Here is a 57,671-nt window from a genome sequence, read left to right as displayed (position 1 = left end):
GGGAAGTGTCATGTTCAGCAGCATCGGTTGGGGCGAGATCCTCGTGCTGCTCGTGGCTGCCTTGGTCATCCTCGGTCCGGAACGTCTGCCCGGCGCGGTGTCGTGGACGATGCAGTCGCTGCGCAAGGCCCGCGAGTATGCAACAGGTGCGACCGACCAGTTGAAGAACGACTTCGGCCCCGAGTTCGACGAGTTACGCAAGCCGCTGTCACAACTCAATGAGCTCCGCGGCATGACTCCGCAGTCGATGATCACCAGGCACCTCTTCGACGGCGACTCGTCGATCTTCACCAGCGGACCGGGGTCCAGCACCGTCGAACGGGACTCCGACTCGCCGCCGATCAAACCCGTCTCCGCGCCGGTCCCCATGACGAAGGACGATCACGGCTCGGCGTCGAACCCGACGGTGCGCCCCTCCGGCCGTCGGCACGATGTGACCGACTGGGATGCGACCTGACGGACTGGTCGTGGCAGGGTGGTGAGCCCTGACGGCACCGCCGCAGGCCTACTCGGAGCCTCGCCAGGAGTACCGACGGTGGTCCCGATCATGTTCAATCTGCTGGCGTGGAGTTGCCCCGGGCGTTGGAACGACTCGTGCTCTGTCGTCGTCAGCTCCCTCAATGGTGGTTGCAGCTGGGATGCCGCCATCGTCGCTCGGTACACATCCGAGACTGCGCGCTTACCGAGACTCGATGACCACGTCGCGCTCGACTGACGGATCGACGCGGCGTCAGCTGTGGCGGGTCGTGTCGATGCCGAGGCTCATGCCCGCCAGGCCGCGTCGACGTACCGCTAGTTTGTCCGCGATAGCGCGCAGTGCCCGCCCCGATGCCGACTCGGGCGCCGAAAGCACCACGGGCTCACCGGAATCACCGCCCTTGCGAAGAGCCGTCTCCAGCGGCACCTGGCCGAGCAATTCGACGGTCGACCCGACAGCACGGGTCAACCGCTCGGCGACCTTCTCGCCGCCGCCGGAGCCGAATGGCTCCATCCGGCTTCCGTCGGGCAGCTCCAGCCACGACATGTTCTCGACGACGCCGAGGATCTTCTGCCTCGTTTGCAGCGCGATCGCACCTGCGCGCTCGGCGACCTCCGCCGCTGCCTGCTGCGGAGTGGTGACCACGAGGATCTCCGCGCCGGGGATGAGCTGAGCAATGGAGATCGCGACGTCGCCGGTACCCGGCGGGAGGTCGAGCAGGAGAACGTCGAGATCGCCCCAGTAGACGTCGGCGAGGAACTGCTGCAACGCACGGTGCAGCATCGGTCCGCGCCACGTGACGGGGGTGTTGCCGTCGGTGAACTGCCCGATCGAGATGAATCGCACGTCGTGACTCATCGGCGGCATGATCATCTTCTCGACCTGCGTCGGCTTCGCATCGCTACCGAGCATGCGCGGGACGGAATGGCCGTAGATGTCGGCATCGAGGACGCCAACGGACAGGCCGCGCTGCGCAAGAGCGGTGGCCAGGTTGACCGTCACCGACGACTTTCCGACGCCACCTTTCCCGGACGCGACCGCGTAGACCCTGGTCAGTGAACCCGGTTGCGCGAACGGGATGACCGGCTCTGCTTTGTCGCCGCGCAGCTTCTTGCGTAGCTCGGTGCGCTGTTCGTCGTCCATCACGTCGAGATCGACGCGAATCGTGCCCACACCGGGGACGTCGGCGACGGCCTTCTCCACCCGGCCGGCGATCTCGCTGCGCATCGGACAACCCGACGTCGTCAGGTACACGGTGACGTCGACGCTCGCGTCGTCGTTGATCTGCACCGACTTCAGCATCCCCAGGTCGGTGATCGGCTTGCCGATCTCTGGGTCGTTGACCTTGCTCAGTGCCGAGCGGATCGCGGATTCGGTTGGCTGGACTCCGGTAGTCATCTCCGCCAGCTTAGCGCCGCGATCAGCGCAGGTAGAGAACGGGTGGTGATGGCAGCCGTTGGCCGGGGTATCGGGTGTGTCTAGCCCGGCACGACCTTGAGAGCGGGGGTGCTCGTGGCCGGAGCTCCCGGTTTCTGGGGTGCCTTCTTCGGCGCAGGCTTGGGTGCCGGCTGTCCGGGGATCGTGATGCCAGGTGGCAGGCAGATCGCGCCGAGGCATTGCTGCGACGGAGTCGACGGGCTCGGCGGCGTCGAGGAATCCGACGACGAGTCAGGGCCGGGCTGGCCGGGCTTCGGCGGCTTTGACGGCGTGGAGCTCGACGATTTCGACGAGGAGGGCGGCCGTTTGGGCTCGGGGATAGGGCTGGTCGGCATGACGCCGGTCGCATATGCGGCGGCCCAGGCGAGCACGTTGTTCACGTAGTCCATCGAGTGGTTGTACCGATAGACGGCAGCGACCTTGTTCTTGTCGGTCATGATGTCGGTGAATCCAGAGCACAGGTAGCGGCCCGCAGAGTATGTGGCGTCGAAGATGTTGTTCGGGTCTGCCTTGCCGTCGCCGTTGGCGTCGGCGCCCCACGCTGCCCATGTACTCGGGATGAACTGCATGGGCCCCATTGCGCGGGCGAAGCCGCCCTCGTGGCGAATCACCTCATTGCCTGCGAGGGAACCGTCGAGAACCGGCCCCTCGATGGGATTGATCGTGTTGCCGTACTGGTCGACCGAACCGTTGCTCGCGTGATTCGACTCGATCCGTCCGATACCGGCGAGCAGGAACCACGGCAGCTTGCACTGCGCTTGTTCGCTGCCGAGGCGGTTGGCGGCGAGCTTGTAGGCCTGCAACACCACACCGGGGATGCCGAGCGGCCCCGAGGGCAGGTCAGCGGCGAGGCGGTACTGCGGGTTCGCGGTCGCTGCCGCCTCTGCGGCGGCGGCCGAGACGGTCGGCGGTGGAGCGAAACCGAGCAGCGCGACGGGTTCGGCAGGCGCGACGGCTGCGAGCACGACCGGCTTCTCGGACTCCGCCTTGAGCGCGACCGGAACGCCGCCCTGGGCACTCGAGGTCGCTGCACCGAGCACCATCACACCGACGAGGGCACCACCCGCGCCCACGGCGAGTGCTCGGCCGGGCAGGCGGGTGCGCTTGGGACCGCGACGACGTCGAAAAGGATGTGGCGCTCTCAACCTCGGACTCCTCCGAGCTCGCTGCCACCCGTTCGCCGAATGTGACCCATCATCGACACTCCGTTGCCTCCACAGTCCGCCGGCACCCATCGCGTCGTGCCGTGCACGAGCAGGAGGGCCCACCCCGGAAAGAAACGCCGGGCGTCGCCGTCATCGTGGTATCTACGGCGCTCCGGCTGTGACCCACCATACATATGGGTCATGCGTCCGATTGCGGAACCCCCACAAAAGTTCACCATGTGAAAGTCATCGCGTGATCTGGCGGCGAAGTTACGCCCCTTCGACGAGTCGTCGCCGCGCTCACGATGAACGGCGCCGCGCCGACGATCCTCGGTACGAACCGTCGGTGACCGGGGCTCACCGATCTGGGTGGTGGCGCCGCGTCCTCGTCGACGACTGCGTGCTGTCGCCGTTCGCGGTGGCGCCGTCGAGTCCGTCGAGGCGCGCGACGAGCCGGTCGGCGAGGTCGTCGAGCATGTCGTCGAGTTCTTTGCGTAGGTAGTCGCGGGTGACTGTGTCGCCGACCGCGAGCCGAACCGCGGCGAGCTCGCGTGCGAGGAACTCCGTGTCGGCCTTTGTCTGGGCGGCGCGCGCACGATCCTCGTCGAGCGCGACGCGGTCACGGTTTTCCTGCCGGTTCTGTGCCAGGAGGATCAACGGGGCCGCGTAGGCAGCCTGGGTGGAAAAAGCCAGATTGAGCAGGATGAACGGATACGGGTCGAAGCGCAGCGCCACCCAGCTCAGGTTGAGGATGATCCACACGATGACAATTACCGTCTGGATAGCGAGGTAGCGGCCGGTGCCGAGGAACCGTGCGATCCGCTCGGCATACATCCCGACCAGGTCGCTGTCGACGTGGAACGACGGACGCCGGTTGACGCGCGGTGTGTCGAGGCGGCGGGTGCTCTGCTCGCTCGTCATACGCTCGCTCCTGGTGTGCCGGTGCCGCTCGCGGCGTCCGCTGTTGTCGACTCTGGTTCGTCGTCTTCGGGTTCTTTCTCACGCCAATCACGCGGGAGCATCTCGTCGAGGAGGTCGTCGACGCTGACCGCTCCGAGGAGATGGTTCTCGTCATCGACCACCGGGCCGCAGACGAGGTTGTATGTCGCGAAATAGCGAGTGACGGTCTCGAGCGAATCGTCGGGGTGCAACGACTGCAGATCCGCATCGAGGATGCCACCGACGATGTTCGCAGGTGGCTCGCGTAGCAGTGCCTGCAGGTGCACACATCCCAGATAGCGGCCGGTCGGGGTGGCGGTCGGTGGTCGCACGACGAAGATCATGCTGGCCGCAGCGGGAGTGACGTCGGGATCGCGCACGCGTGCGAGCGCCTCGGCGATGGTGGTCGACGCCGTCACGATCAGCGGCTCGGAGGTCATGAGTCCGCCGGCGGTGTCGGGCGAGTGGGTCAGCAGCCGTCGCACGGGTTCGGACTCCTGCGGATCCATGCGCTCGAGCAGCGACTCGGCCTCGGTGTCGGACAGTTCGCCGAGTAGATCGGCGGCGTCGTCGGGATCCATGGCCTCGAGCACGTCTGCGGCGCGTTCGACGTCGAGGTGCGCAAGCACGTCGGTCTGGTCGTCGGGCGGCAACTCCTGCAGCACGTCGGCGAGGCGCTCGTCGTCGAGTGCCTCGGCGATCTCGTCCCGGCGTTTCGGCGGAAGCTCGCGCAGCGCGTTGGCGACGTCGGCGGCCCGCATCCCCTCGAACTGGGAAAGTGCCTGCGCCACGCCCTGCCCCGGCAGTTCGAGGGCGCTCTGGGTGAGTCCGTGTACCCGATTCCACTCCACCACAATGGTTTCGCCGCGTCGCAGTCCTCGGCGTGCCGGACGTGCCGCGACACGTGACACGACCCAGTCACGAGTTCGGGTGCGCTCGATCCCGAGGTCGACGACGACCATGTCGATGCCCGCGAGATCGTCGTGGTCGGGGTCGTCGATCCGGACGCGCGAATCCAGGATCTGTCCGATCGCAAGTGCCTCGCCCGGACGCAGGTGCAGCCGTCGCAGGCTGACGGTTCCGGTGTTGAGTGTGACCGCGGTGGGATCGATGGAGGTCACCCGAAGCATGGGCACGAAGATCCTTCGGCGCGTGGCCAATTCGACGGCGAGCCCGAGCACGCGCGGCTGCTGTCCGGGCAGGCGGACGGCAATCACGGCATCGCGGACACGGCCGATCGACTCACCGTCAGGACCAAGGACCGCCAATCCGACTAATCTGGCCACGAAGACCTTGCTCACCGACGCCATGGGGGTAAGGGTAGTGGCCGAGTGGAGGACATGACATGACCAACCCGATGAGTTCCGGTCGGCAGACCCCCGGTCTCCCGACGCCGCCGAAAGGCTGGCCGATCGGCTCGTACTCGACTTACGCTGAGGCACAACGCGCCGTCGACTATCTCTCCGACGAGAACTTCACCGTTCAGGACGTCACGATCGTCGGTGTCGACCTGATGCAGGTCGAGCGTGTCATCGGTCGACTCACATGGGGCAAGGTGATCGGCGGCGGCATCGTCTCCGGTGCGTGGCTCGGCCTGTTCTTCGGGCTCCTGGTCTCACTCGTGGTCAGCGGTAATCCGTTCGTGCCGATCCTGTTCGGTCTCGTCGGCGGCGTCGTCTTCGGCGTCATCTCGACGACGATCCCGTATGCGGCGACTCGTGGGCAGCGCGACTTCGCGTCGACGATGCAGCTCGTCGCCGGACGCTACGACGTGCTCTGCGACCCGAAGAGCGCCGAGAAGGCCCGCGACATGCTGGCACGCCTCAACCCCTGAGTCGTCGGCGACGCCCCACTCGCCCTTGATTCCTGCGTGTTCACCCAACATTGGCACGGTCGCGCCGAATGTGTTGCTTGTCACTACCGCGCCGGGCTAGCGTAGCTCTCAACGCCATGGCTCGCGGTGACGCGTGCTGTGCTGCGTGCGACATCAAGGAGGCTGCGTGCGGAGCGACGGTGAGCAGATCGGTAGTGGGAATGGCGAGAGGGATACGGGAGTAGGAGACTGCGGTCGTGGATCGAACGGCGCCACGGCCATCGATCGATCAGTGAAGCGCAGCCGATCGCGACGGATGTCGATAAAGGCGGTGGTAGCCGCTGCAGCACTGGCCACGGCGCTGCCGATCGTCTCGGCGTGCGGATCCGGCCACGAGCCGGGCGTCCTGAATCTCTATCCGCCCGCAGACGGCGCCGATTCGATCAGAGCCATGGGCGACAAGTGTTCCCAGGAGTCCGACGGTCGATACCGCATCGTGACCACCACGTTGCCGAAGGCCGCCGACGACCAGCGTCTGCAGCTGGCGCGGCGCCTGTCGGGTAACGACAAGAGTCTCGATCTGATGGGTATGGACGTCGTGTGGACCGCCGAGTTCGCCGACGCCGGATGGCTCACACCGGTTCCCGACAATCTCACCGGCGAGGTCGAGGGACGCACGCTCGGCGGACCGCTGGAGACTGCGAAATGGAAGACCAAGCACGACGACGCCGAGCGACTGTATGCGATCCCGATCTGGACCAACACCCAATTGCTCTGGTACCGCAAGGATGTTCTGCGTGAGACGCTCGACAAGAGCCAACCCGCGAAGACGTGGGACGGCATGGTCGCCGACTCCACCAAGAGCCTCGCCAAAGGCGGACCGAGCTACATCATGGTGCAGGGCAAGCAGTACGAAGGCTTGATGGTCTGGTTCAACTCGGTGCTCGCAAGTGCGGGTGGCGAGGTGGTCGATCCCGACGACCCGAACAAGGTGACGCTCAACGACACCCCCGAACACCGCGCTGCCACGGTGAAGGCACTGCAGGTACTCAAGGCGGTCGCGACCGCGCCTGGACACGATCCCTCGTTGACCAACGGCGACGAGACCAGCTCGCGCCTCGGAATGGAGACCGGTAAGGCGATCTATCAGGTCAACTGGCCGTTCGTGTTGTCCTCGATGCGCGAGAATGCGGCCGCGGGCAGCGTGCCGTTCCTGACCGATGTGCAGCAGTATTCGGGTCTCTTCGCCGACAAGGACAAGACACCTACCGACGAGCAGTTGGCGCCGGTGACACGTGCGGTTCGGCAGAAGTTCGACTTCGCGCCGTATCCCGGCGTGACAGAGGGAATTCCGGCGAAGAGCACGGTCGGTGGTCTGAACATCGCGGTGGCGAACACGTCGCAGCAGAAAGACCTCGCCTTCGAGGCTGCGATGTGCCTGACCAATGCTCGCGCGCAGAAGTTCTATTCGATCGATGCGGGTACGCCGCCGGTCATCTCGTCGCTGTACAGCGATCCCGATTTCCGTGCTGCTTATCCGATGGCCGATGACATCAAACTCCAGCTCGAACCCGAACATGCCGCACTGCGGCCGAAATCACCCGACTACCAAGCGATCTCGACGCTGCTGCAGGCCAAGCTCTCTCCGGTCGGTTCCTGGGACCCCGAGACCCTCGTCGACCAGTTGGCCGAGCAGGTGCAGAAGGCGATCGACGGGGAGGGACTCATCCCATGACATCTGGTAACGACGGCACGGGTAACGACCCGGCCGAGGACCGCAGGGGCAGGCACGCGCTGCCCGGAGACGGTGACGAGATCGGGGACTCGGCCACGATGGACAGGTCCGGAGCCGGGCACGGGCCGGGATCGTACGGTCGCACCGTGCATTCGGACGCGTGGACACCGCCGGAGCGACTCGGAAAGCCCGTTGGCGGCGAGCCCGAGCATGCCGCGCCGACGGTCGGCGGTCCGTCACCGGAGAAGTCGGCGCCCCTGACACCCACGGCGGCGGAGGCGACGGTCGTCGGCGCTGCCGCACGCGCGGAAAGCAGCGGTCGGGCAGGCGGTGGCGCGACGGCTACCCTGGCGCGTCCAGAGCACTCGAAGCGCGTCACGCGATCCCGTGAGGTGAGTGAGGGCAAGAAGCAGGAGCGTCGACTCGCGTACTGGCTGATCGCCCCAGCCGTGATCCTCATGCTGGTGGTCACCGCATACCCGATCGTCTACGCATTCTGGCTGTCGCTCAACAAGTCGAGTCTCTCCGCACCCGGCGAGCGCGAGTTCACCTGGTTCAGCAACTACGGCACCGTGCTCAGTTCCAACTACTGGTGGACGGCGCTTCTCGTCACGATCGGGATCACAGTGGTGTCGGTCGTCATCGAGTTGGTCCTGGGCATGGCGATCGCCATCGTGATGCACCGCACCATCTTCGGACGTGGCGTGATACGGACCGTCGTGCTGATTCCCTACGGCATCGTGACCGTTGCGGCAGCCTTCTCGTGGTACTACGCCTGGACTCCCGGTACCGGTTATCTCGCGAATCTGCTGCCCGACGGCAGCGCCCCGCTGACCCAGCAGTGGCCGTCGCTGGCGATCATCGTGCTCGCCGAGGTCTGGAAGACGACCCCGTTCATGGCGCTGCTCCTCCTCGCCGGTCTCGCATTGGTCCCCGACGAACTACTCAAGGCAGCGGAGGTCGACGGTGCAGGGGCGTGGACGCGCCTGCGGCGCATCATCATTCCGATGATGAAGCCTGCGATTCTGGTCGCACTGCTGTTCCGTACGCTCGACGCGTTCCGGATCTTCGACAACATCTACGTGCTCACGGCCGGCAACAACAACACCTACTCGGTCTCGATGCTCGGCTACGACAACCTGTTCAAGGCGTTCAATCTCGGTGTGGGATCAGCGATCTCGATACTGATCTTCGTGTGTGTCGCGATCATCGCCTTCATCTTCATCAAGGGCTTCGGCACGGCCGCGCCCGGTTCCGACAACGAGGGGAGGTAGGACGCCATGAACCGCACCGCCAAATCTCGGGTCGGCTGGCTGATCGCCGACATCCTGGTCGTGCTCTATGCGATCATTCCGCTGCTGTGGATCATCAGCCTGTCGTTCAAACCGGCGAGCAGCGTGACCGACGGCAATTTCATCCCGACCCACTGGACGCTCGAGAACTATTCCGGGATCTTCCAGACGAGCGCGTTCACCTCCGCACTGCGCAACTCACTCGGGATCGGCTTGATCACCACTCTCATCGCTGTCGTGATCGGAACGATGGCCGCCTACGCCGTTGCGCGGCTGGACTTCCCCGGCAAGAAGCTGCTCGTCGGTGCCGCCCTGCTCATCGCGATGTTCCCCCAGATCTCGCTGGTGACCCCGCTGTTCAACATCGAACGCAGCATCGGTCTCTTCGACACCTGGCTCGGTCTGATCCTCCCGTACATCACCTTTGCGCTGCCGCTGGCGATCTACACGCTGTCGGCGTTCTTCCGGGAGATCCCGTGGGAACTGGAGAAGGCAGCAAAGATGGACGGCGCCACGCCTTTTCAGGCGTTTCGCAAGGTGATCGCCCCATTGGCGGCGCCCGGCGTGGTCACGGCTGCGATCCTGGTGTTCATCTTCGCGTGGAACGACCTGCTCCTCGCGTTGTCGCTGACGTCGACCGAGCGGGCGATCACGGCGCCGGTCGCGATCGCGAACTTCACCGGTAGTTCACAGTTCGAGGAGCCGACCGGTTCCATCGCCGCCGCCGCGGTGGTCATCACCATTCCGATCATCATCTTTGTGCTCTTCTTCCAACGTCGAATCGTCGCCGGCTTGACCTCCGGCGCGGTGAAGGGATAGCCGCCATGGCAGACATCGTGCTCGACAACGTCAGCAAGAAGTACGCGGACGGCACTGTCGCCGTTCACGACTTCTCCCTCACTATCGCCGACGGCGAGTTCATCATCCTTGTCGGACCGTCGGGTTGCGGAAAGTCGACGACGCTCAACATGATCGCCGGACTCGAGGACATCAGCAGTGGTGATCTGTATATCGGTGGCGAACGGGTCAACGACAAGTCGCCCAAGGACCGCGACATCGCCATGGTGTTTCAGAGCTACGCGCTCTACCCGCACATGACGGTGCGCCAGAACATCGCGTTCCCTCTCACGCTCGCCAAACTGCCGAAGGACGAGATCACCAAGAAGGTCGACGAGGCCGCGAAGATCCTCGACCTCGAGCAGTACCTCGACCGCAAGCCGTCGAATCTGTCGGGTGGTCAGCGTCAGCGAGTCGCCATGGGACGCGCGATCGTGCGGTCGCCCAAGGCATTCCTGATGGATGAGCCCCTGTCGAACCTCGACGCGAAGCTCCGAGTACAGATGCGCACCGAGATCTCGCGACTGCAGACACGACTGAACACGACGACCGTCTACGTCACCCACGATCAGACGGAGGCGATGACCCTCGGCGATCGTGTTGTGGTGATGCGCAACGGATACGTGCAGCAGGTCGGGACTCCCAACGAGCTCTACAACGACCCGGTCAACGTGTTCGTCGCCGGATTCATCGGCTCGCCGTCGATGAACTTCCTGCCGGGAACGCTGAGCGCCGAGGCGATCGACACCCCGCTGGGGCGGCTCGTTCTCGGCGATCACGACGCCATTGCTGCCGAGGCGAAGAGCCAGGGTAGTAACGGCGAGGTACTGATCGGCATCCGGCCGGAGCAGATCGAGGACGCCACGTTGATCGACCCCTCGGTGAAAGCGCGCGGCACCACGTTCACCGCCGACATCGATGTTCTCGAGTCCATGGGTTCGGACAAGTACGCCTACTTCACCATTGATTCCAACCGCGCGGCCAACGACGCACTGGCCGAGTTGGCAGCCGATTCGGGATCAGAACTCGGTACCGGCGAGATGGTCGCAAGGCTCTCGCCCGAGTCGTCGGTGACGAAGAACTCGCGCGCCGAGCTGGTGTTCGACACGGACAAGATCGCGGTGTTCGATCAGCAGTCCGGTGCGAGTTTGCGGCACAGGTGATCCCGGCCCGCGTGATCACGGGAGAAGGACGCCGCCACTAGCGCCGCCTGCGCCGCGACTGTTCGCGTAGTTCGTCGATGATCTCGTCGTCCCAGATGTGCCTGCGCACCAGACGGTATCGCTCGCCGGCGACCCACATGTACAGCTCCGCGTCGTCGGTGATGTCGGGCCGGACCTCTGCGCGACGTGCCATTCTGACGACCGGTAGGAACTCCTCGCCGAACCACCGGCGCGCGGCCTCCTGCCGACTGACGAACTCACCGAGTTCCTGGCTGAGCCTGAATCCCCATGCCTCTACCGCCTCCGCCAACTCGGCGTAGGCGAACGGGTCGGAGAGGCGAACGGCATCGGCCTGGGCTCCGGCCAGTGGAACACGAGCCAGAAAAAGCCGACGGTGATCCTTCAGCACGAGATCCGACGGCGCGTTGATGCCGTCGGGAGTGATACGCGTGTGGATTTCGGTGACGTAGGCGTCGATCGTCTCGAGGTGACGTGCGATCGCGATCGAGACGCGATGATGGCCGTCGATCACGAAGTACATCGATCCGATCTTGTACAGCAGTACCGGCGGCACCGACTCGCCTCGACGTTGCGCGGCGGCCAATCGTTGCCAGCGTTGTCGGATGCGCGACGAGGTGGGCCGGAAGTACTTGTCGAAATCCGTTGTACGGTCGACGCTTCCGACGATGTCACGGACGGGGACCTGCTGCAGTCCCAGGTTGGTTTCCCCGGTTCGGCCCAACGCGCGTACCACCTCGTCGAAGGGCAGGATCGTGTTGACGTCCGCGGGCTGACGGGTGAACCAGTGGGTGAGGCGCGCGAGCTCGGCCTGTCGCCGCATACGTGCGAAGTCGTTCTCGGCGTCGGCGTCGGGAAATCCGGTGTCACGCGCCATATCGTCGCCTCATGATCGTGAAGTCGCGGCCTCCGGGAGTGATGTCGAACTGACAGTAGCCCACAACGTTCATCGAGACGGTGTCGTCGCCGACGAGTTTATCGGTCGGATGGGCGCCGAAAGGGTGTACGTGGCCGTGGACGAGCAGTGCCGGGTGGAGATCGTGCACGAGTCCGTGGAGGCACTCGAATCCACGATGCGGACCGTCCGCGCCGTCCCCGACACCGCGCGCGGGGCTGTGGGTGAGAACGATGTCGGGTCGATGCCGCGACAGGTGCACACCGAGACGTAACCGCCAGCTGCGCAGACGTTGTTGGCGCTCGGTGTACTGATTGGGTCCGTTGCTGTACCGGATCGAGCCTCCCAGGCCGCTGATGCGCAATCCGGCGGCCTCGACCGTGCGTCCGTCGGCGTTGAGGGCTCCGAGTGGGCCGGGATCGCGCGCGGGTAGCCCCGCCCGCGTCCACCCCGTTCTGGAGTGGCGGTAGCCCGACAGATCGGGGTCGTGGTTACCGGGCACGTAGACGCACGGAGCGTCGTACAGCGAGACCAGCGCATCGAGGTAGTCGAACGGCAAATCGCCCGCGCCCAGGATGAGGTCGGGCTTGCCCTCAATGCCCACGCCGAACGTCAGCGAGTCGACCACCTCGTCGGCCACCGCGAGCACACTCACCATGGGCCCAAGCGTAGGCGCCGCCTCCCTGCGTTCAGAAACTCGCGTGCGGCGCGCCGATGCCCGGGTCGATCCGCACCGGCCCGTCCTTCGAGGGAGCCACCGGGAAGTCGAAAATCGCAGTCGGAATGTACACCGTGGCACAGGAATTGGGGATGTCGACGACGCCCGACAGTCTCCCCTCGATCGGCGCGGAACCGAGCAGCAGGTAAGCCTGCTCGGGGCTGTAGCCGAACTTCGTCAGATACTCGATCGCGTGCAGGCATGCCCGCTGGTAGGCCAGATCCGAGTCGAGATAGCGCTGCTCGCCGTCGAGGGTCACAGACGTGCCGGAGAAGGCGATCCACTCCGAGTACTGCGGATCGGTGTTGCCCGGCATGAAGATTGCGTTCTCACTGACGCCGTAGGTCTCCATACCGCCCTTGATGAGGTCGACGTGCAGATCGATGAAGCCACCCATCTCGATGGCGCCGCAGAAGGTGATCTCGCCATCGCCCTGCGAGAAGTGGAGATCGCCGAAGGAGAGATTGGCTCCCGGTACGAACACGGGATAAAAGACGCGGGTTCCCTTGGTGAGATTCTTGATGTCCTGATTTCCGCCGTTCTCGCGCGGAGGTGCGGTCCGTGCCCCCTCTGCGGCGACGCGGTCGAACTCGGCGCCGGCCAGCGAGCCGAGGATGGCGCCGTCGGGCTCGGGCGGAAGTGCCAACGGCGGCACGCGGTCGGGATCGGTGGCGATCAGTGCGCCTTCACGAGCGTTCCACGCAGCGAGCAGCTGCGGACTCGGCGCGGTACCCATCAGCCCCGGATGCACGATGCCGGTGTACTTCACATGCGGCACATGGCGACTCGTGGCGCTCTGCCCGGCGAAATCCCAGACCGCCTTGTAGGCGTCGGGAAACTGTTCGGTGAGGAATCCGCCGCCGTTGAGCTTGGCGAAGATGCCGGTGTAGCCCCAGCCCTGTCCGGCGAGGGGACCCGAATCCTCCTGCGGGATCGGCCCGACGTCGAGGATGTCGACGATCAGCAGGTCACCCGGCTCTGCGCCTTCGATGGCGAACGGACCCGACAACGTGTGCACATTGTTCAGCGGGGCGTTGAGAATGTCCTCGGCCGAGTCGTCGTTGTGGATCGCACCGTCGAACCACTCACGGCAGTGCGCGCGAAAGCTGTCGCCCGGCTTCACCGTGACCGCGGCCGGAATGTCGGGATGCCACCGGTTGTGCCCGATGATCTGCTGGGACGTGAACGGCTTCGACGAGTCCAGTGGGAACAGCAACTCCGGCATGACGGCCTCCTGGTGGCGCGAGGGGTGCAGTGCATTTCGAGGTTCCGCGACGCGGAGGTCGCGCTATGGTCGTGCACATGCCAACCTACGTCTTCCGGTGCTCGCAGGCATGCGATGACGTCGAACAGGTGCACTCGATGACCGCCGTGCCCGACGACATCACCTGTCCGAGGTGCGCGCAGCGCGCCCGACGGATAGTGACAGCTGCCAGGCTCGGCGTCGGAGACAGCGACGCGATGCGGGTGCACGACGCCACGGCGGCCACCGCGGACAGGCCTGCCGTGGTGTCGTCGGTACCGGGCTCGGCCCGACGGTCGACGCCGGTCACCACCAATCCACTGCACCGTCGGCTTCCGCGTCCCTGAACCGCGCGGCTACCGTTGAGTGCCGTGAGTCCTTCTGTCACCGCCACCGTGCACGATTTCGTCGTCTCACACCTCGGTGTCGAGCCGCAACGGGCGTCGGTGACCTTCCTGGGCGTCGAGCCCATCGATGTCGAACGGTTTGTGCTCGACGACGGCGTGGTGTTCGTGACGCTCGGATGTGCGCGCCATCCGATGGCCGACCCCGGCGATCTGGCTCCCGACCCGGTGCGCGGTCCCCGCGTCGAGCTCGTGGTGCGGATGAAGGCGGGCGCCCCGATGCCCGGCCTGCACCGTCGGCTGGCCACGGTTGCCGCAGCTCCGGCGGTCGAGGGACTGGTCTTGGCCCCCGACGCGTTGGTTGATCTCGGCGAGCCGCTATGGGATGGGGCTCCGTTCACCGCGCTCGTCACCGCCACAGACGAGCTCGGCGAGGTTGCGCTGCCCGAGCCGATGGATCCGGTGCGATTCCTGCGCGCGATCCCGATCACGGCCAACGAGGCCGCGTGGGTGCGACTCAAGGGAGCCGACGCCCTGCGTGACGCGTGGGCCGAGGCAGGCATCGACATCGCCGACGCGTCCCGGTCGCCCGCCACGATGTGACGGCGCAGCCTCGCACACCTCGGGTGGCGCGCTCACAGCCAGTGACTTCGCCTGAACGTCGCCCACAGCCCACCGCAGATGATGAGCATGACCACACAGAGGATGCCGAAGCCCTGCCGGTCGTGCATGCCGGGGAGGATGTCGAAGTTCATCCCGTACAGGCCGGCGACCATCGTCGGCACGGCGGCGATCGCCACCCACGCCGAAATCTTTCGCATGTCGCTGTTCTGCTGAATACTGACCTTCGTCGCGGCCGCGTCGAGCAATGAACTGAGCACTTCGTCGTATTCGACGACGTGCTCGATCACGGTGCTCAGGTGGTCGGAGACATCGCGGAACTGTCGTCGAATCTCCTTGGGCACCAATGTGTTGTCCGACGCGAGTCGAGACAGCGGACCGGCCAGCGGCGTGACCGCACGGCGCAGCTCCAGAACCTCGCGACGGAGCAGATAGACCGGTTCGATGTTGAGCCAGCGCTGCTGTCGGGAGAACACGCTGCTCTCGATGGACACCACGTCGTCTTCCATCCGCTCGGAGACGGCGAGGTAGGAGTCGACGACCTTGTCGGCGATCGCGTGCAGTACAGCGGTGGGTCCGAGGGCGAGGCGTTCGGGACGAGCCTCGAGTCGTCGGCGCAGATTGTGCAGGTGGGTGTGGTCGCCGTGGCGGACGGTGATGACGAAGTCCCGGCCGGCGAACACCATGATCTCGCCGGTCTCGACCACCTCGCTGGCCTTCTCCATCGATTCGTGCTCGACGTACTTGACCGTCCGCAGCACCAGGAACTGCATGTCGTCGTAGATCTCGAGCTTCGGTCGCTGGTGGGCGTGCACGGCGTCCTCGACGACGAGCTCGTGCAGACCGAAGACCTCGCCGACGCCGGTCATCTGCTCGTCGTCGGGAGCGACGAGACCCAGCCACACAAAGCCCTCGCCGCTCTCGCGTACCTGTGCGAAGGCGTCGGCATAGGTGGTGCGCCCCGGTTGGCGGACGCCGTCGACATAGACCGCGCAGTCGACGACTGCCCGCGCAACGGGGACCGGAATGCGGGGGAGCGGACGCGCCCCACGGGCGTTCCGCGCCCCGGGGCGGAGGTTGGGCATGGGCACGAGGTGGATGCTACCCGCGAGAAAGCGGCGTTATACCGTGAGAGCCGTGCGGAATCGTGTGTGGTCCACCGCTGTCATCGCTGCAATCATGCTGGTCATCACCGGCACGATCGCGGCGTGCTCGGATTCGTCGCACGACGCCGGGCCGTCGGCACGACTGTTGCACGTCGGAGCGGGCGATGACCAGGCCGTGCGCATCATGGCTGAGATCTACGCGGGCGCACTGCGAGACGTGGGCGCGCCCGTCGCGGCCGAGCTGCGTCGAGGCGACGACGCGACGCAGCTCGGCGAGATGGATCGCGCGCGGGTCGACCTGTTTCCCGCGTTCAGTGGTGAGTTGCTCACCTCGCTGGCGCCGCACATAACGGTCACGGGGTCGGACGAGGTCTACGAGGAACTGAATCGATCTCTGCCCCAAGGGGTTTCTGTCGGAGATTCGACACCGGTCAGTGCAACGCCCCAGGTGTTCGTCGCGACATCGTTGGCGCAGTCGAGCAACGTCACCGATCTGGCGGAGTGTGGACGGCTGCCCGAGGGACTGCCGGTCGCGGTCGTCGGACGCGCGCAGCCTGCCGACATGGCCGCATTCGCCGCACAGGGGTGCCGTTTCGGCCCGGTGGAGTCCGTCGGCTCACCCGGTGAGCTGATCGAACGGGTCGGTTCGGGACAGGCGCTGGGAGTGCTGACGGCACTCGACGCCGCGGTCGCTGTCGATCCGACCGCGCCTCACGTCCAGGCGTTGCGAGTCCCCGCGCCGACATCGACGGCTACCACGAGCGACTCGGTCGCGCCCCGAGCCCTCGGCGACTCAGGCGCGGGCGACGAGATCCCGGCCGGCGCGAACGGTCCGCGCGCGCAGAATCTCGTCCCGGTGTTCCGCACCGCGGCACTGACCCGCAGCGAGGTCAAGCAGATCAACCGCGTGGCGGGCGAGATCACCACGGCCGATCTGGCCGAACTCGCGCGCCGCGCAGACGCGGGCGCCGAGCCACACGACCTGGCGGTCGGATGGCTCGGCGAGCACGGCCTGTAGTGATGGGAATCAGCGGAACGAGGTCGTGACGCGCTTGGTGACGCTCGCAACGACCGACTGGTACTTCGACGCCACGAGTCGCACCCAGATGTCGAGCACGATGGCGTCGGCGCCGATCAGCACGCGCGCCTTGTTCTTCTTCACGCCCTTGATGATCGTGTCGGCCGCCGACGCCGCGGACGTGCGCGCGAGGTACTTGTCGAAGAACTGGGCGAAGTTCGCCTGGTTGTAGTCCTCGGCGACGGTCGCATTACGCGCGATCGCGGTTTTGATGCCGCCGGGATGCACGCACGTGACCCGGACGGGATGCTTGGCGATGAGCATCTCCTGGTTGAGTGCTTCGGTGAAGCCACGGACGGCGAACTTCGCCGAGTTGTACGCGGCCTGACCGGGCTCCGACAGCAGGCCGAACAGCGACGACGTGTTGACGATGTGGCCGTCGCCCGAGGCGATGATGTGCGGCAGGAACGCCTTGGTTCCGTTGACCACGCCCCAGAAGTCGACGTCCATCACACGCTCGATGTCCTTGAACTCGGTGCGCTCCACTTCGCCGTGGTGCGCGATGCCCGCATTGTTGAACACGACATTGACCTTGCCGTAGTGGGCCATCACGGTGTCGGCGTAATCGAGAACCGCCTCACGCTCGGCGACGTTGAGGATCTGCGCGTGTACCGGCGCACCCGTCTCGGCGACGAGCTTCTCCGTTGTGGCCAGACCGTCGGGGTTGACGTCGGAGATGGCGAGCTTGGCTCCCTGCTGGCCCAGTTTCACCGCCAGCTCGCGGCCCATGCCCGAGCCCGCGCCGGTGACGACGACGACCTTGTCGCGGAAGTTCTTCATGCTGTGCTCCTGTGTTGAGGTGTTGCGTTGCTGAGTGGTTGGTGCGAGAAAACTGCGGTGCGAATGAGACCGGATGTCAGGCGCCGAGTTCTGCCGGCACCGGGGCGCTGCTGCTGCGCGTCGATTCGCGGGTCACATCGTAGGCGGCGACGTCGAAGGTACGGGTCTCCTTGCGGAAGTTGAACGTGAAGCCCGGCCACAACGTGGTGATGTTGCCGTTGGCGTCGGCATACCAGGACGCGCAGCCGCCGTTGACCCAGACGCTGTCGCGCAGTGCGTGCTGAATGCCGGTGTTGTACCGGCGTTGTGCCTCCTCGCTGACGTCGGCGCGCGTGATCGACTCTGCACGAACGGTTTTCAGGTAGTCGACCAGGTAGTTCAATTGCGATTCGATCATGTACACCATCGATGTGTGACCGAGGCCTGTCGACGGCCCGACCATCAACATCATGTTCGGGAAGCCGTGGACGAACGATCCCTTGTACCCCTGCATGCCGTTGGTTTCCCACGCCTGGGCAAGTGAGTGCCCGCCCACGCCGACGATGCGGTCGAACACCGGTGAATCGGTGACGTGGAAGCCGGTCGCGACGATCAGCACGTCGATCTCGCGTTCGGTGCCGTCGGCTGTCACGATGCCCGACGGCGTCACGCGCGCGATGGGATCGGTGACGAGGTCGACGTTGGAGCGGTCGAGTGCCGGGTACCAGGCGTTGGACCGCAGGATTCGCTTGCAACCGACCTGGAAGCGGGGGGTGACCTTCTCGCGCAGCTTCCGGTCACGAATTCCGCGTGCGATGTTTGCGCGCGCGACGAGCTCCACGGGCTTGAGCGCCGTGCGTGAGTACGTCAGGCCGAAGGCGATGAACTCGTTGAAGGCGTAAACCCCTGCGCGGCTGGCGCTTTGCACGATGGGGGCGTGCTTGAAGAGCCAGTGCTCGACCGGGGTGTACGGGCGTTCGGTGCGCGGAACGATCCACGGTGCCGTGCGCTGATACACGTCGAGATGAGCGACGCGCTTGGCCACCTCGGGCACGATCTGGATGGCCGACGCCCCGGTGCCGATCACGGCTACCCGCTTGCCTGCGAGGTCGACCTCGTCGTCCCAGCGTGCCGAGTGCATGATCGTGCCACCGAACGAGTCGATCCCGTCGATGTCGGGGAGGTTCGGCTCGCACAACGGCCCGACCGCTCCGACGAGCTGCTGCGCACGATAGGTCGTCGCCTCGGACGTGGCGGGATCGGTACCCGCGGGCACGGTGTCGATCAGCCATCGCTGCTCGGTCTCGTTCCACACCGCGCTGGTCACCTCGACGCCGAAGCGGGCCTTGTCGCGGACGCCGAAGCGGTCGGCCACGTCGTTGATGTAACGGTGGATCTCCGGTTGGTGGGAGTACGAGCGCGACCACTCGGGGTTGGGTGCAAACGAATACGAGTAGAGATTCGACGCGACGTCGCACGCTGCGCCGGGGTAGGTGTTGTCGCGCCAGGTGCCGCCGAAGTCAGCTCCACGATCGAGGATGACGTAGTCGGTGAAGCCATTCTGGCTCATCTTGATCGCTGCGCCGAGACCGGAGAATCCGGCACCGACGATCGCGACCTCAACATTGTGCGTTGTCATGCTCACCGACATTAGGAGGCTATTGAACAATAGTCAATAGGCTATTGAATCTAAGTCAATAACTCACCTAGACTGGAGATGTGACTCAGGCGAAGCGCACCAGGATGAGCCCGGAGGCTCGACGCGACCAACTCATCGCGCTTGGGCTGCAGATGGTGTCCGAACGGCCGCTCGACGAGGTGTCGATCGATGCGATCGCGGAGGTGGCGGGCGTGTCGCGCGCACTGCTGTTCCACTACTTCGCGTCGAAGCAGGACTTTCACGTGGCGATCGCGAAGGCGCAGGGCGAGGAGATGCTGCGGCTGACGGCGCCCGACGAGTCCCTCGACGACCCGCTCGCCATTCTGTCGAGCTCATTGTCGGCATTCGTCGACTACGTCAGCGAACATCGCAGTGCGTACACGGCGTTCTTGCGTGGGGCGTCGAGTACCGACCCGGCGATGCGCGCCGTCATCGACGGCACGAGGTCGGCGATGGCCGAGCGCATCCTCGATCACGCGCCTGCGCTGGGGGTGGAGGTCACCCCCGCGATACGCCTTGCGACATTCGGATGGATCGCGTTCGTTGAGGAGGTCACGATCGGCTGGCTCACCGACTCGGAGATCAGTCGCGAACAGTTACTGGCGTTGATCGGATCGTCGTTGCCTGCGATCGCCGCGGCGGCCTCCGCCTAACCCGTTGGCGGCCGTCGACTTCCCGATCACTTCTTCCGTGCGTTCACGCGACGGGGCGGCGCAGCGCTGCCGAGGTGAGGGTCGATCTCGCGGAGTAGTGCAGCAGCGGCGGGGGATGCGGGATCACGCCACACCACCCCGAGTCGGGAGCGTGCGTCCGGATCGTTGATCGGCAGGCTGACAACGTCGTCCCATGACGCTGCCGTACTGGCACTGAGGGCGGCGACGCCGAGTCCTCGCGTGGCGAGCATGCGTGCCAGTGACGGTGACGCAACCTCCCAACGCGGACGTCGCATCTGCCCCTCACGTGCAAGCAATGCGTCGAGCGCCGTGCGGGCGCCTGTACCGCGGGTGAGCGAGATCAGGTCGATCTCGGCGATCTCGTCGGGTGCGACGGTGGTTCTGGCCGCCCACGGATGATCTCGCGCGACGACTGCATGCAAGGCGTCGTCGACGATGACTTCCGAGGGCACGTGCTCGGGTGCATGTCCAGACCATGCGGCGATCGCTACATCGAGTTCTCCCGATTCGACCTCCTCGATGAGCGCTGTCGAGACGCCTTCGCGGACGGAGATCTCGACGCCCGGATGGTCGTGATGCATTCGAGCGATCGCGTCGAAGACCGGTCGCCAGGTCAGACCGCTCACGGTGCCGACCCGCAGGGTCCCGGTGATGAGTCCGCGGAGATCGTCGGCCGCTGCCACGACGGCGTCGACTCCCTCGACCGCGGCGCGCAGGACCGGCAGTACTCGTTCTCCTTCGCTGGTCAACATCACCCGGCGGGTGGTGCGCTGGAGGATCGCGATGCCGAGTTCGCTCTCGAGCTTGCGAACCTGGGTGCTCACGCCCGACTGGCTGATGTGTAGTACCGATGCTGCAGCGGTGAACGACCCGCTGTCGACGACAGCGAGGACATACCGAAGCTGATGCAGTTCCATGACTCAGAATGATAAATGCTATGCGATACAGGTGTTGGACAGATGAGTGGCTCCGGAGCACTCTGGATCGGGAACAGCAACGACACACGATCCGAAGGGGATGACAATGGCAGTGGACACCACTTCTGTGGCTGACACCGCGACCACTCGTGCCGCAGTGAGAACCTACTTCGATGCTTGGCGTGCAGGCGATTTCGACCGCCTGCGTGCAGTACTCGATGCCGATGTCGACTTCGTCGGTGTGATGGGCACGGCGCACGGTATAGACGAGTGCATCGCTGGACTGCGCGGGATGTCCGAGCACCTCATGCGTGATCTCGTCCTGCACGCGCGCGTCGTCGACGGTGCCGATGCGATCACGTGGTTCGACATGGTGACCCGGGAGGCATCGCTGCCGACGGCCAACTGGAGCCGCGTGGAGAACGGACTGATCACGCAGATTCGCGTGACTTTCGACCCGCGTCCGCTCGCGGCGAATTGACCACCGTTGACAGTTGCGGGCGTCCCGCCGCATCCGACAGTGAGGCACGAACGCCGTCGAGGAATGCGGTGATGGTCGCGCGCGCGACGGGCGTATCCGGATAGCGGGTGCGCAGCGCGAGCCCGCGGTCGGTGCGCGAGATCCAGAACTGGGCGTCGTCGGCTGTCGAGGCGTTGGAGATATGGTGTGCGGCAATGGATTCGTGCAGTCTCGCACCCGGCAGCGTCCGATAGTCGATGTAGGAGACCATGAAGATGTCGGAGCGGACCTGACGGAAGCCGCCGACGTTCGCGATGACCTGGGGGACTGGTATCTCACCGAGGCGGATAGATCGTCGCAGTACCGGCCCGGTGCGACGCGCCGTCGTCGCGAGGTCACCCGTACTCACCACGCGCACCGGAGCATTCGTGGTGAACCAGCCGACGGCATTGAGCCATTTGTCCTCGCGGCGTGTGTGCATGGGGAATATCGTCGCGAGTTCGGGGCCACCGCCGAGTCGGCGTACGGCGTCGGCCATCGCCGAGAGCGCACCTCCAAATACGGTGGTGCCGTTGCGGCGGCAGAACTGCTGGAACAGTGTCGCCGACGCGTCGTCGAGCAGCGGTTGGATGCTGGTTCGCTGTGGTGCTCGCTCGCCAGGCGCAACTCCGAGGTCGAGCGGGAAAGCGGGTAGTTCGCCATCGACCGCATCGAAGAAGCGCAGCCAGTCGCGCATTCGATAGTCCGATATCGAGACGGCCGTGGCCTGCTGCTCGTCATGGCAGTAGTCGATGAAGTTGCCGCACATGGGCAGATCCCGGAGCGGTGCGCCGTACCGATCGCGGTGCGCGGTGTAGAGGCGATGGAGATCATCGATCACGATCGAGATGGAGTACGCGTCGACATGTGCATGGTCGAAGCCGCACACGACGGTGGATCGGTCATCGCGATCGATGGCGCCGAGCAGGTATGCGGGAAATCCGAACGGATGGCAGCCGATGTCGAGTCGTTCTCGCAATATGTCGCGCATCTCCGCGGAGTCCGTTGTCCGGGACACGGATCTCGCACTCACACGAAGCGCGCCGGGATCGAGGCAGTGACGCTCGATGCCGGCCGGCCCACGCACGAACGAGGAATGCAATGTGCCATGTCGCGCGATGAGATCGTGAAAAGCACGCCCAAGCGCCTCGCGGTCGATTCGCCCTGGGAGTTCGAATGTCCCCGCCAGCCACGTGTGTGAGGTCTCGGCGGCGTCGAGATGGATCGACTGGTTGAACGAGGGGAGTATGGGCGACTGCATGGATCGGGCGGCGGACGCATCCACCTCCCATTCGATGAACTCGCCTGCCACAGGGAGGTAGTGGTCGATCGTTGTCACCTGCACGTCAGCGGCTCCCCGATGTCATTGCGGCGGTGGTGGCTATACGATCACCGTCGATGAGGTGGTCGCCTTCGAGGGCCACCGACCTGATGACGTCACGCAGGTGTGTGAAATAGCGGTGGACCTGGGCCTGGGCCGATGGGGTGTCAGGTGTCTGGCTGCCGATGTACAGTTCGTCGTTGTCGCAGTTGATCCACATGGATGCATTGGCGGTTCGTCCCTCGCCGGTGAACATCACTGCTCGTTCATAGGTCGGTGAACCGTTGCCGGGAAACCACCGGAAGTCGATGTAAGACAAGAGGTTCGGTGCCGTCATCACCTCGGATGCTGTGAGCCCTCCCGCAGCAAGTGCACTGAGTGCCGCCGCAGTAGGGACCGCTCCGCACTCGCGCGCACGAGTGCGGCCGATCCGGGCCGCAGGGATCAGGTCGCGAATCGATGATGCTTCGGCGACGGGAAACTCGACGGGCGCGAACGCGCAGAACCATCCCTGTGCTGTCGCGAACTCCGGCGAGACGGCGCGGGTGTTGAGCACCGTCATACCGAAATACCGCTCTACCCCGGCGAGTTCGTGATCGGTCGCGGCAACCGATGCGTAGATTCCGTCGATCAGTTTACCGCCCGCGTCGCGACACACCTCGGTGAAGGCCTGGACCTCGCGACGGTCGAGCACATGCAGCCGATAAGGCCGGACCGGGGCGGTCTCGCCCGGGGCGAGACCGAGGTCGAGTGCACATCGCGGCATTCGATATCCGTGGCGCGAGAAGATGTCGACCCATGCTGTGGTCTGGCTCGAACCGGCTGCGTGCACATTCGTGGCGGCCGCTTCGAGCTGCGCGTAGTCGAGATAATCACCGCCGCGTACTGCCTCTGGCGTGATGCGCCGCTCGGCTACCGGGGTCTCGCATACGCCCGCGTAGATACCGAGCAGCTCGTCGAGTGCCAGAGCCTGTGAGACACCGTCGGTGAGACCGTGGTCGCAGGCGAAATAGATCGAGAAGCTCCCGGCACGCGCAATCGCTCCGAACGCGAACCCCGGGAACGACGTGCTCGGGGTCTCGGTTTCGAATCGGCGGAGGAGGTACGCGGTCGTCGACGGACCAGTCGCGAGATGCCCGTCGTCGGAGGCCTCGAATTCGACTGCGGCAGAGTCGACCACGTATGTATCGATACCCCCGTCGCCTTCCCCGAACCACATTCGCAGCGCGCGGTGCCGTCTCACGAAGGTGGTCAGTGCGATGGTCATGGCGTCCGTATCGAGATCGGCGTCGACGTCGGTTGCGGTGCCGATGAATGCGCGGTGAGGCCTGCCCGCGTTCGCCGCGGCTATTGCGCCTTTGACGTGATTCTCGGTGAGGAACGTGATGGGGCCGTCATACGCGGGCGACGCGTCCGCACGCGACGCCGATTCTGTCGTCGGTTGCCATCGCACAGCGGTGCCGGCGTGGGGTTGCCAGGTGTCGAGCGGGATCATCTGCACAGTCGTTGTCTCCTGCCGTCAGGCCGTTCTGGTGGCGGCGGTGGTCGTGGTGTCATGCGAGAGAAGGTGGTCGACCGCCACGTCCAACCCATCGCTCGCGGCTGTCCGCAGGATGTGCGCGACAAGGCCGACGAAGTCGACGACCAGCACGCCTGCATCGGTGGCGGGATAGCGGGCCGACAGGGTCAGGCCATCATCGACGCGACCGATCCACAGGTAGACCTCACGGTCGGAGTAGGCACTGCTCCGCAGAGCCTGTGCGCGTTGCGATGGCCAGTCTGCGGCACCGGGAATGCGTCGCAGATCGAGATAGGAGACGACGAAGCTCGGGGTGACCGACGATCCGAGAAGTTCGTGGACCCGGCGGTGGGGAACCCGAGAGTGTGTTCTTGCGGTATCGAGACTCGCCGCCGCGATCGAGCATGCCTGCGCGAACGTAGTCGCCGCGTGGAGATCGATCCGCAGTGGAGCGAGCCCGACATACCAACCCACCGAGGCAAGGAATCGGTGTTCGTGGCGGGTGTGCCACGGCATGATCATCCGGACATCAGGCTCGCCGCAGACGTGACCGGACGCCAGTGCGATGGCGGCGAAAACCGCGGCCTGCGTGCTCATTCCCGCCTCGCGGGCGCGCGCGTTGAGCGAGGCGCACTGTGCACCGTCGACGATGAATTCCGAATAGCCGAGTTGACGGCCGCCCGCGCCGTCCATCACTGCATGGTCGTCCGGCGGCAGCGAGTCGGGAGGGCCGAGTTCTGTTGTGGCGCGGGAATCGCACGCGGCGAGCGGTGGCAGGTCGGTGAATCCGTCCCAGGCCCGGACTGTCGGATGATCTGGGGTGACGGCACCGCCGGTCGCCCGATCGAGACTGCTGAACTCGATGTGGCTGCCTACGGGGTACAGCTCCACCTCGTCATTGAAGAGGAATCCGCGGTAGAACTGCTGTATCTCGTTGATCGACAGCATGATCGAGTAGGCATCCATCACAAGGTGATCTGCGGCGAACACCACTGTGAAATGCTCGTCGACATCGACGGCCGACATCGGGGTGATACTGACGACGCGAACGTGCGGCCACGTGTGCGCGCACAGTGTGTCGTCAAAGGTCTCGGCCAGACGACGTGCGAGGTCGGCGCCGTCGGGGACGTGCCCCGCAACCTCGCGACGGACCCCGATGCGGGCCTCGCGATAGGTTCGCCGGATGACACCACCTGGTGCAGCGTCGTCGATTGCCGTGCGGTCACCGATCGTGTGGAAGGCGTCGTGCCGACTCAGCCACGCGCGAATCGCGCGATCGAGTGCCACCGGGTCGTACCGATGTGGAATTGTGAACGCAGCGCCGAGCCACGACGGCTGGGGCGGCGGGTCGCTCGCGCACAGTATGGCTTCGTGTTCGTACGACAGGGGGCGGGTGTCCAACTGCCATTCCGAGGGCGAGAGCACCGCTGTCGGAATCCACTCGGTGACGATTCCGCCGTCGAGAGGGTAGTCCGAGAGCTCGGTGAATTTCATTGCTCGAGTGCGCCTTTCACGTGATGGTCGCGGAGTCGAGATGCAGCACGGGCGGCAGGTGGCGATGACTGAAACGTCGGGAACGTGCGCGTCGTTGCGCGTGAACTCACCGGAATCATGGCCGTCGGCTACCGGGTTGCGATGGAGGTTGCAGGATCGGGCGCTGATGCGCTGTCGGACGTACACACCGAGTTGTCCCGGCGCCTCAGGTCATCTCCAGCCGACTGTCGTGTAACGCTGTCGGTCGTTCAAACGATAGACCCCGAATCGGGCAGCGCGCATCGTCACGCGTCGGTGACGTCGGTCACCCCGCAACGTGGCCTTCCGGCGTGGACTCTGACTCATGGCGAGCGAAAAGATCTGTGGCACATATGCGAGTGCCCGTATGTGTGCGCCGACATAGACGTCTGCAGTTGCGGGTCGTCGCCCACCTCGCATACGGTCGGAGGTGATCGTGAGCGACAAGAAGAATCGCGGGTCACACGGCCTTCTGGTAGTGCTCGGCTGGCCTGCGGCGCTCGATCACGACGAGCATGCCCGGCAACGAGGCCGATGTGCATCAATGCTTTCGAAACTGTCTGGAAAGCAACCCATTTCATCATTGTCGCGGAGGTGTCGCGCCACGACGGGGCGTCCCTGATCCGTGTGCCTGAGCTGCAGGAGCCAATCCGTGTCGCCAATCGCAGCGATCGAAACCGAAGGTCTGACGAAGAAGTTCGGCCGGTCGACGGCGGTCGACAGCGTTGACCTGTATGTGCCGCAGGGCGCCGTGTATGCGCTCCTGGGCACGAACGGCGCAGGAAAGACGACAACGGTACGGATGCTCGCGACCCTGATGCGTCGCGACGGCGGTCGTGCGCTCGTCTTCGGCTATGACGTCGAAGACGACGCGACAGCGGTTCGAGGCCTCATCGGAGTCACCGGACAGTATGCGTCTGTCGACGAAGACCTTACTGCCCGTGAGAATCTCATGGTCTTCGGGCGACTGGTCGGCTCGTCCGGGCGCGCGGCGCGTGCACGTGCGGGCGACCTTCTCGAGGAATTCGGCCTCAGCGGTGCGGCCGACCGGGCCGTTCGTCACTTTTCCGGGGGGATGCGCCGACGTCTCGACCTCGCGGCGTCGATGATCACTCGACCTCGCTTGCTGTTCCTCGACGAACCGACGACCGGGCTCGACCCACGTACCAGAAAGCAGATGTGGAAAACGGTGCGGCAGTTGGTATCTGCGGGTTCGACAGTTCTGTTGACCACCCAGTATCTCGATGAAGCCGATGAGCTCGCAGATCACATTGCTGTAATGGATCGCGGCCGAGTTGTCGCCGACGGTACAGCTGCCGAACTCAAGAAGCGGGTCGGCGACACTTCGGTGACCCTCGCACTGAGCGATCCCACCTGCGCCGCGTCGGCGATGGCCATCTGCGCTCCCTTCGCCTGCGGTGACGTCGTGCTCGAGGGTGCCGAACCCCGGGTGGTCGTGCCGATCGCCGGAACCGACATCCTTGCCGAGTTGCACTACGAGTTACGCGAGGGAGGGATCGAGCTCGATGCGGTCACGGTCGGTCGGCCCAGCCTCGACGAGGTCTTCTTCGCACTGACCGATGGTGAGGCACACCCGCGGACCGACCAGGGGTCATCCGCTACTGAACGGGGAGCGGCATGACGTCCACCGTCGACCCGGTGTCGGCAGGCGATCAGGTCGACGATCGGCGTCCACCGTCCCCGACCAGGGTTCCGTTCCGTGCGGCGATCAGCCAATCGGCGACCATGGCACGCCGGGGCCTGTTGAAGATCAAGCACAATCCGCAGCAGCTGTTCGACGTGATCGTCCTGCCCATCGTGTTCACGATCATGTTCTCCACCATCTTCGGCGGCGCGATCGCGGGCAGCGTCGAGGCGTATCTTCCCCTCCTGATTCCCGGTGTGCTGGTGCAGGTGTCGGTTGCAGCGTCGGTGGTCACCGGTGTGCAGCTGCGAGAAGACCTCGACAAGGGGGTGTTCGACCGATTCAAGTCGCTGCCGATCGCACGTATCGCGCCACTCGCCGGAGCGCTCGTGGCCAACGCGGTGCGGTACGTGGTCGCGACCGTCATCACCGTTGCGGTCGGCATGCTCATGGGCTACCGACCCCACAGCCTCGGCGGACTGGCACTTGCCTGCGTGCTCGTCGTGGTCGTCGCGTTCACACTCAGCTGGGTCTTCGCGCTGCTCGGTGTGTTGTTGGACAAGGCGTCGACCGTCCAGGGAGTCTCGATGCTGGTGCTGATGCCGATGACATTCGTCTCCAACGCGCTGGTGCCCATAGCGACGATGCCCGGATGGATGCAGGCCATCGCCTCGGTGAACCCGGTGTCCCACCTGGTGTCGGCAGCACGGGCGCTGGCCGACGGGCAGCCGGCCGGGTTGCAGATCGCCTACACCCTCGCGGGCGCCGCGGCCGTACTGACCATCTTCGTGCCGATCACGTTACGTACCTACATGCGGAGAACATGACATGACACTGACACCGCTTGCTGCTCCCGACGCGCGACGATCCGACAGGACGGGGATGCTCACCTTGTCGGTCGTCGTTCCGGTCTTCGACGAGGAGTCGACCATCGGTGAGTGCCTCGGACGACTGTGCGCGCAGATCGACGACATCCACGAGATCGTCGTCGTGGACAACAACAGCACCGATCGCGGACCCGACATCGTCGCGACACTGGCGGAGGAGTATCCGCAGATCCGTCTCATCAGCGAGTCTCGGCAGGGACTCGTGTACGCGCGCAATGCCGGAATGGACGCTGCCACCGGGGATCTGGTCGCTCGTATCGACGCCGATACCAGAGTCGGTGACAGGTGGGCGAAGACCATTGTCGGTTTCTTCGCCGCCGATGACGCGCAGACGTGGTCGGCGCTGTGCGGTCGTGGTGAGGCGTACGGCGTGCCATTCGACGGACGTTTCGACAAGTGGAAGATCAGGCTGCATCCACTCAATCGCGACCGGGAGGTCCGCGAGCCGTCGGAGATCCCCGTCCTGCACGGCTCGAATATGATTGTGCGGCGCGAGGTCTGGGGTCGGATCCGTGACCGCGTGAGCATGCGCCGCGACATCTTCGAGGATGTCGATATGGGTCTATGCGTTCAGGACACCGGCGGCCGTAACGCGTTCCTCCCCGCGTTGACGGTCGGGGTCTCGCCGCGACGTATGGAAACCGGGATGTCGTCGTTCGTGACCTACATGAGTTTCCTGCCGCGAACCTTTGCGTTGCACAAGCGGTACGGTCTGGCGCTCGGAGCGGCGATGGTCTACCTGCCTGCGCTGACTGCTCTTCACGCCGCGCGACTGGTGCTGCTGCGTTCCTACGATCCCGAGACCGGCGGATTCGATGTGCGAAATCTGCTGCGTCAGCGCGCCGATCGGCTACTTCCGTGAGTCGGCGATGACGTCGGTGATGATATCGGCCGCGGTGGTGACGGCCTCGCCGGGGCTGATCATGGCACGGGACACGAGGGCTGCCTTGCGCGCAACCTCGGGTGAGAGCAATGTGGCGAAGGCGGCCGTGAGATGGTCGGCCGTCACGCGCGAGACGGGGATGGTTGCTCCGATGCCCGATGTCGAGACCGCGTGGCCCCAGATCGGTTGGTCCGCACCGAACCACGTGACGAGAGTCGGCAGGCCTGCCCGTAAACCCGCCGCGAGTGAGCCTGCGCCGCCGTGGTGTACGGCCGCGCGGCACAGCGGAAGGACGCTGCCGTGATCGATATGGCCGACCACCCGGATGTTCTCGGTTGCGAGCGTCTCAGTGCCCGACATGAAGCCGCTCCATCCGCCCGAGACGAGGAGGCGCACTCCCACTCGCGCTGCCGCCTCGCCGAAAGCAACTGCCAGGCGGTCGGGATCACGCGGCATCATACTGCCGAAACCGACATAGACAGGCCGATCTCCCGCGTCGATCCACGCGCGCAGGTCGTCGTCGAGTCCTCTGTCGCCGACACCAGCGCGCTGGGCGGCGCCAAGATCGAAGAACCCGACCAGCGGGCGACGTCGATTCCATTCGGCCGCAAGGCCATCGAACAACAACGGATCGTATGCCTGGATCTCCGGTACACCGGTTGCAGCGATCTGAGTCGCGTAGGGCGCGGTGGCGGGGCGAAGTCCGATGTCGGCACGCAGCGTGTTCTCCGCACGACGCGTCGCGAGCCACAGCGCGTGCTCGACGAATCGCCAACTCCACAGGTTGAGCCAGCGCGGACCCTCGATCCCGAACTGGGTGAGCAGCGAGGTTCTGCGGTTGGGGCGTATCGGGCAATAGTGAAGCGGAATGTGGGGGATGTTGCGTACCTGCGCCACGTTGTGGGCGCGTTCCTGCCCGGCGCTCGTGGCAACGACGGCGTCGGCGCCTTCGGTCAGATCGAGCAGTTGCTGCTGCATCTCGCGACCGCCCCGTACGCTGATCTCGGAGATGGCACGCAACCGCCGCAGGGGATTGCGCGACTTGAGGTCGGAGTGGACGAGGTCGGAGTCGAGGAGTTCGCGGGTCTGCCCGCCATAGGATTCTGTGGTCATGCCTGCCCCGCGGCCGAAGTCGACGAGGTCGGGCGGCAGCGCCAGTGCGACGTCGTGACCTCGCTCGAGCAGTTCGGTCCCGAGTGCGACAGCAGGCTGTGCGTCACCACGGCTTCCGTTGACCGCCAACACTATTCGCACTATCGCGTTCTCCATCCGGCGGGGTTCGCCACGTCGTCGATGAGTCTGATCCTACGCACACCGCCTCCTGTTGCAGCACTCTCGCGCCCACGATCACATCGGAGGTCGACGACATGACCACAGCGCAACGAGAAACCACGGCACAGCGAGAAGCGGCGGCGCACGACGCGGTCGGCGCTCGCACATCGTCGCCGCACGGGCGTACGTCACGCGCCGCGCCGCGCCTCGCCGACGAGGACGCCACCTACTGGCTGTTGGATCGCGGACTCGGCTGGTCGGTCGTGCTGCAACTGACGTGGGAGATCCCCGGTGTTCTCGACCCCGCAGTCATCACCGCGTTTGCCGACCGTCTCGCGCGTGGCGCCCTACACCGCAGGGTCATTGTGCCGCGCGTGGCGGGCGCTCGACCGAGTTGGGTGAGCGCCGGGGGAGTACTGGCACCAGTCGTCGACGTCGAACGCGTCCCGTCGTCCGAAACGCATCGCTGGGCGACCGACACACTCGCTCACGCGGCGCTCGATGCGCAGGCCGGTCGGTGCTGGCAGCTACGGGCAGCGGTGACCGAGTCGGGCGACACGGTGCTGTCGCTGTGTGCGCTGCACCTGGTGACCGACGGTCGCGGCCTTGTCACATCTGCCCGCCTCGCGCTGGCGTCCGACGGTGACGAGGTGGCGGCAGAGCTTTCCACAGCGCGGCCTCCCACCGTTGTGGCCGACGCGTTCGATGCGCTGCGGCAGGTGCGGGCGTCGACGGTCGGTCTCGTCCGTGCGGCCCGGCGTCGACGAGGGGGCTCCGCTTCGACCTGGGACCCGCGTCCGCCGCGACCGGCCCCGGCCACTCGCGCCCCGTCTGCCGCACCCCGATGGGCGACGGTGACGGTGTCGGCACGCGAGTGGGACGCGGTGGCCACCAGCCACGGCGGCACACCCAACACCCTGTTCATCGCCGTCATCGCGGGTCTGCTCAGGTCCGGTGGCTACGCACCGAGCGGGGTTCCTCTGAAAGTGGGTGTCCCCGTTGACCGGCGGAGTGGTTCCGACGACAACCGCGCCAACGCCACCGCGGGCGTCTCGATCATCCTCACCGGCGATCCGGTGCCGTCGGGGGACCTCTCAGACATCCGGGCCGCGTGCAAGGACGCGTACACGCGCCTCGCCGACGGCCTACGTGCGTCCACCGCACACCTTCAACCACTCGTGTGGCTTCTTCCGCCGCGACTGCTGGTGTCGGCGGCAGCGTCCGGGTCAGGCATGCCGGATGCCGTCGTATCCAATCTCGGCGACGTCGACGACGCAGTGCTCGACGTCGGTGGACATCGCGCACGTCGCCTCGCCTTCCGCGGGATGGCACAGGGTGTCGATCCTGCGCGGAGCCACCGTTTCGGCGACGGTGTCCAGTCCTGGTTGCTGCGAACATCCGACCAGGTGACCTTCAGTGTTCTCGCATTCGACGAGTCGGTGTTCGCCGACGACAAGGCCCTGCGTGCGCTGCTTGCCGATGAGCTGGCCGCGTGGGGGCTGACGACATCCGACATCTGGTGAGGAGAATGATGGCCGCCACAACCACAAGCACAAGCACGACCACCACTACCGCGACGACGCAGCGGCAGGCGTCGGCGCCCGTCGATTCGCACGCACCCGCACTACGCGTGACCGGGCCCGACGAGGCGTACCTGCTCGCCCAGGACCTCTTCGGCATAGGCTCACCGATTCAATATCTGTGGGTGTTCGACGACGATCCAGGTGCCGACGCTGTGGCGGAGCTACGTGCGGGCCTGGCGCGCGGGTCCCTGCATCGCATGGTGTTGCGCAACCGCATTCCGGCTGCCCGGCACCGATGGGTCCGCTCGTCGCTGCCTGCGGCCGGTGATGACGATGCCACGATCTGCGATGACGCCATCTCGCAGTGGGCAGACGCCCGCGTGCGTGACTCCGGTATCGAACCGGTATCCGGACGCGGGTGGCGATTGGATTCGGCCACGACGCCCACCGGACGCCGGGTGGTGTCACTCGTCGTCTCGCATATGGTCGCCGATGGGCACGGGCTGTTCACCGCGCTCGAGGCAGCACTATCGGAACATACTGCAATACTGCATGATTCGACGGCGGTCGGTCGACGTCGAGCAGTTCGCGAAGACATCGCGGACGCGGTGGGCCAACTGCGCGCGGCAGCCCGATCGGCAGGGGTCCTCGTGCGGGCGGCGTGGCAGCAGCGACGAGATCAGCGGTCAGCGTCGACGGGCTCGCGCACGAAACCTCCGAAGGGTGCGTCCTCGTCGAGTGAGCTCACCGACCGTCCCGGCCCGGACACCACGCTCGCGATCGTCGACGTCGACCGCGCAGCCTGGGATGAGTGTGCGCGCGCGCACGGTGGGACGGCCAACAGTCTGTTCACCGCACTGCTCGCGGGTATCGTCGCCGGTTCCGGGCTACCGGTCGACGACGAGATGCGCGTGTGCATCGCCGTGAGCACCCGCGACGGCGACAGCGATCAGCGGGCCAATGCCTCTGGCGGAGTATGGATTCGGCTGCAGCGCCTGGTCGCACCGGGCGAAAGCCTCGCAGATATTCGTGCACTGAGCAAGGCCGCATTCGGCGACTACGCCGCACACCGACAGCAACAGGTTGCCGACAACCTACAGCCTGTCGTGCGACTGCTCCCGCGTCGTGTCATCGCCTCGATGATGCGATCGGTCCCCGGCCCCGACACCACGGTGTCGAATCTCGGCCGCGTACCCGACGCTGTACTACGGCTCGGCGACTCGACGGCCTCGGGATTCGCGGTACGCGCACTGGCGTCCGGGCTACCGCTCCAGCACCGGCGGGAGCGCGGTCCAGCGGTCGCAGCCTGGGCCGCCGAGTACGGCTCGCGGGTGACGTTGACGTTCTTTGGCATTCACCCCGACCACTTCGGCGACCCGGAGGCACTGCGCGCCATGATCGATCGTGAACTGACGGCGTGGCGACTGGAGCACCGGTTCTGGTGAGCGCGCACATCGCGGTCGTGCTCTACGGAAGCCGCGGCGACGTGCAGCCCGGCCTCGCGCTGGCGCTCGAACTGCAGGCGCGCGGCCATCGGATCGACGTCGCGGTTCCGCCCAATCTCGCTGCACTCTCCAGGTCCGTGGGGCTGCGGACCGTGGAGATCGGTCTCGACACTCATGCCGCGTGGTCGTCGTCGGACGCGGAGGCGGCGCGTCGAAGCAATCCCGTTGCGCGCGTACGCTTCGCGCTCTCCACGATCCGGCAAGGGTTCACTGCCTTCGATGATTCCCTCGCCGACGCATTCGTCGATCCTGGTGCTCCGCTCGCCATTGTCGATCTCATCGTGGCGGCACCGCTGTGTCAGGACCGCTGTCTGGCGCTCTCGGAAAGGCTCGGGGCGTCGTTGGTGGTGCTGCGATTCGCGCCGATGTCGGAGAATGCAGTGTTCGGTGCGATACCCGGGCTGACCGACCGATGGTCGGCACGGTGGAAGCGCCGATCGTGGCGTATCGCCGATCGCCTCACCTGGCTGGCTACGAGCTGGAACGAGAACAGATTTCGTCGTCGACTCGATCTCCCAGCTGCACGGGGACCGCTACCGAGGCGGCTGGAACATCGTGGCATCGTCGCGATCCAGGCCTATGACCGGGCACTCGCGCGCGACTTGGAGCGCGAGTGGGGTCCGATCAAGCCGATCGTCGGCTTCCTCGACCTTCCGGCACAATCCAGAGCGTTCATCAGTGAAACCGGCGGCAGCGATGAGGATCTCGGGGAGTGGCTCGATGCTGGAACTCCGCCGGTCTTCGTCACCTTCGGCAGCATGACCCTCCCCGACCCCGTCGTCACTCTCGACAGGATCATCCGTGCCGTGCGGGGCACCGGACAGCGGTGCCTGGTGTCGGCGTCCGACTACGACGGTGCCGCGCGGGCGGACCCGGATGTGTACGTCGTCGGTGCGCTCGATCACGCTGCGGTACTGCCTCGGTGCGCTGCCGCGATCCATCACGGCGGAGCCGGAACCACCGGCTCCACGCTGCGCGCCGGTTTACCCACGATGGTGTGCGCGGTGACGGCCGAGCAGCCGTTCTGGGCTGCCCGCGTCACCGCCCTCGGCGTCGGGGCCGGGTGGAGGTTGGCCTCGATGACCGATGACGACTGTGCCCTGGGGGTCGCGGTGGTGACGAGCCGATCCACGCGCGAGGCCGCGCGTGATCTCGCATCGCGGATGACCGATCCGCGGGAAGCTGTCGACGCCGCGGCGCAGATCTGCGAAGCCCACCTGTGCCGTAGCCTCGCGTTCGCCTGAGGGACAGCCCTGCGCAGACAGACTGCTCCTCGACAGAACGAGCTTCCGCTATGAAAACAGCAGAAGGGCCGCACCCGAATGGGTACGGCCCTTCGTGTCAGTGCGACGCGTCCGTCAGGCGAACGCCTCGTCGAGGATCTCCTGTTGCTCGACGGCATGCACCTTCGACGAGCCGGAGCTCGGTGCCGACATCGGGCGACGTGAGATGCGACGCAACCCCTTGAGCAGGTTCGGCAGCATCTCGGGCAGCCACAGGCCGAGGAACGGCCACGGGCCCTGGTTTGCGGGCTCATCCTGGACCCAGACGAAATCGTCGGCGTTCGGGTACTTCTCCAGCGTTTCCTGCAGACGACGATGCGGCACCGGGTAGAGCTGCTCGACGCGGACCACGGCGATGTCGTCGCGACCCTCCTTCTCACGACGCGCGGCGAGCTCGTAGTAGATCTTGCCGCTCACCAGCAGAACCCGCTTGACCTTGTCGCGATCTCCGTTCTCCTTCAAGAACCTGGGATCGTCGATCACCGACCGGAACTTGTCGTCGGTGAAGTCCTCGATCGGGCTGACGGCTGCCTTGTTGCGCAGCATCGACTTCGGTGTGAACACGATCAGCGGGCGGCTGATCCCATCGAGCACGTGGCGGCGCAGCAGGTGGAAATAGCTTGCAGGCGTTGACGGCTGCGCAACGGTCATCGAGCCCTCGGCACACAGCTGCAGGAACCGCTCGATGCGGCCGGAGGTGTGGTCGGGACCCTGGCCCTCATGGCCGTGCGGCAGCAGCAGCACGACGTCGGAGCGCTGTCCCCACTTGGCCTCACCCGAACTGATGAACTCGTCGATCACCGACTGTGCGCCGTTGACGAAGTCGCCGAACTGCGCCTCCCAGAGAACGAGCGCGTCGGGGTTGCCCACCGAGTAGCCGTACTCGTAGCCGACCACGGCGAACTCCGACAGCGGGGAGTCGTAGGCCATGAAGCGGCCCTCTTCGTCGGCGTCGCCGTCGAGCGGTGCGAGGTGATTGAGAGGTGTGTACTCCGAGCCGTTCTCACGGTCGATGAGCACCGAGTGGCGCTGGCTGAAGGTGCCGCGGCGCGAGTCCTGGCCCGACAATCGGACGGTGCGTCCCTCGAGGACCAGCGACCCGAAGGCGAGCAACTCGGCGAACGCCCAGTCGACGTGACCCTCACGGCTCATCTCGTGGCGCCGCTTGAGTACAGGCTTCACTCGCGGGTGCGGGGTGAAGCCCTCGGGGGTGTCGTAGAAGGCATCGCCGATGCGCTCGAGCACGGACTTGTCGACGGCGGTCACGAGTTTCTGCGGCAGCGGCTGATCGTCCTCCACCGATTCACTCGGCTCGGGGGTGAACTTCTCGAGCTCCTTGACCTCGTTGAAGACCCGTTCGAGCTGCCCCTGGTAATCGCGAAGCGCGTCCTCGGCCTCCTTGGTGGAGATGTCTCCACGACCGATCAGGGCCTCGGTGTAGGACTTGCGCACACCGCGCTTGGTGTCGATCACGTCGTACATGGCCGGCTGTGTCATCGACGGATCGTCACCCTCGTTGTGTCCGCGACGACGGAAGCAGACGAGGTCGATGACGACATCCTTGTGGAATGTCTCGCGGTAGTCGACGGCCAGCTTGGCGACCCACACGCACGCTTCCGGGTCGTCGCCGTTGACGTGGAAGATCGGCGCGCCGATCATTTTCGCGACGTCGGTGCAGTACTCACTCGACCGCGAGTGCTCAGGTGCGGTGGTGAACCCGACCTGGTTGTTGACGACGATGTGCACGGTGCCACCGGTGCGATAGCCCGGCAGCATCGCGAGGTTCAGGGTCTCGGCCACGACACCCTGACCGGCGAATGCAGCGTCTCCGTGCAGCATGAGCGGAAGAATCGAGAATTCACGCTCTTCTGGCAGCTGATCCTGCTTGGCGCGCACGAGTCCCTCGAGAACCGGGTCAACCGCCTCGAGGTGGCTCGGATTGGCGGTGAGCGAGACGTTGATCTCGTTCTCGCCGAACATCTGGTAGTACTTGCCCTCGGCGCCGAGGTGGTACTTCACGTCACCGGAACCGTGGGCTTGCGAGGGGTTCAGGTTGCCCTCGAACTCGGTGAAGATCTTCGAGTAGGGCTTGCCGACAATGTTCGCGAGCACGTTGAGGCGTCCGCGGTGGGGCATACCGATGACGACCTCGTCGAGCGAGTACTCGGCGCTCTGGTCGATCACAGCATCCATCATGGGGATCACGGACTCCGCGCCCTCGAGCGAGAAGCGCTTCTGCCCAACGTATTTCGTCTGCAGGAAGGTCTCGAAGGCCTCGGCGGCATTGAGCTTGGACAGGATGTACTTCTGCTCGGCGACCGGCGGCTTGACGTGTTTGATCTCGACACGCTCCTGAACCCAGCGCTGCTGCTCGGGCTCGAGGATGTGCGTGTACTCGACGCCGACGTGGCGGCAGTATGCGTCGCGCAGGATCGACAGGACATCGCGCAGCTTCATCGTGTCCTGGCCGTGGAAACCGCCGACCTTGAAGGTGCGGTCGAGATCCCAGAGGGTCAGTCCGTAGGTGAGGATGTCGAGATCCGGGTGTGACGTCCGCGCGTAGCTGTCCATCATGAGCGGATCGGTGTCGGCCATCAGATGGCCGCGGTTGCGGTAGGCCGCGATCAGTTCGAGAACCCGGGCATTCTTGTCGACAGCCCCCGCGGGGATGTCGCGACGCCACCGGATGGGCTCGTAAGGGATGTGGAAGGCAGTGAACAGCTCGTCGTAGAACGCGTCGTCGAGGAGTAGTTCGTGGATCCTGCGCAGGAAGTCGCCGGATTCGGCGCCCTGGATGATCCGGTGATCGTAGGTGGACGTCAGCGTCATCAGCTTGCCGACGCCCAATTCGGCGATCTGCTCGTCACTGGCACCCTGGAACTCCGCCGGGTACTCCATCGCGCCTGCACCGATGATGGCGCCCTGGTTCTTCATCAGGCGCGGCACCGAGTGCACGGTCCCGATGGTGCCGGGATTGGTCAGCGAGATGGTGACGCCTGCGAAGTCGTCCGCGGTGAGCTTGCCGTCACGGGCCCGGCGCACGATGTCCTGGTAGGCGGCGTAGAACTCGGCGAAACCCATTGTCTCGCAGTTCTTGATGGCGGCGACGACCAGCGAGCGGTTGCCGTCCTTGCCGACGAGGTCGATCGCCAGACCGAGATTGGTGTGAGCAGGGGTCACCACGTTCGGCTTGCCGTCGATCTCGGCGAAGTGCCGGTTCATGTTCGGGAACGCCTTGATCGCCTGGACGATGGCATAGCCGAGGATGTGCGTGAAGCTGATCTTGCCGCCGCGCGTGCGTGCGAGGTGATTGTTGACGACGATGCGGTTGTCGATCATCAGCTTGGCCGGAATTGCGCGGACCGAGGTGGCCGTCGGGATCTCGAGCGACGCGGCCATGTTCTTCGCGACGGCCGCCGATGCGCCGCGAAGAACCTTCTGCGTGTCCTCGCCCGCGGGCTCGTCGCCCGACTTCGGCGCGGCTTTTGCGGTGGCGGGGGCCTTCTGCGAGCGCGACGACCCGTCGCGGCTGGCGACGCTGTGTCCGGAGGCCGCCTTGGTCGCGGTGGACTCACGGGCAGGCGTGTTGTTGCCCGCCGGACGCGGCGTCGGCTCCTGGTCGAGTGTCACCTGACGGGTGGCGGGCTTGCTGTTGTTCTTGCTGCTGTTCGATCCGGAACCGTTCGTCGCGCTCGTTGTGGCGGGTGCGTTCTTCTTTTCCGGTGCGGACTTCGCGGTCGCGGTCTGAGCAGGTGTGGTGTTGGCGCCGGTCGTCGTGGCGGCGTTGCCGTTGCTGCTCGATCCGTTGGACGGCGCTCCGTCCTCACCGGGCCGATAGTTCTTCAGCAGGTCGTGCCAACTCGGGTCGACCGAGTTCGGGTCCTCTTTGAATTGCTGGTACATTTCGTCGACCAGCCACGTGTTCTGTCCGAAATCTGATATCGAACTGCTCACAGCGGTATCTCGCCTCAATTCCCTCTGGTGTCGGGTCGCTCGCTCGCGTCGGTAGTCCCTCGTGAAGACTACGGCGCACCACCTGCCCATGCTACGCGCGCGGCGTTGCGCGCCGTCTACCGGCCGCGACGACGTGATTCCGGCGCGGCCCCCATCCGCAGCCGGCGTTGCCGACTCGCGTCGACAGACACGAACATCACCTCAAGCAGGCTCGATACCGTCGGCGTCCGGATCGACACCTGCATCCCAGAACGCGCGGTACCTTCCGCCTAACGACAGCAACTCGTCGTGTGTTCCCGACTCGACGATGCGGCCGTTGTCGACTACCGCGATTCGATCGGCCCGGGCCGCTGTCGCGAGGCGATGAGCGACGATCACGGAGGTGCGTCGACGAGTGACGGTTTCGCCGGCTGCGAGTACCAATGCCTCCGTGGCCTGGTCGAGTGTTGCTGTCGCCTCGTCGAGCAGGAGGAGGTCGGGGTCGACGAGCTCGGCGCGGGCAAGCGCGATGAGCTGACGCTGGCCCGACGACAGCCCGCCGCCGCGCTCACCGACCTCGTGGCGCATCCCGCCATCGAGACCGGCGATGACATCGGTCGCCCCAACGGCCAGGGCTGCGGCGGTGATCTGCGCCGGATCGGCGTCGGGCCTGCCGTAGGCGATGTTGTCGGCGACGCTGCCGGTGAACAGATGCGCTTCCTGGGGTACGAGTCCGATCCGGTGTCGGTAGTCGAGCAGTCCGAAGTCGCGGATGTCGGTTGCGTCCATGCGTACCTCGCCCGAAGTGGGGTCGTAGAAGCGGGCGAGCAGCTTGACCACGGTGGACTTGCCCGCGCCCGTGCGGCCGACAAGGGCGAGTGAGGAACCCGCCGGGATGGTCAGATTCACCTCGCTCAACGCGTCGGTCTGCGCACCGGCGTAACGGAAGCTGACCTCGTTGAGGTCGGCATCACCACGAAAACCTCTGGCGGGCACGGGTTTCCGTTCAGTACGCGACGTGAGTGAGCTGGGGGTGCGAAGGAGGTCGGCGATCCGCCGAAGGCCTACAACTGCCTGCTGATATCCGTCGAAGACCTGGGAGAGTTGCTGGACCGGACCGAAGAGTAGAGACAGATACAGGATGAAGGCGACGAGCGTGCCCGCCTGCATTGTCCCGGTCGAGATGCGATGTGCGCCGACGGCTATCGCCACTGCCGCTGCGACGTCGGACATCAGGGTGATGAACGGAAAGTACACGGAGATGGCGCGCTGCGAACGCATCCGTGCGCGCACCCACTCGAGCGTGCGGTCGGTGAATCGCGCCATGGCCACGTCGCTGCTGCGATAGGTCTGCGTGGTCCGGATCCCCGCGATGTTCTCCTGGAAGTCGGCGTTGACGACGCTCACCAGTTCTCGCGAACGCGTATAGGCATCGGCGGCCACCCGCCGGAACGCCACCGTTGCGGCGATCAGGATCGGGAAGACGGGCAAGATGATCAACCCGAGTTCGATGTCGGTGAGCAGCAGCGCGACCGTGACGCCGACAAGGGTGAGAACGGCGACGATCGCCGAGGTCAGGCCGGTCTGCAGGAACGTCGACAACGCGTCGACGTCGGTCGTCATACGGGTCATGATGCGCCCGGACAACTCCCGCTCGTAGTAGTCGAGGCCGAGTCGTTGCAGGTGCGCGTAGCTGCGCACGCGTAATCCCAACAGAACCCGCTCACCCGCGCGCGTCGAGGTCAGAGTCATCACCGCACCGACGATCCACCCGAGGACGACCAGCGCGACGCCGAACCCGGCGACCTCCCAGATACGCGTTTCGTCGGCTCGACCCGCGGCGTCGAGAACCGCACGTGCCAGCGAGGGGAAGGCGAGTTCGATGAGGGTGTCGATCGAGATGCAGATGATCGCCGTCGCCAGCAGCAGACGTACCGGCGAGAGGATGCCCCACAGGCTGAATCTTCGGTCTTCCCGACGTACCGCCGCGGTGTCGACGCGCGGGTCCTCATCGGCGGGCGGTAGGGCCTCGACGGCTCGGAGTAACTGCGGCGTCGCCTGCATCGAACCGAGAGCGCTCGCCATGCCGCCGCCCCTGCCCCCGGGGCGTCCGGGCGCCGCCGGGGCAGCGGCACTCGGCGCCGTTGTCAACGACGCGGCGGCCTGGTCGGCATCGTCGGGCGGCCAGAGCCGGGCCATCAGCTCGTCGTCGATCTGCGGTGCAGCGTCGGGGGTGAGCGGCGGTGTCTCGTCGCGAGTCGAGGTGCGGACGCTCGCGGTCTCCGGTACCACGCCCGTCATGAGCGCCCGGAAGCGCGGATTACGGGCGTCGAGGTCTGCGACCGTCCCGATATCGGTGATCGACCCGTCGTCGAGAACCGCGACGCGGTCGGCGAGCATCAGCGTCGAACGTCGGTGCGCGAGGACCAGCATCGTCGGTCTGTCCGGTCTGTTCGGGGTGTCTGGGGTGTCCGGAGCCGAGCCCCAGCTGCCGCCTGACCTCAGATCACGCAGAATGCGTGATTCGGTGGCGGCGTCGACAGCGGAGGTGGCGTCGTCGAGGACGAGCACGCGTGGCGCGGCGTACAGAGCGCGGGCGAGTGCCACGCGCTGGCGTTGACCGCCCGAGAGTGTCAGGCCGCGCTCGCCGACGACGGTGTCGAATCCGTCTGGCAGAGCGGAGATGAACTCGAGTGCGTCGGCGCGTGTCGCCGCGTCGACGAGGCGCGGGTCGGGTGTGCCGTCCGGCAGCGTCCGCGCCTCGACCGGGGCGCCGAGCGCGATGTTCGCGGCGATCGTGTCGGAGTACAGGAACGGTTCGTCGAAGACGACCGACAGTGCGGCGTGCAGTTCGTCGGGGGAGAGGTCGGCGATGTTGTGCGCGCCGTCCGTAGAGACCAGTGACACGGCCCCGGTGGTCGGCACGAGATAGCGGCTCGTCAGTTCGGCGAGAGTGGATTTACCCGACCCCGGGGGGCCGACAACGGCGACGCATTCGCCGGGAGCGATGTCGAGGTCGACGTCGCGCAGCACGCTCTTGTCGCCGAATGCGTAGCCCACGTCCGAGAGCCGCAGCCCCAGCGGACCGTTGGACACCCTGCCGGTCTGTCGGTCGCCCGGATCGGTCGGTTCGTCGATGACGTCGTAGACGCGGTCGACAGCCGCGCGGGCCAACTGGGCACTGACGACCAGGTTGGTGAGCAGACGCGCCAGCGACGTCATGGTCGCGACGTAGGTGGCGAAGGCGAGGAAGGTCCCCGCGGTGATCGAACCCCGCAGGGTGAGCCACCCGCCGAGCGCAATCACCGCGACCATGCCCAACTGGGGGATCGCTGCCATCGTCGGAGAAAACCGCGCGTTGATCCTGGCCGCGCGCAATCGCTTCGAATAGAGGTCGCGCGCAAGGCCGACGAGTTTGTCCACGGCACGCGACTCCTGGCCGAAACCCTTCACCACCCGCACGCCGGTCACGGTCTCCTCGACGTGCTGTGCGACGTTGGCAGCCGACTGCTGCGCCGACCACGTCGCGGCGAAAAGCTTTCTGCGCGTGGTGAACACGACCACGCCGACCACGGGGATGATGCTCAGCGCGACAACGGTCAGCAGGGGCGACAGATAGGTCATGATGCCGATGGCGATCACCACCTGGACCGCAGCGCCTGCAGACAATGGCACCACGGCCAACAGGCCCTGGACGATTTGCAGGTCGGAGATCGACCGCGAGACAACCTGTCCCGTGCTGATGCGCGACTGTGCCGCACCGTCGAGATGCAGCAGCGTGCGCATGAGTCGGAGCCGAATCGCGTTCTGCACGCTGATCGACAGTTGTCCCGCGGTGAGTCTGCGCCCGAACTGACAGGCGTAGCGCACGACTGCGAGCACGAGCAGCGCCCCGACGATCGTGGCGATGGTCGGGCCACCGTGCACAGCCCCTGTCGCGTGGTCGATCGCCGCTTTGGCGAGCAACGGCGCTACCAGGTCGACGCCGACCGCGACCAACGTCACCGCAAGGGTGACCACGACCAGTCTGCGGTGCCGCCAGCACTCGGCGGCAAGTCGTCGAATCCAGCCGACTGGTTCTCGACGCGACGGCGTGACGGGGACCGGGGCACCTCGCTCTTGCGTGGCAGCCGGGCTGTCTGTGAGGGAGTCGGTCACCGATCGCCGGAAGGCAGACCGGGTTCGGTCACCACAGAACCGTCGACGACGTCGCCGTGCCACGATTTCGGTGCGGGTCCGAATGCTTCACGTGCGTTGAGGACGACGCGACGTCCGAGTGCGCGGTTGCCGACACCGCCGACGACGGCGCCGATGCCTGCGGGCATCATCTTGCCGAAGATCAGGGGCGCGCGCTTGATCGCATACTTCTTGACGATCTTGTTCATCAACGCAGTGTTCAGTTTGCCCACGCCGCCCCCGGGAATGGCCGCGGTCCCCAGTCGGCGCAACGCGCCGCCGCGGGTTCCGATGAGTCGGCCGAGCGCGGCGACTCCCTCCTCGCCGAGTGCGACGGCCAGTACAAGTGTCTTTCGCCGTTCTGACTGTTCGACGCCGATCCCGTGTACCTCGGCTATCGCGAGAGCCAGCAGCGCGGAGGCCTCAAGGAACAGCACCGTCTCACCGGTCATGGCGCCGAGCGCGGTCATCGTGCCGATACCGGGTACTGCTGCGGTTGCGCCGACGGCGCTTCCGGAGCCCATGACCGTACGCAGGTACTGCTTCTCCAGACGGCGGATGATCTGTTCGGGCGACTCGTCCGGATGCGCCTTGCGTAGCGCATTGACATACTTCTCGACGGCGGGTGCCTGCAGACGCTGCGCCTTGTCGAGGACCGACCCGGTGAGTTCGACCGCCTTCTTGGGAGGCTTCTGCTCGGTTCGTTTGGCGTCGGTCATGACAGCGGCACCCAATCCTGTTCGGGAACGACCTCGCTCGGCTGCGGTGGGGGAGGCGGAGTTCCGTCGCCGAAGGGGCGTCCCCCGAGTTCTTCACGGTGGTGCGGGGTCAGCCAGTTCCGCAGATCAGGTCCATCCGGCACGATGCCGGTCGGGTTGATATCGCGATGAACGATGTAGTAGTGCTGCTTGATCTGCGTGAAGTCGATGGTGTCGCCGAAACCCGGGGTCTGGAACAGATCGCGCGCATACGCCCACAACACCGGCATCTCGGCGAGCTTGCTGCGATTGCACTTGAAGTGCCCGTGGTACACCGGATCGAATCGCGCCAGCGTCGTGAACAGGCGGACGTCGGCCTCGGTGATGGTGTCGCCGACCAAGTACCGCTGCGAGCTGAGGCGTTCGGTCAGGTCGTCGAGCTTGGTGAAAAGTCGCTCGTACGCCTTGTCGTACGCCTCCTGGCTTCCGGCAAATCCGCAGCGGTAAACGCCATTGTTGACCTCGGTGTAGACGCCCTTGCTGACGGTTTCGATCTCGTCGCGCAGGTGCTCCGGATAGAGATCGGGTGCGCCGTCGCGGTGGTAGTCGACCCACTCGACCTCGAAATCGACGGTGATCTGCTTGAAGTCGTTGGTGACGACCTCGCCGCTGGGCACATCGACGATCGCCGGAACGGTGATGCCCTTCGGGTAGCCGGGAAAGCGCTTCTCGTAGGCGTCCTTGAGGCGGGGGATCTTGAGAACGGGATCGACTCCGCCCGGGTCGAGGTCGAACGTCCATGAGTTCTTGTCGTGGGTGGGACCGCACAGGCCCAGTGAGATGGCGTCCTCGAGCCCGAGGAGTCGTCGCACGATGAGGGTGCGATTGGCCCACGGGCAAGCGCGCGCGGCGACGAGTCGGTACCTGTCCGGCTCGACGGGATAGCCGTCGCGACCGTCGCGTGTGATGCGCGTCTCGATGTACTGCGTGTCGCGAACGAACTCCTGTCCGCTCGTGACGTAGGACGCCTGCTCCTCGGACTCGTGCGTTGCGGTGGACTGATCGGCGCTCATGGAATCCACAGTAGTGATCGCGAACGACATTGGGGTTGTGCCTGGTCAGCTCGACAGGAACCGCGCCGTCAGCGCACGTCTGCTGCGGACGCCGACCTTGGCGAACACAGCTTTCAGGTGGTCTTGGACGGTGTGCGGCGACAGGTGCAGGGACGCAGCAATACCTTCCGTGTTCACCCCCTGCAGGACCAGCAGGGCGACCTCTTCCTCACGAGCGGTCAGTCCGTGTGCTGCGAGGGCGAGCCTGCTCAGGGACGCGCGCGCTGTCTCCTCGAGACTGACCACCACGTCGATGCCGCCGCCAGTGTTGTCCAAGGGTGCGGCCCGCAAGCTCATCCACCGTCCCGAGTTCGTCAGGGCGCGGGTGGTGAGGTGTTCGCCGGAGGTCCGCGTTCGGGCCACCACGGCCAGCAGGTTTGCGGGTAACTGGCCGTGATCCCAGCCGCCGAGATCCTCGATGGCCGACCGCGCCGCAGCCGTCACGTGGGTGAGTGCGTCCGATGCGTCAACGATCAGGACCGCGGGCCCGTCACCGGACACCGAGTCGGCGCCGCGCCCGGTCGGCAACCTGAAAAGGCTTCGCGCGATCGCGTGCGCGACGGTGTCGATCATGTCGGCGACCGCCTCGACGTCGCCGGCCGAAAAGGGCGCATCACCGAGGCGTCGATAGATTCCCATCGCGCCCCAACTGGCTCCACGGCTGGTGAAGACCACACGCAGCTCGTCGCCGAAGCCGAAGCGCGGCCGCATGAACTCCCGGTGTCGACGGCATCGGTCGAGGTCGCCGTTGGTGTCGATGTGCAGCGCTCCCACGGGTGGTCGTCGGCGGGCGAGGTCCTCGAATTTGTTGACGTCGGGCGGGCCGTATTCGCCGGCAGCGAACTCTTCGTCGCCGACGCCCAGATCGCGGGTTTTCGACGTCCAGGTGATGACACCCGATGCGGGGTCTGACGTTGCCAGACAAGCGAAGTCGTACGGCACGTAATCGCCGAGTGCGGAGTAGACGACGGCGGCGAGCGCGGAGCGGTCCAGATCTGGGCGCAGCCCGTCGGCGAGCCGGTCGTCGAGACTTCGCCACCGGGCAGTGTTCATGCTTTCCATGCTAGTTCGGCGCGGCGTGCGCAAATACCCCAGATTTCTGGGATGGGCCGCGCATCGATCATGGACGAGAGTTCTCGGCATGAACACAACACCTGGTCCGCCACTGGCCGACATCACCGACGCCGCGGGCGCCGACATTCGCGACATGATCGTGGTCCACACCGCGTTACTCCGGGAATTCCGATTGGCTCCCAACGCAATTCGCCGCGCACAACACGGTTCGCGGCGCGCCGTGCGCGGAGCCGTCGAGCATCTCGAGTTGATCTGTTCACTGCTCCATCACCACCACGCCGGTGAGGATGCGCTGCTGTGGCCGGTGCTCGCCCCACGCCTGGCGCCGTCGGAGAGTGCATTCGTGGCAGCCGCTGAAGCTCAGCACGCCGGCATTGAGACGGCACTCGACCGCGTCGGAGTGGCGAAGGCCGAGTGGGTGGCGAATCAGCACGACACCGAGACCGAACGCTTGATCGTAGCGCTCGAAGTCCTCGATCAATTGCTTCGCGAACATCTCGAGGCCGAGGAGCGATACCTGCTGCCGTTGGCAGCAGTCCACCTGTCTCCCCGAGAATGGGGCGCCATTGGCGAGGCGGGTGCGGCAGGCGTCCCCAAGAGCGCACTGCTCCTCGTCTTCGGAATGTTCTGCTACGAGGGCGATCCCGAGGTGCTCGCCCAGATGCTGCACACCACGCCGACCCCTCTGCGCATGATCGTTCCCCGACTCGCCCCGCGCGTCTACGCGCGCCGTGCCGCACGCCTGTACGGCACGCGACGCCCCTGATCACCGATCTGTTCACCACCCTGTCCGACGTTCAAGAAACACAGAAAAGAGAGTTCCATGACCATTTCCGATCCCACCGCAGTCGCAGCTCGTCCGTTCGACCTCAATGAACGCTGGCGAGATGCCTTCAACGCGGGCGACCTCGACCTGCTGATGACCATGTACGAACCCGATGCGGTGATCGTGCCCGGGCCGGATGCGGAGCCGGTCCGGGGGCACGATGCCATCCGCGCATCGCTGAGCTGGTTCCTCGGGCTCGGTGGCACACTCCGATTCACTCCCCGGCACTGGCTCGAGCACGAAGACCTGGTGCTGAGCAGTATTGCGTTCACCATGGACGGTGGTGTCGGGGAGGACGGCGCCCCGGTTGCGCTGGCCGGCGTGACCGACGAGCTCGCGCGGCGTCAGCCCGACGGTACCTGGAAATACGTGATCGACCATCCCTTCGGTGGAGCCTGCTGATCACGTCTCATCAGCAACATCGGCGTCGTGGCCACGTGCCACGGCGCCGGTTGTCGTGGACGCCCGTTGCGGGCGATGCAGATGCGGTGCCTCATCGGTGTTGCCTCCCGTTATTCACCTGGATATATTCCACCTGGAATAACTGGCCCGGCACTACCCGCCATGCACCAACTGGGGAGAGGAGCTACACGACTGTGACCGATAAGTGTTCGGCTCCACTGGGGCCGCTGGCCGTGTTGGTTCTGGGGTTGCTGATGGAAAAGCCGATGCATCCCTATGAGATGTTCCAGACCACCGTCGAAAGGGGCGAGGACCGTCTCTGCAAGTTCCGGGCCGGGACCATGTACCACTCGGTGGACCGTCTCGCCCAGGGAGGACTCATCGAGGTACACGGCGTCGAGAGAGAGGGCAATCGGCCGGAACGGACCATTTATGCGATCACCGATCGTGGGCGCGCGGCGCTCGTCGAGAGCCTGGAACTGATCCTGGCGCGCCATCCCGTCGAATATCCCGAGCTTTATCTGGCGCTGTCCGAAGCGCATGGTCTCCCGCGTGATCGTGTCGTCGAACTCCTCGAGGAGCGACTCAGCCAGATGCGGAGGGAACTCGGCGACCTCGACGTCGCGCACTCCGCCATGCTCTCCCTCGGCAAGCCGGAGATGTTCTATCTCGACCTCGGATGTCGGGCCGCCACGCTGCGCGCACAGGTTGGCTGGGTCGACGACCTCATTCGGCGACTTCGCGGCAATCGGATCGAATGGCTCGACGACACCGGATGTCTGTGGGCCGCGCAGCAATTCACTGTGCCTGCAGATGGTGAATCATCAACGGCCACCGAATCATCAACGGCCACTGAATCGTCCACCGACAACTCGTCCACACAGAAAGTTCCGAACCCATGACAGCTCCAACGTTCAAGTCGGTGACCAACAGACCGTGGCTCTCGCTCATGGCGCTCTGCGTCGGCTTCTTCATGATCCTCGTCGACATGACGATCGTCGCCGTCGCGCAGCCGCAGATCCGCGCATCGCTCGACACCGATGTCAACGGCATCGTGTGGGTGACCAGCGCCTACCTGTTGACCTATGCGGTACCACTACTGATCACGGGCAGGCTCGGCGACAAGTACGGGCCCAAGACCGTCTATCAGGTCGGACTCGTGGTCTTCACCGCAGCGAGCGTCTGGTGCGGGTTCTCCGGTTCGATCGGCGAACTGATCGCCGCCCGGGCACTGCAGGGAATCGGCGCCGCCCTGATCACACCGCAGACGATGGCCATGATCCAGCGCATCTTTCCGCCCGAGAAGCGCGGTGCCGCAATGGGTGTCTGGGGAACGGTCGCCGGCGTCGCCACACTCGTCGGTCCGTTGCTGGGCGGCGTGCTGACCGACAACCTCGGCTGGGAATGGATCTTCTTCGTCAATCTGCCCGTCGGTATCGTCGGCTTGATCCTGGCCGCGGTGCTGGTGCCCGAGGTCGACAAGCATGACCACAGTTTCGACTGGGTCGGTGTGGTGCTGTCGGCAGTCGGCCTGTCCGCCTTGGTGTTCGGGATTCAGGACGGCGAGAAGTACGACTGGGCTCCGTGGATCTGGACGCTGATCATCGTGGGAATCGTGGTGTTCGCTCTGTTCATCTACTGGGAGTCACGCGTCAAAACCGAGCCGTTGGTTCCGCTGTCTCTGTTCCGCCAGCGCAATTTCTCATTGTCGAACATCGGTATCGCCTCGATGGGCTTCGCGATCTCGGGGCAGATGATTCCGGCGATGTTCTTCCTGCAGCTCGTCGGTGGTATGACCCCCACGCAGTCCGCGCTGGTGATGGTGCCTATGGCGATCTTCACCGGTGTCCTCGCGCCGATCGTCGGCAGAATCCTCGACAAGGTGCATCCGAGCCTGATCATCTCGACAGGTCTGTTCCTCGCCTCGATCTCGCTGTTCTGGATGGGTAGCATCGCCCGCTCGGCCACGCCGGTGTGGCAGCTGATCCTGCCGTTGTGCCTGATGGGTATCGCGTCGGCGGGCATCTGGGCACCGCTCGCCGCGACCGCGACGCGCGATCTTCCCTGGTACCAGGCGGGCGCGGGTGCCGGCGTCTACAACACCACCAGGATGATCGGGTCGGTGATCGGTGCGGCTGCGGTCGGTGCGTTGATGCAGACCAGGCTCGCCGCCGAACTGCCCGGCATGGACACGGCGGCGAACAATGACAGCGCCAAGCAGTTGCCGATCGAGGTCTTCGGCCACGCTGTGCGTGAACCGTTCGCACATGCCATGGGACAGACGCTGTACCTGCCTGCAGCGGCATTGCTGATCGGCGTGGTGGCGACGCTGTTCCTCACCCGTCCGGCCGGGCAGCGTTCGTATCCGCCTGCCGACGAGGCAAAGGCGACGGCCGGTGCCGAGGGCGCTGTGGAGGAGGCGGGCGCCGCCTGAGGGCGGCGCGGTTGCGCGCCTGACGCGCCTCCCCGGATCTGTCGGTGGCAGATCGTACGGTGTTGATCATGCGCATCCTGCACACCTCCGATTGGCATCTCGGTCGCACGTTCCACGGCATCGATCTGCTCGACGACCAGCGGCAGACGTTGGGGCAGTTGGCATCAATCGTGGCGACCGAGTCCGTCGACGTCGTGGTGGTTGCCGGCGACGTGTACGACAGATCGGTACCGTCTGCCGACGCCGTGCGTGTGTACGACGAGGGGCTCGCGGCGATCGCGGCGGCAGGCGCGGCCATCGTCGTGACGTCGGGCAATCACGATTCCCCGACCCGGCTCGGTGTCGGATCGGCGTTCGCCGCTGCGGGCGGGCTTCACCTGCGGACGTCGATCGACGGGATCGACGAGCCGGTGATCCTCTCCGATGAGCACGGAGACGTGGCGTTCTACGGCATTCCGTACCTGGAGCCGGAGGTCAGTCGTGTCGCTCTCGGTGTCTCGGAGGCCCGACGACACCAGGACGTCCTGACCGCGGCGATGGGGCGTGTCCGTGCCGACCTCGCTTCGCGTGAGGCGCGGTCGGTGGTCGCCGCGCACGCCTTCGTCGTCGGCGGAGAGGCAACCGGAACCGAACGATCCATCAGTGTCGGAGGCGTCGAAACCGTCGCTGCGGACACATTTTCGGGCATCGACTACGTTGCTCTCGGTCACCTGCACTCGCCCCAGGAGATCACCCCGACGCTGCGCTACAGCGGGTCGTTCCTGCCTTATTCGTTCGGGGAGCGCACGCACCGCAAAGCGGTGTGGCTCGTCGATCTCGGTGCCGACGGCGTCGACGAGGTACGACGCCACGACCTCGTGGAGGTGCGAGGCCTCAGTTCGCTTACGGGAACGCTCGACGAACTGCTGACGTCCGCAGTTCACGCGGACGCCGAGGAACACTACGTGGAGGCGACGCTGACCGACGCGACGCGCCCGGTGGACGCGATGCGCCGCCTGCGCGACCGCTTCCCACATGCCGTGCACGTCCAGTGGCAGCGGCCTGACGCTGTAGCAGAACTCGATTACCGCTCGCGGGTGCACGGCCGATCCGATGCGCAGATCCTCCGCTCGTTCATCACCGATGTCCGTGACGAGCCCACGGCTGCGGAGTCCGCTCTCGTCGATGTCGCGCTGCGGGCCGTCGTCGGGGAGCCGGAGCACACCGCCGGAGTTGAACGTACTGGAGACCCCGAGCGGATCGACGGGTCGCAGCGGCATGCGGACATGTCCGGAGAGTCGTTGCCGCTCTTCGACATCGACGGGATCGCGGAATCGGCATGAGGCTTCACCATCTGCGCATGTGCGCATTCGGACCGTTCGCCGACGACGTCAGTGTCGATTTCGACGCGCTCGCCGAGGATGGCTTGTTCCTCCTGCATGGGCCGACCGGCGCGGGCAAGACCACCATCCTCGACGCCATCGCATTCGCTCTGTTCGGCCGAGTGCCGGGTGCGCGTCACGACGCCAAGCGGCTGCACTCCGATCACGCATCGGCGCAACAGGTTCCCGAGGTCGAGCTCGAAGCGACGATCAACGGACGCAGACTGCGCATCGTGCGCTCGCCGGAGTATCACCGCCCGAAGAAGCGGGGGTCGGGCACCACCAAGGTGCAGGCGAAGGCGACTCTTGACTGGGTCGACGGATCAGGGGTGCCCCTCACGCGCTTGCCCGAGATCGGTGAGACGATCAGCAGCCTGCTCGGGATGAGTGCCGAGCAGTTCTTCCAGGTGGTGCTGTTACCCCAGGGCGACTTCTCCCGGTTCCTCCGGGCTGCGAACGAGGACCGGGAAGCCCTGTTGCAGCGCCTGTTCGACACCGAACGCTTCGGTGACGTCGAGGAGTGGTTCCGCGAGCATGCACGTGCCGGGAGCGCGGCGCTCGACGAGAAGGAGGCCGCGCTCGGCCGGATCGCGGCCCAGATCGCAGCACTGGCCGATACGGAAACACCGGTTGAGCCCGACATGGACTGGGCGCAGGGATGTCTCGACGCTGCACGCGGGTCCCACGAACGAGAGACTGCTTGCCGTGCAGCGGCGCGCGTAGAACTGGAAGAAGCGCAGGCCGCACACGAGAGCGGAACACGTCTGATGCGTGAGCGCCAGCGGGGGCTGGCAGCACAGGCAAAGATCGCTCAGCTCGACGAGGCGAGTGCTGAGCTGCAACGCGCCGCGGATGATCTCGCGGCAGCGCGACGCGCTGCTCCCGTGGTGCCGGTGGTGACCGACCACCGTGACGCGGTCGACGCCCTCGACCAGTCGATGACCTGCTGTGCTGCATCGGAATCGGAGTTGTTCGGCCTGCCCGAAGCCGCTGCGTTGCAAGGCTGTACCGACAGCGATCTCGTGCAGGTGGCCGATACCTGGGCAGCGGAGTCCGCACGCCTGCAGCCACTGGCTCGCAGAGTCGACGAGCGACCGACGCTCGTCGCCGACATAGCTGGTGTCGAACGGGAGATCGCCGCCGCAACGAAACGTGTGGATGAGGTTGACGTTGCGCTGGCAGAGATGCCCGAGCGCAGGGTGCGCGCAGCCGATGCGCTGAGCGCAGCCCGGGATCGCGGTGCGCAACTGGAGATGCTGCGTGGCAAGGTCGAGCAGATCGAGATCGTCGGTGCTGCACTCGACCAGAGAGACGAAGTCGCGCGGCTGATCGTCCGCGCTGAACGCCGAGTTCATGACGCCCGGGAGGCGCACAACGACGCGCGCACGCAGTTTCTCGATCTACGCGAACGTCGACTCACCGGAATGGCTGCTGAACTGGCGTCTCAGCTCGTCGACGGAGAACCATGCGTCGTGTGCGGGTCGTCGACACATCCGGCGCCGAGCACGGCTGATCCCGCCAACCGTGTCAGCGATGTCGACGAGCGCGCCGCTTCGGAGATCGAGCGACGCGCAGCAGACGACGTGGCAGCGGCCCGGTCGTCCCTGGAGACCTATCGGGAACGAGAAGCCAATCTGCAGAAGATCATCGGCGATGCGAACCGTGACGTTGTCGCTGCCGAGCGGGAGGACGCCCTCGAGCGACTGACGGCAGCGCAACGTGCTGCTGCCTCGATATCCGACCTGCAGCGCGCAGTTGACGATCTCGAGGTCCGGGCTCAGCAGCTGACTTCGGAACGAAGCGACCTGCAGTCGGTACGTGCGTCGGCGTCAACCCGTCGTGAAGCGCTCCGTGGCGAGCTGGCCTCGCTCGACGACGAGGTCGCACAGGCCACGGGAGGCCGGGTCAGCGTCGCCGCGCGCCGCGACGAACTCGCCGAACTGTGTCGTTCCGCAGCCTCCGTGCGCGAGGCTCGTGCCGAGGTCGCCCGGTGCCGCGAACGTGTCGAACGCGCAGCACTACGCATGGAGGAGGCGTGCGCCGATGCCGGGTTCGCCGACGAGGACGCTGTGCGCGCCGCGATGGCGACCCCTGAACAGATGGAGATCTGGGAGTCTTCGCTGCGGCGAGCGCACGGGTTGCGCAGCGAGGCCCAGGGAACGCTGGATGACGAGGATGTGCGGGCAGCCCTCGGCGCCGAAACCGTCGACCTCGAGGCGCTCGCGACGGCAGTCGCCTCCGCCCGCGAGCGTCACGACACCGCGGCGGGTGCCGAGGCGGTGGCGGGGCGTCGTGTGAGTGGATTGGCCGATCACGTCGCCCAGTATTGGGAAGCGTTGACTGCCATCGAGCCCGTGAGAGCGAAACAGCAGGAGCTTCGCGAACTGGCCGAGTTGGTTAGCGGTCGGGGGCAGAACGCGCGGCGAATGACGCTGCGTTCCTATGTTCTTGCCGCGCGTCTGGAAGAGGTCTTGGTGGCCGCGTCGGCGCGCCTCCGTCAGATGTCAGCGGGGAGATACGAATTCGCGCACACCGATGCGGTCGGTCCGCGTGGTCGACGCGGTGGACTCGGCATTGAGGTGCGCGATGAGTACACAGGAGCCACACGCGCAGCGACCACCCTGTCGGGTGGCGAGACCTTCTTCGCGTCCCTCGCGCTGGCTCTGGGCCTGGCCGACGTGGTGTCCGCGGAATCGGGCGGACGGGTGCTCGACACGATGTTCATCGATGAGGGATTCGGCACCCTCGACCCAGAGTCGCTCGATCTGGTCATGGGGGTACTCGACGAATTACGTTCCGGGGGCAGGGTTGTCGGCGTGGTCAGCCATGTCGATGAGTTGCGCGCGCGCATACCGTCACAACTGGAGGTACTGCGTGGTGAGGCGGGCTCGTCGGTGAGGGTACGCACGCTCACCGCGTCGGGCTGACCAGTTGCGCGAACAGTTCTGCGGTTGTCACTGGGTACGGGCGACCGTGAACAGTCGCTTGGTGGCTCGCGTCTGTGCCACGTAGAGGTCTCTCAGCCCGGCCGCGCTGGCGGATTCGATCTCGTCGGGTGCGACGACGAGAACGGTATCGAACTCCAATCCCCGGGCTTCTGCTGCGGGAACGACCATCACGTCGCTCCCGAGGCGGCTCGGCTGTTGGGCATTTGTGTCTCGCGGGTGGGTTTCACGGCCGTCAGCGCCCAGCCCTGCGGCCCGCCGTGACGAGGCAATAATGCCGATGAGCTCGCCGGGATGGTCGCGTCGTAGCTCAGCGATGAGCGTGCCGATGGTGGCATCGACGGTGTGATCGGAAGCTGTGACGATTATCGGCTGGTCGCCATGTCGGAGCGATCGCGAAAGTCGTTGGCCGGGTGCAATTCGTCTCAGCAGTGGGGCTGTGGCGTCGAGGATCTCTGCGGTGGTGCGGTAGTTGATGGTCAGGGTGTAGTGGGCGAATCGGTCGGAGACGAACGGGTGCAGAGCGTCTGCCCAGGTTGTGATCGTGGTCGACGGTCCCGCCTGGGCCAGGTCCCCGACTATGGTCATCGAGCGGTTGGGGCAGCGGCGCATGAGCATGCGCCACTGCATCTCGGAGAGTTGCTGTGCCTCGTCCACAACGATATGCCCGTAGACGGTCTCCGGCGGACCGTCGAGCAGCATGTGGAGCTCATCGAGGAGCGCGAGATCGGCTACAGTCCAACCCGATTCGGCCGCCGATGTGACCGCGTGGATGGCGTCGTCTGACAGTTCGGGAAGGAGGTGGCGCAGGACTGCACCGTCTCGGAGTATCGATTGAAGGACCGTGTCCGGGTGAAGAAGGGGCCAGACGCGATCGACGCATGCGCGGATGCCGGCGTCGTCGAGGAGTTCGTCACGGATTCGGTCCCAGTCGATCTCGTCGAATCCTGACGAGTCCGCGGCATCCGGTGAGTCGCTGGCGAACATGCGATCGAGATCGATACCGAAGGCCTCCTTGATCTCGGCTTCGAAGTCGGAGATCTCCTGCACGGTTTGGCGTTCGAGCTCGGTCACCACGTCGTCGACAAGGTACTCGATGAAAGATTCTCTCGCGGGGTTGTGGCCGGCACCTCCCTGGAGTGCACGACGGCGAGCGTCGTCGACGCGGTCTGGTTCGACGACGACGGTGCCGTGCTCGGTGTGCACTCGCAATGATCGCCCGCGCGGCTGCCGCGCCTGCACGAAGCGGGCGAGTTCTGCGGCGCACGATCCGCGACCCTTGGCGCGTGCGACTCCGTCGGATTCGAGGCGTCCGGGTTGGACGGCGATGAGATCGGCTGCAGTGGCCATGGCGACGTCGTTTTCTCCCAGAGAGGGCAACACGTCCGAGATGTACGACAGGAATCGCGCGTTGGGACCGAAGATCAGCACACCGCGATCGGCGATCGCTGGAAATGCGTACAGCACATACGCTGCTCGGTGAAGCGCGACGATCGTCTTCCCGGTTCCGGGGCCCCCGTCCACGACGATGATTCCGCGGTGTTGCGATCTCACGATCTCGTCCTGTTCAGTCTGCAACGTTGCTGCCGCGTCGTGCATGCGACCAGATCGCGCACCGGTCAGAGCTGCGGTGAGAGGTGCGTCGCCGACGATGTCGTTCTCGGTTTGCGAGGAGCCATCCAGTATCTCATCGGTGACGTCGACGACCGACCGGCTGTTGAGGCGCAGATGACGTCGGCGTCGCACTCCCAGTGGCGATTTCGTCGTCGCCTCGTAGAAGGGTCGAGCGGCCTCGGCGCGCCAGTCGACGAGCAGCGTAGTGCCCCCCGCCGACTGGAGGCCGACCCTCCCGATGTGCAGTGGCGCCGCGTCACCCGACATGTCGATACGTCCGAAACACAATGATCTTTCTGCGAGTCGACGTCGTTGAAGCCTCGCGTCCAAGCGAGAGAGCTCGGCGTCTCGGGCTACTCGCATCTCCGGCTCGTCTACTCCAGATGCCAGCGTGCGTGCTCGGGTGGCGAGGGTCTCGCTACGTTCGGCATCGAGCCGGTCGTACATCGCATCAATCGCGAGTTGCTCGTGCGCGATCTGCTGTGCTCTCGGCTGATCTATATCCACCAGTGGGGCTGCTCTCTTGGTCGGTGATGTGGCGTCCACTGTGGAGGCAGAATTGCGATAGTGCAACGTTGACTTTCGACGAAAACTTTGGCCTCACAGAGGTTTATCCACAAATACGTTCCGAACTCTCGCAGATGACCGTCTCTGTCGGTACCCGTCCGTAGTATGGGTACAAACGTTCGATCCGATGGTTCGGAGGGGGTGCGATGTCGGTCGCGGCAGAGGGTTTCAGTGCGGGTGACTCTGGCGACGAGGAGCCCGACCGAAGTAGCGCGGGTGCCGAAGAACCCGACGGAGGCAACCCGGACGTCGGAGATTCGTTTGTTGGGTCGTGTGCACATTCGGAGTCTGTTGGCTCACAGTCTGATTCGACGAGTTCCGAAACTTCGGATCGTGACTGGGCGGGTGTGCCGCTTGGTCTGCTCGGTGGTGTCGATCCGGCGGCTCCGGATGGTTCGGACACGGTCGCGGTGTTGGAGGGTCTGACCCGGTTACGTTGTGGTGAGGCGTTTGTGGTGTGGGCGCGGTATCAGTCGATCGGGGTGCTCTATGACCGGCTGGTCGTCGGGCGTGCCGAGTGTGATGGCCTGATCGTGGATGGTTTCGCCGATGCCGCGGCACGCATTTCGGGGATCTTCGCGGTGTCGCGTCGGCAGGCTGAACGCATGATCGACGAGGCGATCGTGTTGCGTGATGATCTGCCGCAGGTGTTTGGCTGTCTGCGTGAGGGGATCGTGTCGATCGAGCAAGCGCGGCTGGTGATCTCACGCACCGACCTGGTGCGTGGGCCGGGCACCCCGCCAGAGGTGGTGGCGGCTGTGGATGAGCAGATCGCGACCACGCTGCGCACGCGGCGCGGGTCGTGGAAACGACCGCGCCTGCGGGACATGGTTGATCGGATCGTGTTCCGCCAGGATCCGGATGCGGTGCGTGAACGCCGCGAGCGTGCGTTGGACAAACGAGGTGTGTTCACCGACAACTGTGGTGACGGGGTTGGGGAGATCACCGCGGTGATGTCGGCGGAGAACGTGCAGGTAGCGGTCGCTGCGGTACGACGCCTGGCCGACGCGGTGTGTGATGGTGATGGTCGGAGTCGTCAGCAACGCGCCTCGGATGCGATGTTCGCGCTGCTCTCGGGGTCCCGGTTCGAATGCGCCTGCGGCAGTGCCGAGTGCACCGCGGCGATTCCCGAACCGGGCACCGTGCCGCCGGCTGATCCGCGGTTCGTCATCCACGTCGTGTGCAACGAGGCCGCACTCGGCGCACCCGAAGTACTCTCCAGCACAGCCGAACCCGCCGACAGCACCGCGGAGTCCGGGGCTCGTCGCGCGGAGTCTTCGGCAGGCGAAGCAGAGACGGTCAAGGGTGTCGATGGTGACGAGACCGAGAGCGGCGACGGGCCGGGCACCTGGACGGTGCGGGTCGACCGTCCGCGCCCGGACGTGTCGCCCGAGGCTGTGCCGGTCGGGTTCATGGACGGCTACGGCATCATCTCCGCCGAGCACGTGCGAGATATCGCCGCCCGCCCCGACGCGGTGATCCGCCGGGTCGTGCCGATCAACACGCCTGAGAACGCTGACGGCACCTTCACCCTGCCCGCACACGGCGTCGACCCGTACCGGCCGTCGACAGCGTTGGATGAAGCGGTGCGGTGCCGTGACGGCTACTGCGTCGATCCCGGCTGCAGTCGCTCGGCATGGACCGCCGACAACGATCACGTCGCCGAATACGACCACCACAATCCGGATGCTGGTGGGCCCACCAGTTACGAGAATTTGAACACGAAATGCCGGTACGGGCACATCCAGAAAACGTTCGGCAACTGGGTCGATGACCAGTACCGCGACCCGGCCACCGGACGACTGGTC

45 protein-coding genes are annotated in these 57,671 nt (G+C 65.6%); 24 read left to right on the top strand and 21 right to left on the bottom strand.

All coding sequences use genetic code 11. The features are described from left to right. Positions 1-10: 10 nt before the first annotated feature. On the top strand, positions 11-457 hold the full coding sequence (gene tatB, locus GOACH_RS09355) for a Sec-independent protein translocase protein TatB (RefSeq protein ID WP_005173908.1): 447 nt from the start codon (positions 11-13) through the stop codon (positions 455-457). A gap of 273 nt (positions 458-730) precedes the next feature. Here the strand turns inward: tatB and GOACH_RS09345 are convergent, their stop codons facing one another. The 4 genes from GOACH_RS09345 to GOACH_RS09330 form a co-directional block, all read right to left on the bottom strand. Beyond that, positions 731-1,876 carry an Mrp/NBP35 family ATP-binding protein gene (locus tag GOACH_RS09345; RefSeq protein WP_005173906.1) on the bottom strand — a complete coding sequence of 382 codons (1,146 nt, stop codon included), beginning with the start codon at positions 1,874-1,876 and terminating at the stop codon, positions 731-733. A gap of 80 nt (positions 1,877-1,956) precedes the next feature. Further along, the gene (locus GOACH_RS09340; RefSeq protein WP_245551860.1) at positions 1,957-3,060 is read right to left on the bottom strand and encodes a lytic transglycosylase domain-containing protein; all 1,104 of its coding nucleotides are present in this window, start codon (positions 3,058-3,060) and stop codon (positions 1,957-1,959) included. A gap of 357 nt (positions 3,061-3,417) precedes the next feature. Beyond that, entirely contained in the window at positions 3,418-3,981 is a 564-nt protein-coding gene (locus GOACH_RS09335; protein ID WP_005173903.1) for a DUF1003 domain-containing protein, read from the bottom strand. After that, a complete protein-coding gene (locus GOACH_RS09330) occupies positions 3,978-5,309 on the bottom strand; it encodes a magnesium transporter MgtE N-terminal domain-containing protein (protein WP_005173901.1) in 1,332 nt (443 codons plus the stop codon). The genes GOACH_RS09335 and GOACH_RS09330 overlap by 4 nt, the downstream gene beginning before the upstream one ends. A gap of 35 nt (positions 5,310-5,344) precedes the next feature. Between GOACH_RS09330 and GOACH_RS09325 the strand changes: the two genes are divergently transcribed. From GOACH_RS09325 to GOACH_RS09305, 5 genes are all read left to right on the top strand, one after another. Further along, positions 5,345-5,833, top strand: a complete 489-nt coding sequence (locus tag GOACH_RS09325; RefSeq protein ID WP_005173898.1) for a YflT domain-containing protein — start codon at positions 5,345-5,347, stop codon at positions 5,831-5,833. 295 nt (positions 5,834-6,128) lie between these two features. Continuing rightward, positions 6,129-7,547 (top strand): ABC transporter substrate-binding protein, encoded by a 1,419-nt coding sequence (locus GOACH_RS09320; protein ID WP_040518198.1) that lies wholly within the window; start codon positions 6,129-6,131, stop codon positions 7,545-7,547. Continuing rightward, positions 7,544-8,821 (top strand): carbohydrate ABC transporter permease, encoded by a 1,278-nt coding sequence (locus GOACH_RS09315; RefSeq protein WP_005173896.1) that lies wholly within the window; start codon positions 7,544-7,546, stop codon positions 8,819-8,821. Before GOACH_RS09320 ends, GOACH_RS09315 begins: the two co-directional genes overlap by 4 nt. A 6-nt stretch (positions 8,822-8,827) precedes the next feature. After that, complete coding sequence (locus GOACH_RS09310) at positions 8,828-9,658, top strand: carbohydrate ABC transporter permease (RefSeq protein ID WP_005173894.1); 831 nt, start codon at positions 8,828-8,830, stop codon at positions 9,656-9,658. A gap of 5 nt (positions 9,659-9,663) precedes the next feature. After that, the gene (locus tag GOACH_RS09305; RefSeq protein ID WP_005173893.1) at positions 9,664-10,839 is read left to right on the top strand and encodes an ABC transporter ATP-binding protein; all 1,176 of its coding nucleotides are present in this window, start codon (positions 9,664-9,666) and stop codon (positions 10,837-10,839) included. Positions 10,840-10,876: 37 nt separating this feature from the next. Here GOACH_RS09305 and GOACH_RS09300 read toward each other — a convergent pair whose 3' ends face one another. The 3 genes from GOACH_RS09300 to fmdA are packed head-to-tail and all read right to left on the bottom strand — an operon-like array spanning position 10,877 to position 13,695. After that, on the bottom strand, positions 10,877-11,734 hold the full coding sequence (locus GOACH_RS09300; RefSeq protein ID WP_005173891.1) for a ParB N-terminal domain-containing protein: 858 nt from the start codon (positions 11,732-11,734) through the stop codon (positions 10,877-10,879). After that, complete coding sequence (locus GOACH_RS09295) at positions 11,724-12,410, bottom strand: metallophosphoesterase family protein (RefSeq protein ID WP_005173890.1); 687 nt, start codon at positions 12,408-12,410, stop codon at positions 11,724-11,726. The genes GOACH_RS09300 and GOACH_RS09295 overlap by 11 nt, the downstream gene beginning before the upstream one ends. A 31-nt stretch (positions 12,411-12,441) precedes the next feature. Continuing rightward, entirely contained in the window at positions 12,442-13,695 is a 1,254-nt protein-coding gene (gene fmdA, locus GOACH_RS09290; RefSeq protein ID WP_005173888.1) for a formamidase, read from the bottom strand. A 77-nt stretch (positions 13,696-13,772) separates the two neighbouring features. Here fmdA and GOACH_RS23310 point away from each other — a divergent pair, with 77 nt between their 5' ends. Further along, positions 13,773-14,060, top strand: coding sequence for an FmdB family zinc ribbon protein (locus tag GOACH_RS23310; protein WP_157227644.1), 288 nt, complete (start codon positions 13,773-13,775; stop codon positions 14,058-14,060). A gap of 24 nt (positions 14,061-14,084) precedes the next feature. After that, complete coding sequence (locus tag GOACH_RS09280) at positions 14,085-14,660, top strand: suppressor of fused domain protein (protein ID WP_373279081.1); 576 nt, start codon at positions 14,085-14,087, stop codon at positions 14,658-14,660. A 32-nt stretch (positions 14,661-14,692) separates the two neighbouring features. Here GOACH_RS09280 and GOACH_RS09275 read toward each other — a convergent pair whose 3' ends face one another. After that, positions 14,693-15,763, bottom strand: a complete 1,071-nt coding sequence (locus GOACH_RS09275) for a magnesium and cobalt transport protein CorA (RefSeq protein WP_005173882.1) — start codon at positions 15,761-15,763, stop codon at positions 14,693-14,695. Here GOACH_RS09275 and GOACH_RS09270 point away from each other — a divergent pair. Next, positions 15,762-16,802, top strand: coding sequence for a glycine betaine ABC transporter substrate-binding protein (locus GOACH_RS09270; protein ID WP_005173880.1), 1,041 nt, complete (start codon positions 15,762-15,764; stop codon positions 16,800-16,802). The two genes, GOACH_RS09275 and GOACH_RS09270, sit on opposite strands and share 2 nt — an antisense overlap. A 9-nt stretch (positions 16,803-16,811) precedes the next feature. Here the strand turns inward: GOACH_RS09270 and GOACH_RS09265 are convergent, their stop codons facing one another. Together GOACH_RS09265 and GOACH_RS09260 are read right to left on the bottom strand one after the other, a co-directional pair. Beyond that, on the bottom strand, positions 16,812-17,642 hold the full coding sequence (locus tag GOACH_RS09265) for an SDR family NAD(P)-dependent oxidoreductase (RefSeq protein WP_005173879.1): 831 nt from the start codon (positions 17,640-17,642) through the stop codon (positions 16,812-16,814). A gap of 76 nt (positions 17,643-17,718) precedes the next feature. Next, complete coding sequence (locus tag GOACH_RS09260) at positions 17,719-19,260, bottom strand: flavin-containing monooxygenase (RefSeq protein ID WP_005173878.1); 1,542 nt, start codon at positions 19,258-19,260, stop codon at positions 17,719-17,721. Positions 19,261-19,364: 104 nt separating this feature from the next. On the opposite strand from GOACH_RS09260, the gene GOACH_RS09255 reads away from it, so the two are divergent. Continuing rightward, entirely contained in the window at positions 19,365-19,934 is a 570-nt protein-coding gene (locus GOACH_RS09255; RefSeq protein ID WP_005173877.1) for a TetR/AcrR family transcriptional regulator, read from the top strand. A gap of 26 nt (positions 19,935-19,960) precedes the next feature. Here the strand turns inward: GOACH_RS09255 and GOACH_RS09250 are convergent, their stop codons facing one another. Then, on the bottom strand, positions 19,961-20,872 hold the full coding sequence (locus tag GOACH_RS09250; RefSeq protein ID WP_005173876.1) for a LysR family transcriptional regulator: 912 nt from the start codon (positions 20,870-20,872) through the stop codon (positions 19,961-19,963). Positions 20,873-20,978: 106 nt separating this feature from the next. Here GOACH_RS09250 and GOACH_RS09245 point away from each other — a divergent pair, with 106 nt between their 5' ends. Then, positions 20,979-21,353 (top strand): nuclear transport factor 2 family protein, encoded by a 375-nt coding sequence (locus GOACH_RS09245; RefSeq protein ID WP_005173875.1) that lies wholly within the window; start codon positions 20,979-20,981, stop codon positions 21,351-21,353. Here GOACH_RS09245 and GOACH_RS09240 read toward each other — a convergent pair. The 3 genes from GOACH_RS09240 to GOACH_RS09230 are packed head-to-tail and all read right to left on the bottom strand — an operon-like array spanning position 21,304 to position 25,705. Further along, positions 21,304-22,716, bottom strand: coding sequence for a condensation domain-containing protein (locus tag GOACH_RS09240; protein WP_005173874.1), 1,413 nt, complete (start codon positions 22,714-22,716; stop codon positions 21,304-21,306). The two genes, GOACH_RS09245 and GOACH_RS09240, sit on opposite strands and share 50 nt — an antisense overlap. A gap of 1 nt (position 22,717) precedes the next feature. Further along, positions 22,718-24,187, bottom strand: coding sequence for a condensation domain-containing protein (locus tag GOACH_RS09235; RefSeq protein ID WP_040518197.1), 1,470 nt, complete (start codon positions 24,185-24,187; stop codon positions 22,718-22,720). Positions 24,188-24,211: 24 nt separating this feature from the next. After that, the gene (locus tag GOACH_RS09230; protein WP_005173872.1) at positions 24,212-25,705 is read right to left on the bottom strand and encodes a condensation domain-containing protein; all 1,494 of its coding nucleotides are present in this window, start codon (positions 25,703-25,705) and stop codon (positions 24,212-24,214) included. Between the two features lie 670 nt (positions 25,706-26,375). Here GOACH_RS09230 and GOACH_RS09225 point away from each other — a divergent pair. From GOACH_RS09225 to GOACH_RS09215, 3 genes are read left to right on the top strand one after another with little or no spacing between them, the layout of a single operon-like run. Beyond that, positions 26,376-27,365: a daunorubicin resistance protein DrrA family ABC transporter ATP-binding protein gene (locus GOACH_RS09225; RefSeq protein ID WP_005173869.1), complete on the top strand. Its 990-nt coding sequence runs from the start codon at positions 26,376-26,378 to the stop codon at positions 27,363-27,365. Continuing rightward, entirely contained in the window at positions 27,362-28,195 is an 834-nt protein-coding gene (locus GOACH_RS09220; RefSeq protein ID WP_005173865.1) for an ABC transporter permease, read from the top strand. The genes GOACH_RS09225 and GOACH_RS09220 overlap by 4 nt, the downstream gene beginning before the upstream one ends. A 1-nt stretch (position 28,196) precedes the next feature. Continuing rightward, positions 28,197-29,117 (top strand): glycosyltransferase family 2 protein, encoded by a 921-nt coding sequence (locus GOACH_RS09215; protein WP_005173862.1) that lies wholly within the window; start codon positions 28,197-28,199, stop codon positions 29,115-29,117. On the opposite strand, the gene GOACH_RS09210 is transcribed toward GOACH_RS09215, so the two are convergent. Next, positions 29,106-30,392: a glycosyltransferase gene (locus GOACH_RS09210; RefSeq protein WP_040518247.1), complete on the bottom strand. Its 1,287-nt coding sequence runs from the start codon at positions 30,390-30,392 to the stop codon at positions 29,106-29,108. The two genes, GOACH_RS09215 and GOACH_RS09210, sit on opposite strands and share 12 nt — an antisense overlap. A gap of 113 nt (positions 30,393-30,505) precedes the next feature. Here GOACH_RS09210 and GOACH_RS09205 point away from each other — a divergent pair, with 113 nt between their 5' ends. Genes GOACH_RS09205 through GOACH_RS09195 form a run of 3 tightly spaced genes read left to right on the top strand, consistent with a single transcriptional unit; the run spans position 30,506 to position 34,682 of the window. Beyond that, entirely contained in the window at positions 30,506-31,933 is a 1,428-nt protein-coding gene (locus GOACH_RS09205; protein WP_005173857.1) for a hypothetical protein, read from the top strand. 8 nt (positions 31,934-31,941) lie between these two features. Beyond that, a complete protein-coding gene (locus GOACH_RS09200) occupies positions 31,942-33,378 on the top strand; it encodes a hypothetical protein (RefSeq protein ID WP_005173854.1) in 1,437 nt (478 codons plus the stop codon). Beyond that, the gene (locus tag GOACH_RS09195; protein ID WP_245551858.1) at positions 33,351-34,682 is read left to right on the top strand and encodes a glycosyltransferase; all 1,332 of its coding nucleotides are present in this window, start codon (positions 33,351-33,353) and stop codon (positions 34,680-34,682) included. Before GOACH_RS09200 ends, GOACH_RS09195 begins: the two co-directional genes overlap by 28 nt. 114 nt (positions 34,683-34,796) lie before the next feature. Here GOACH_RS09195 and GOACH_RS09190 read toward each other — a convergent pair whose 3' ends face one another. The 5 genes from GOACH_RS09190 to GOACH_RS09170 form a co-directional block, all read right to left on the bottom strand. Next, the gene (locus tag GOACH_RS09190; protein WP_005173848.1) at positions 34,797-38,675 is read right to left on the bottom strand and encodes a multifunctional oxoglutarate decarboxylase/oxoglutarate dehydrogenase thiamine pyrophosphate-binding subunit/dihydrolipoyllysine-residue succinyltransferase subunit; all 3,879 of its coding nucleotides are present in this window, start codon (positions 38,673-38,675) and stop codon (positions 34,797-34,799) included. 201 nt (positions 38,676-38,876) lie between these two features. After that, positions 38,877-42,812 (bottom strand): ABC transporter ATP-binding protein, encoded by a 3,936-nt coding sequence (locus tag GOACH_RS09185; protein ID WP_005173844.1) that lies wholly within the window; start codon positions 42,810-42,812, stop codon positions 38,877-38,879. Next, positions 42,809-43,549 (bottom strand): hypothetical protein, encoded by a 741-nt coding sequence (locus GOACH_RS09180; protein ID WP_005173842.1) that lies wholly within the window; start codon positions 43,547-43,549, stop codon positions 42,809-42,811. The genes GOACH_RS09185 and GOACH_RS09180 overlap by 4 nt, the downstream gene beginning before the upstream one ends. Further along, positions 43,546-44,601, bottom strand: a complete 1,056-nt coding sequence (locus GOACH_RS09175) for a glutathione S-transferase family protein (RefSeq protein WP_040518245.1) — start codon at positions 44,599-44,601, stop codon at positions 43,546-43,548. The genes GOACH_RS09180 and GOACH_RS09175 overlap by 4 nt, the downstream gene beginning before the upstream one ends. Positions 44,602-44,646: 45 nt before the next feature. Beyond that, positions 44,647-45,693, bottom strand: coding sequence for a helix-turn-helix transcriptional regulator (locus GOACH_RS09170; RefSeq protein ID WP_005173838.1), 1,047 nt, complete (start codon positions 45,691-45,693; stop codon positions 44,647-44,649). Between the two features lie 88 nt (positions 45,694-45,781). Here GOACH_RS09170 and GOACH_RS09165 point away from each other — a divergent pair, with 88 nt between their 5' ends. The 6 genes from GOACH_RS09165 to GOACH_RS09140 all read left to right on the top strand — a co-directional run bounded on the left by GOACH_RS09165 (position 45,782) and on the right by GOACH_RS09140 (position 53,664). After that, positions 45,782-46,480: a hemerythrin domain-containing protein gene (locus tag GOACH_RS09165; RefSeq protein WP_005173836.1), complete on the top strand. Its 699-nt coding sequence runs from the start codon at positions 45,782-45,784 to the stop codon at positions 46,478-46,480. A 57-nt stretch (positions 46,481-46,537) separates the two neighbouring features. Continuing rightward, a complete protein-coding gene (locus GOACH_RS09160) occupies positions 46,538-46,942 on the top strand; it encodes a YybH family protein (RefSeq protein ID WP_005173833.1) in 405 nt (134 codons plus the stop codon). Positions 46,943-47,136: 194 nt separating this feature from the next. Next, positions 47,137-47,844 carry a PadR family transcriptional regulator gene (locus tag GOACH_RS09155; protein ID WP_005173830.1) on the top strand — a complete coding sequence of 236 codons (708 nt, stop codon included), beginning with the start codon at positions 47,137-47,139 and terminating at the stop codon, positions 47,842-47,844. Further along, positions 47,841-49,376 carry an MFS transporter gene (locus GOACH_RS09150; RefSeq protein ID WP_005173829.1) on the top strand — a complete coding sequence of 512 codons (1,536 nt, stop codon included), beginning with the start codon at positions 47,841-47,843 and terminating at the stop codon, positions 49,374-49,376. Before GOACH_RS09155 ends, GOACH_RS09150 begins: the two co-directional genes overlap by 4 nt. A 68-nt stretch (positions 49,377-49,444) precedes the next feature. Further along, positions 49,445-50,698 (top strand): exonuclease SbcCD subunit D, encoded by a 1,254-nt coding sequence (locus tag GOACH_RS09145; RefSeq protein ID WP_005173828.1) that lies wholly within the window; start codon positions 49,445-49,447, stop codon positions 50,696-50,698. Then, on the top strand, positions 50,695-53,664 hold the full coding sequence (locus GOACH_RS09140) for an AAA family ATPase (RefSeq protein WP_005173821.1): 2,970 nt from the start codon (positions 50,695-50,697) through the stop codon (positions 53,662-53,664). Before GOACH_RS09145 ends, GOACH_RS09140 begins: the two co-directional genes overlap by 4 nt. Positions 53,665-53,691: 27 nt before the next feature. On the opposite strand, the gene GOACH_RS09135 is transcribed toward GOACH_RS09140, so the two are convergent. Continuing rightward, positions 53,692-55,803, bottom strand: a complete 2,112-nt coding sequence (locus tag GOACH_RS09135; protein WP_245551857.1) for a HelD family protein — start codon at positions 55,801-55,803, stop codon at positions 53,692-53,694. 206 nt (positions 55,804-56,009) lie between these two features. Here GOACH_RS09135 and GOACH_RS09130 point away from each other — a divergent pair. Next, a partial coding sequence (locus GOACH_RS09130; protein ID WP_005173815.1) for a DUF222 domain-containing protein occupies positions 56,010-57,671 on the top strand: 1,662 nt, incomplete at its 3' end.

This window comes from Gordonia aichiensis NBRC 108223, from assembly GCF_000332975.1.
GTDB lineage: Bacteria > Actinomycetota > Actinomycetes > Mycobacteriales > Mycobacteriaceae > Gordonia > Gordonia aichiensis.
Note: the sequence above shows the minus strand (reverse complement) of the source record. Positions and strands in the feature narration are given on the sequence as shown.

Coding starts and splice junctions, on each gene's coding strand:
- GOACH_RS09245 (WP_005173875.1), top strand. CDS start 20,979: ATGGCAGTGGACACCACTTCTGTGGCTGACACCGCGACCACTCGTGCC.
- GOACH_RS09215 (WP_005173862.1), top strand. CDS start 28,197: ATGACACTGACACCGCTTGCTGCTCCCGACGCGCGACGATCCGACAGG.
- GOACH_RS09140 (WP_005173821.1), top strand. CDS start 50,695: ATGAGGCTTCACCATCTGCGCATGTGCGCATTCGGACCGTTCGCCGAC.
- GOACH_RS09325 (WP_005173898.1), top strand. CDS start 5,345: ATGACCAACCCGATGAGTTCCGGTCGGCAGACCCCCGGTCTCCCGACG.
- GOACH_RS09305 (WP_005173893.1), top strand. CDS start 9,664: ATGGCAGACATCGTGCTCGACAACGTCAGCAAGAAGTACGCGGACGGC.
- GOACH_RS09315 (WP_005173896.1), top strand. CDS start 7,544: ATGACATCTGGTAACGACGGCACGGGTAACGACCCGGCCGAGGACCGC.
- GOACH_RS09275 (WP_005173882.1), bottom strand. CDS start 15,763: ATGCCCAACCTCCGCCCCGGGGCGCGGAACGCCCGTGGGGCGCGTCCG.
- GOACH_RS09310 (WP_005173894.1), top strand. CDS start 8,828: ATGAACCGCACCGCCAAATCTCGGGTCGGCTGGCTGATCGCCGACATC.
- tatB (WP_005173908.1), top strand. CDS start 11: ATGTTCAGCAGCATCGGTTGGGGCGAGATCCTCGTGCTGCTCGTGGCT.
- GOACH_RS09235 (WP_040518197.1), bottom strand. CDS start 24,187: ATGATCCCGCTCGACACCTGGCAACCCCACGCCGGCACCGCTGTGCGA.
- GOACH_RS09145 (WP_005173828.1), top strand. CDS start 49,445: ATGCGCATCCTGCACACCTCCGATTGGCATCTCGGTCGCACGTTCCAC.
- GOACH_RS09180 (WP_005173842.1), bottom strand. CDS start 43,549: ATGACCGACGCCAAACGAACCGAGCAGAAGCCTCCCAAGAAGGCGGTC.
- GOACH_RS23310 (WP_157227644.1), top strand. CDS start 13,773: ATGCCAACCTACGTCTTCCGGTGCTCGCAGGCATGCGATGACGTCGAA.
- GOACH_RS09250 (WP_005173876.1), bottom strand. CDS start 20,872: ATGGAACTGCATCAGCTTCGGTATGTCCTCGCTGTCGTCGACAGCGGG.
- GOACH_RS09150 (WP_005173829.1), top strand. CDS start 47,841: ATGACAGCTCCAACGTTCAAGTCGGTGACCAACAGACCGTGGCTCTCG.
- GOACH_RS09255 (WP_005173877.1), top strand. CDS start 19,365: ATGAGCCCGGAGGCTCGACGCGACCAACTCATCGCGCTTGGGCTGCAG.
- GOACH_RS09230 (WP_005173872.1), bottom strand. CDS start 25,705: ATGAAATTCACCGAGCTCTCGGACTACCCTCTCGACGGCGGAATCGTC.
- GOACH_RS09170 (WP_005173838.1), bottom strand. CDS start 45,693: ATGAACACTGCCCGGTGGCGAAGTCTCGACGACCGGCTCGCCGACGGG.
- GOACH_RS09270 (WP_005173880.1), top strand. CDS start 15,762: ATGGGCACGAGGTGGATGCTACCCGCGAGAAAGCGGCGTTATACCGTG.
- fmdA (WP_005173888.1), bottom strand. CDS start 13,695: ATGCCGGAGTTGCTGTTCCCACTGGACTCGTCGAAGCCGTTCACGTCC.
- GOACH_RS09165 (WP_005173836.1), top strand. CDS start 45,782: ATGAACACAACACCTGGTCCGCCACTGGCCGACATCACCGACGCCGCG.
- GOACH_RS09335 (WP_005173903.1), bottom strand. CDS start 3,981: ATGACGAGCGAGCAGAGCACCCGCCGCCTCGACACACCGCGCGTCAAC.
- GOACH_RS09265 (WP_005173879.1), bottom strand. CDS start 17,642: ATGAAGAACTTCCGCGACAAGGTCGTCGTCGTCACCGGCGCGGGCTCG.
- GOACH_RS09320 (WP_040518198.1), top strand. CDS start 6,129: ATGTCGATAAAGGCGGTGGTAGCCGCTGCAGCACTGGCCACGGCGCTG.
- GOACH_RS09160 (WP_005173833.1), top strand. CDS start 46,538: ATGACCATTTCCGATCCCACCGCAGTCGCAGCTCGTCCGTTCGACCTC.
- GOACH_RS09220 (WP_005173865.1), top strand. CDS start 27,362: ATGACGTCCACCGTCGACCCGGTGTCGGCAGGCGATCAGGTCGACGAT.
- GOACH_RS09200 (WP_005173854.1), top strand. CDS start 31,942: ATGGCCGCCACAACCACAAGCACAAGCACGACCACCACTACCGCGACG.
- GOACH_RS09205 (WP_005173857.1), top strand. CDS start 30,506: ATGACCACAGCGCAACGAGAAACCACGGCACAGCGAGAAGCGGCGGCG.
- GOACH_RS09175 (WP_040518245.1), bottom strand. CDS start 44,601: ATGAGCGCCGATCAGTCCACCGCAACGCACGAGTCCGAGGAGCAGGCG.
- GOACH_RS09295 (WP_005173890.1), bottom strand. CDS start 12,410: ATGGTGAGTGTGCTCGCGGTGGCCGACGAGGTGGTCGACTCGCTGACG.
- GOACH_RS09345 (WP_005173906.1), bottom strand. CDS start 1,876: ATGACTACCGGAGTCCAGCCAACCGAATCCGCGATCCGCTCGGCACTG.
- GOACH_RS09330 (WP_005173901.1), bottom strand. CDS start 5,309: ATGGCGTCGGTGAGCAAGGTCTTCGTGGCCAGATTAGTCGGATTGGCG.
- GOACH_RS09300 (WP_005173891.1), bottom strand. CDS start 11,734: ATGGCGCGTGACACCGGATTTCCCGACGCCGACGCCGAGAACGACTTC.
- GOACH_RS09260 (WP_005173878.1), bottom strand. CDS start 19,260: ATGACAACGCACAATGTTGAGGTCGCGATCGTCGGTGCCGGATTCTCC.